Below are 51,398 nucleotides of genomic sequence, written 5' to 3' on the forward strand. Positions count from 1 at the left end.
CTGCTCGCTTACCTCCCCGCCCGAGTGGGCGAGGGTTCACGCGGATTTTTTTGCTGATCGGCTTCGACGGCCCGGAGGGCCGGACCTTCTTCGAGAATGCCGGACGCACCTCGCGCGACGGCATCGAGCTCGGCATCGACTGGAGCTTCGCCCTGGACTGGCGCCTGACCAGCGCCCTGACGCTGGCCGACTACCGCTTTGAGCGTTTCGCCGACGAAGAGGACGACTTCGCCGGTAACCGCCTGCCCGGTCTGCCGCGCCAGCTGTGGCACAACAGCCTGACCTGGTACGGCAGCGGCGAGCGCTTCGCCAGCGTGGAGGCGCAATACACCGGGGATTTCTACGCCGACAACGCCAATCAGGTGCCCATCGACGACCACTGGCTGGTCAATCTCAAGGGCGGCGACGCTTGGCCGCTGGGCGGGGGGGCGACCCTTCTTGGGGTCCATCTGGGCATCCGCAACCTCTTCGACGAGGCGTACTTCGAGAACGTGCGGATCAACGCCAACCCCGATCGCCCAATTAGCGAAAGAGGGTTCTACGAACCGGCGGCGGGCCGCACCTTCTATGCCGGGGTGGAATTGAGTTTCTAGGCTGTTCTTGAGCCGGTCAGTCCCTTATCACTCATGCTCTTGATAGGAGCTCAGCTCAACTGGTTCCGCAGCGCGGAGACTTTCCCTTCGCCCCGCACGGTCTGGCTCACAGGGCTGACGAGCAGGGTTCATCAGAAAAACAGCCGGCGCAGCGCCTCGCCGGGCTCGTCCTCGCGCATGAAGGCCTCGCCGACCAAAAAGCCGTGCACGTCGTGCTCGCGCATGCGCAGCACGTCGTCGCGAGTGTGGATGCCGGACTCGGTGACCACGGTCACGCCGGCGGGAATGCGCGGCAGCAGCTCGAGGGTGGTCTCGAGTCGCGTCTCGAAGCTGTGCAGGTTGCGGTTGTTGATGCCCACCAACCCCAGGTCGAGCTGGAGCGCGCGTTCCAGTTCCTGGGCGTCGTGCACCTCCACCAGCACGTCCATGCCCAGCGCCACGGCCTGCTGGTGCAGGTCGACGAGCTGGGCGTCGTCAAGCGCGGCGACGATCAGCAGGATGCAGTCGGCGCCGATGGCGCGGGCCTCGCTCACCTGGTAGCCGTGCACGATGAAGTCCTTGCGGATCACCGGCAGGTCGCAGGCGTCGCGAGCCTCGATGAGGAAGTCCTCGTGGCCCTGGAAGAAGTCGGCGTCAGTGAGAACCGAGAGACAGGCCGCGCCGCCGGCGGCGTAGCTGGCGGCGATCTCGCCGGGGTGGAAGTCCTCGCGGATCACCCCCTTGGAGGGCGAGGCCTTCTTCACCTCGGCGATCACCGCCGGGTCGCCCTCATCAAGGCGCCGGGCGAGCGCCGCGATGAAGCCGCGCGGTGCGCTCTGCTTCTCGGCGAGCGCCAGCAGCTCGCTCTCGGCAACGGCGCGCCGCCGCTCGGCGACCTCGGCGTCCTTGCGGGCGAGGATGCGGGTGAGGATGGTCGGGGTGGCGTCCTGGGTTCGGCTCATGGGGCAATCCTGCTCAGAGGCGGCAGATAGGCCGCCGCGGTCGGTATCAGGGCATCAGCACCCGGGTGAAGTCGCTGAGTTCCTTCATCTTCTCCAGCGGCAGCTTCGAGGCCTGGGCATCCTGGGCCATCAGCACCCCCTCCTTGAAGCTGTCGGCGATGCCGGCGCAGTAGAGCGCCGCCCCGGCGTTGAGGGCGACGATGTCCGCGGCCTCGCCCTCGCCGACCAGCGCCTCGCGCACCAGGCGCAGGCTGTCCTCGGCGCTGACCACCTTGAGCGGGGCGAGCTCCTGGCGCGCGATGCCCACCTCTTCGGGCGTGACGCTGTACTCGTGGATCGTGCCGTCCTTGAGCTCGGCCACCCGGGTCGGCGCGGCCAGCGAGATTTCGTCGAGGCCGTCCTCGGCGTGCACCACCATGACGTGGCGGCTGCCCAGCTTGCGCAGCACCTCGGCCATCACCGGCACCAACTCGGGGGAATAGACGCCGAGCAGTTGGTTGGGCGCGCCGGCCGGATTGGTGAGCGGGCCGAGGATATTGAACAGGGTGCGCACGCCCATCTCGCGACGCGCGCCGATGGCGTGGCGCATGGCCGGATGGTGGTTGGGCGCGAACATGAAGCCCACGCCCGCCTGCTCGATGCAGCGCCCCACCTGCTCTGGGGTGAGATCCAGGTGAATGCCGGCGACGTCGAAGAGGTCGGCGCTGCCCGAGGAGGAGGAGACGCTGCGATTGCCGTGCTTGGCCACGTGCGCCCCGGCCGCCGCGGCGACGAAGCTCGCCGCCGTGGAGACGTTGAAGAGGTTGGCGCCGTCGCCGCCGGTGCCCACGATGTCCACCACGTTCTCGGCGTCCACCCGGACCGGCTTCATCAGCTCACGCATCACCTGGGCCGCAGCGCTGATCTCCTCGGCGGTCTCGCCCTTCATGGCCAGACCGATCAAAAAGCCGCCGATCTGGGCGTCGGTGGCCTCGCCGGTCATGATTTGGCGCATCACCGCGTGGGTAGCCTCGAAGCTGAGGTTCTCGCGGCGCATTACCGCGGCGATGGCGTCTCGCATCTGCATGGGCAGTTCTCCTAAATGTCAGGCGCGGATCAGCGGGCGCGGCTCATTGGCGTTTGAGAAAGTTCGCCAGCAGCTCATGCCCCTGGCGGGTCAGGATCGACTCGGGGTGGAACTGCACGCCTTCGATGTCCAGCTCACGGTGGCGCAGGCCCATGATCAGGCCCGGCGTCACGTCATCGTCATCGGTCCAGGCGGTCACCTCGAGGCATTCGGGCACTCCCTCACGGGCCACCACCAAGGAATGATAGCGCGTCACCTCCAGCGGGTCCTCCAGACCGGTGAAGACGCCCTGGCCGCGGTGGCGGATGCGCGAGGTCTTGCCGTGCATCACCTGGGGCGCGCGCACCACCTGGCCGCCGTAGACCTGGCCGATCGCCTGGTGGCCGAGGCACACGCCGAGGATGGGGAGGCGCCCGGCGAAGCGCTCGATGGCCGCCATGGAGATGCCCGCCTCGTTGGGCGTGCAGGGGCCGGGCGAGATCACCAGGTGGCTCGGCGCCAGCGCCTCGATCTCCTCGAGGGTGATGGCATCGTTGCGGTGGGTGACCACCTCGGCGCCCAGCTCCCCCAGGTACTGCACCACGTTGTAGGTGAAGCTGTCGTAGTTGTCGATCATGCAGACTTTCATGATTCGCTCTCTCTCGGGCCCCGTGGGGCGCGCGCCCCGCCTGGGCCGGACGCGATAATTTGGGGGTGGCAGGTCGCTATTCGAGATTGTCGAGGCCGCGCTCGGCCATGGCCACGGCGCGGAAGATGGCGCGGCCCTTGTTGAGAGTCTCTTGCCACTCCAGCTCGGGCACCGAGTCGGCCACCACGCCGGCGCCGGCCTGGACGTGCAGCTCGCCGTCCTTGATCACCGCGGTGCGGATGGCGATGGCGGTGTCCATGTTGCCGTGCCAGGAGAGATACCCCACCGCCCCGGAGTAGACGCCGCGCTTGACCGGCTCGAGCTCGTCGATGATTTCCAGCGCCCGGATCTTGGGCGCCCCGGAGAGCGTGCCTGCCGGGAAGGTGGCACGCAGCACGTCCATGGCCGAGAGCCCGGGTTTCAACCGCCCGGTGACGTTGGAGACGATGTGCATCACGTGAGAATAGCGCTCCACCGCCATCTGGTCGGTGACCGTCACCGAGCCGGTCTCGCTGATGCGCCCCACGTCGTTGCGCCCCAGGTCGATCAGCATCAGGTGCTCGGCGCGCTCCTTGGGGTCGGCGAGCAGCTCGGCCTCGAGCTCCTGATCTTCCGCCTCGCTCTTGCCGCGCACCCGGGTGCCGGCGATGGGCCGCACCGTCACTTCGCCGTCTTCCAGGCGAGTGAGGATCTCCGGCGAGGAGCCCACCACATGGTGGTCGTCGAGGTTGAAGAAGAACATGTAGGGCGAGGGGTTGAGGCTTCTCAGCGCACGGTAAAGGTCGAGCGGCGAGGCGCGATAGGGAATCGACATGCGCTGCGAGGGCACGCACTGCATGATGTCGCCGGCCAGCACGTACTCCTTGATGCGCTCCACCGCCGCCTTGAAGCCCTCCTCGGTGAAGCCGGAGGTGAAGTGCCCCTCTTCCACCGCCGCGGCGCCGCTGCCGGGACTCGTGGTGTTGAGGGTGGCACTGCGCAGGCGGATCTCCAGGCGCTCGAGGCGCTCGCGGGCGTTCTCGTAAGCGTGCGCCTCGGCCGGGTCGGCGTGGGTCCAGAGTGTCAGGCGCCCCGAGAGGTTGTCGAACACCACCAGTTCGTTGCACACCATCAGCAGGATGTCGGGCACACCCAGCGGATCGGGCTTGGCTGCCACCTGGGGGCCACGCAGCCGCGGCTCGATGTAGCGGATGGTGTCGTAGCCGAAGTAACCCACCAGGCCGCCGTCGAAGCGCGGCTGGTCGTCGAGGCGCGGCACCCGGAAGCGCGCCTGGAACTGCTCGATCCAGGCCAGCGGATCCTCGACTTCCGCTGCTTCAACCTCCCGACCATCGATCAGGTGGCGCACGCGAAAGTCGCGCACCTCGACCCGCTCGTGGCTGGGCAAGCCGATGATCGAGTAGCGCCCCCACTTCTCGCCGCCCTGCACGGATTCGAGCAGGAAGGTCCAGGGTGCGTCGGCGAGCTTGAGGTAGGTGGAAAGCGGAGTGTCGAGATCGGCCAGTACCTCGTGGGTGACCGGAATGCGGTTGTAGCCGGCCTGGGCCAGATCACGGAAACGTTCGGGGGTCATCATGCCCGGGTCCTCGAGGGTGAGGGGTGAGCGAGGAGGCGCGTATCAGAGGCGAGCGAAACGGGACTCGCCGCAAAGCGTGAGCGTCACCATCGCCAGCCGCCGGGCACGGCGAGCGGCAGAGTCGGAAAGGCGGCGAACGCGAACAGGTCGCCGTCTCGATGGGGGAGGTATTTGCGCGTCATGCGGCAGTCCATCGAAGCGTGTCCCGGCGGGGACTGAGGTTATCGCAGCTGCGCCAGGCAGCGGTTATAGCAAGAATTCATTGATGAGGCTGCGCTTATAGCCTCGGTAAAATCAGCCTAAACGAGTTCCGCCAGCGATTCAACCACGCCATCGGGGCCGCTGTCGCGCACCGGCTCACCGTGATTGTAGCCGTAGGGCACGGCCAGGGTGCGAAAGCCCGCCGCCCGGCCGGCGGCGATGTCGTGGCGCGAATCCCCCACCATCAGGCAGCCCGCAGGCGCCACGCCGAAGTGCGCGGCCACGTGCAGCAGCGGCGCGGGGTCGGGCTTCTTCTGCGGCAGCGAGTCGCCGCCCAGGCAGAGCGCGAAGTGCCCTTCGAGCCCGAAGCCGGCGAGAATCGGCGCAATGAAAGCGGCGGGCTTGTTGGTCACCAGCGCCACCGGGTAGCCCGCGCAGCGCAGGCCGTCAAGCGCCTCGCGCACGCCGGGGTAGAGGCACGTGCGCGACCCCGGATCGCGACCGTAGTGGCCGAGAAAGGCCTCATGGCCGCGGTCGAGGGCGTCCTCGGTCGGCGGCTGACCCTGGGCCTCGGCCAGGGCGCGCGCCATGAGCACCCGCGAGCCGTTGCCCACCCAGTCGCGCACCTTCGCCTCGCCCGCCGGGGCCAGGCCGAGGTCGCTCAGCGCGGCATCCACGGCCACAGCCAGGTCGGGCACGGAGTCGACCAGGGTGCCGTCGAGATCGAAGGTAATCAGGCGGATGCCGGTCAGGATGGGGTGCATGCGATGCCTCCACGGCAGGAAAAGCCATATTGTGCCGCACAGGCCATGGGCAGGGAATGTCAGCGGGCCTATGCTGGGGTTTTCAAGTGCCAGGGAGTTCATTGATGAGCGTACCGAAAATTGTGGTGGTCGGCGGCGGCGCCGGCGGCCTGGAGCTGGTGACCCGCCTGGGACGGCGGCTCGGCCGCCGCGGGCGGGCCGAGATCGTGCTGGTCGACCGCAGCCCGACCCATATCTGGAAGCCGCTGCTGCACGAGGTCGCCACCGGCGCGCTCGATTCCGGCCTCGACGAGATCGCCTTCCCCGGGCATGCCCGGGCCAATGGCTATCGCTTCCAGCGCGGCACGCTGTGCGGGCTCGACCGGGAGCAGCGCCGGCTGCAGCTGGCCGCGGTGCTCGACGACGAGGGCCAGGAGATCCTGCCGGCCCGGGAGCTAACCTACGACCGTCTGGTGCTGTCGCTGGGCAGCGTCAGCAACGACTTCGGCACCCCCGGGGTCGCCGAGCATTGCTACTTCCTCGACAGCCCCGAGCAGGCGGAGGCCTTCCGGCACGCCATGCTCAACACCTTCCTGCGCTACAGCGCCGCCGGGCAGCAGCAATCCCCGCGGCTCCGGGTGGGCATCGTGGGCGGCGGCGCCACCGGGGTGGAGCTCGCCGCCCAGCTCTACGACGCCCTGCTGATGCTGCAGACTTATGGCGTCACCGAGCTGGACGGCAGCCATCTCGACGTTCACCTCATCGAGGCCGCCGAGGACGTGCTGCCGGCCCTGCCCGAGCGGATCCGCCAGGCTGTGCGCCAGGAGCTGCAGGGGCTCGGCGTCCAGGTACACACCGCCACTCGGGTGACCGAAATCGACGCCAACGCCATCCACACCGCCGATGGCCAGCGCCTGGCCACCGACCTCAACGTCTGGGCGGCGGGCATCAAGGCCCCCGACTTTCTCACCCAGCTCGACCTGACCCTAGCCAAGGGCCAGCGGATTACCGTTCACGAGACTCTGCAGAGCATTGACGACCCTAACCTCTTCGCCTTCGGCGACTGCGCCAGCTGCCCGCAGCCGGACGGCAGCACGGTACCGCCCCGCGCCCAGGCCGCCCACCAGCAGGCGCAGCTGCTCTACCGCAACCTGCGCGCCCAACTCGACGGCAAGCCACTCACGCCCTTCGTCTATCGCGATCGCGGCTCGCTGATTTCGCTGGCCCACTTCGAGGCGATCGGCACCTTGATGCGCGGCGCCTCGGCTCGCCGCCTGTTCGTCGAGGGCCACCTGGCCAAGTTCTTCTACGCCTCGCTCTACCGTCTGCATCAGCGCGCCATTCACGGTAGCCTGAAGACAGGGGTGATCGTGCTGGTGGACGGCCTCAACCGCTTCATCCGCCCGCGCCTCAAGCTACATTGAGCCGGTGCCGTCCGTCCGCCGGACCAACCAGGTCCGCTTACCGGCGGCGGAAAGCCGCTTCACGGCAGCCTCGAGGCGCAGCGCCTCACCGCGGCTGCCCACCGCCTCCTGGTGGACCAGCGTCAGCGGCCCGCGGCCGCGCAGCGCCTTGGCGCCGCGCCCTGCGGCGTGCTGCGCGAGGCGCCGGGCGACGTCGGTGGTGATCCCGGTGTAGAGGGCGCCGCCGGCGGTCTCGATCACATAGAGGTACCAGCGGGGCGGCGTGGGCGCACTCACCGTGCCGTGGCGAGCTGCTCGCGGAAGGCGCGGATCACGCTGTCGTAGCGGTGGGGGTCGCTGTCGCGGGCAGCGCTGAACACGGCGGAGCCGGCTACGAAGGTGTCGGCGCCGGCGCGGGCGATCTCGGCGATATTGTCGACCTTGACGCCGCCGTCGATCTCCAGGCGGATGTCCCGGTCGGAGGCGTCGATGCGCCGGCGCGCCTCGCGCAGCTTGTCGAGGGTGCCGGGCAGGAAGGCCTGGCCACCGAAGCCGGGATTGACGCTCATCAGCAGCACCATGTCGACCTTGTCCATCACGTAGTCGAGGAAGGAGAGCGGCGTGGCGGGATTGAAGACCAGCCCCGACTTGCAGCCACCGTCACGGATTAGTGAAAGCGAGCGGTCGATGTGATCCGACGCCTCGGGGTGAAAGGTGATGTAGGTAGCCCCGGCATCGATGAAGTCGCCGATCAGGCGGTCCACCGGCTTGACCATCAGGTGGGCGTCGATGGGCGCAGTGACGCCGTGCTTGCGCAGCGCCTCGCACACCAGGGGGCCGATGGTCAGGTTGGGGACGTAGTGGTTGTCCATGACGTCGAAATGGACGATGTCGGCCCCGGCAGCCAGGACGTTGTCGACCTCCTCGCCGAGACGGGCGAAGTCGGCGGACAGGATCGAGGGAGCGATAAGGCAGTCGCGGGTGGCATCGGTCATGGCATATCCGTCAGGCAAGTTCAGGCTGTCAGGTGAGTGCCCTAGTCTAACAGGAAGCGCCGAATGCCGGGGAACCGCGGGGCGATATGGCGCGTAGCGGCCACACATATATATCTAAATTGAATAAAAATTCCCATTGTAATTCCATGAGAGCAGGATTAGCCTTGTCGCCATCTCCCTTCCACGGACATGGAGTCACTGGCATGACCCTGCTGACGACCCTGCGTCGTACCGCCGTCGCCGTTGCCCTGGGCGCGTCTCTGGCTACCCCGGCGCTGGCCGCCGAGCGCGAGCTGCTCAACTCTTCCTACGACATCGCCCGCGAGCTCTTCGCCGCCGTGAATCCCGAGTTTAAGGCATGGTGGCAGGCCGAGCACGGTGAGGCAGTGACCATCAAGCAGTCCCACGGCGGCTCCTCGGCCCAGGCGCGCGCCATCCTCCAGGGGCTGCGCGCCGACGTGGTGACCTACAACCAGGTCACCGACGTGCAGGTGCTGGCCGATGCCGGCCTGGTGGCCGAGGACTGGCAACAGCAACTACCCAACAACGCCTCGCCCTATTACTCCACCACCGCCTTTCTGGTGCGCAAGGACAACCCCAAGGGCATCGAGAGCTGGGACGACCTGGTGAACGAGGACGTGGAGATCGTCTTCCCCAACCCCAAGACCTCCGGCAACGGCCGCTACACCTATCTGGCCGCCTGGGGCTTCGCCGACCAGGCCTTCGAGGGTGACGAGGAGCAGATACACGACTTCATGCGCACCTTCCTCGGCAACGTGGTGGTGTTCGACACCGGCGGCCGCGGCGCTACCACCAGCTTCATCGAGCGCGGCATTGGCGACGTGCTGATCAGCTTCGAGTCCGAGGTCAACAACATCCGCGGCGAGTACGGCAGCGACGACTTTGAAGTGATCGTGCCCCCGGTGAGCATCCTCGCCGAGTTCCCGGTGGCCGTGGTCGAGGAGAATGCCGAACGCAACGGCACCCAGGACCTGGCCCGGGGTTACCTCGAGTACCTCTATACAGAGGAAATGCAGCGCCTGCTCGCCGGCTTCAACTACCGCGTGCACCACGAGGCGGTCGTGGCCGAGTTCGCTGAGCAGTTTCCCGAGACCGAGCTGCTGACGGTCGAAGCGATCGCCGGCGGCTGGGATGACGCCATGGCGACCCACTTCGAGAGTGGCGCCCTGCTGGATCAGCTACAACGTCGATGATCACGCTCGCCTCACTGGCCGGCAGCGCCCCCAAGCGGGTGCTGCCGGGCTTCGGTCTGTCGCTCGGCATCAGCCTGACCTTCGTTTCGCTGGTGCTGCTGCTGCCGTTGACCGGGCTCTTCGGCCAGCTGGCCGGGGTGAGCCTGGCCGAGTACTGGGCCATCATCACCGAGGGGCGGGTGGTGGCCAGCTACCTGGTGACCATCGGTGCTGCCGCCGTCGCGGCGTTGATCAACGCCGCCTTCGGGCTGCTGCTCGCCTGGGTGCTGGTGCGCTACGCCTTTCCCGGCAAGCGCCTGCTCGACGCCCTGATGGACCTGCCCTTCGCCCTGCCCACGGCCGTGGCCGGCATCACGCTGGCCACCCTCTACTCCAGTAACGGCTGGATGGGCCAGCTGCTCGAACCGCTGGGCCTCGAGGTGGCCTACACCTGGGTGGGCATCGCGCTGGCCATGGCCTTCACCAGCATCCCCTTCGTGGTGCGCACCGTGCAGCCGGTGCTCGAGGACCTTCCCCACGAGGTGGACGAGGCCGCCATGACCCTGGGCGCCCGCGATGGGGTAGCCTTCCGGCGAGTGATCCTGCCCCACCTGTGGCCAGCGCTGGTCACCGGCACGGGGCTCGCCTTCGTGCGCTCGCTGGGCGAGTTCGGGGCGATCATCTTCATCGCCGGCAACATGCCCTACGAGACCGAGATCACCGCACTGATGATCTTCGTCAAGCTGCAGGAGTACGACTACGCCGGCGCCTCGGCCATCGCCTCAGTGGTGCTCGCCGTCTCGCTGCTTCTGCTGCTGGCCATCAACATCTGGCAGGGGCGCTTTGTCCGGCGACTGCACGGAGGAAACGGCTGATGCAACGTATCGGTGATGCCCCGGCGGTGCGCCGCGGCCTGATCCTCTCCGCCGTGGCGCTGGCCGGGCTCTTCCTGCTGCTGCCGCTGGTGGCGATCTTCGCCCAGGCCTTCGCCCAGGGCATGGGCGTGTTCTGGAGCAACGTCAGCGACGAATACACCGTGGCCGCCATCGGCCTGACGCTCTTCGTCACGCTGCTGACCATTCCCGTCAATCTGGTGTTCGGCGTGGCCCTGGCCTGGCTGGTGACCCGGTTCACCTTCCCGGGGCGGCGCCTGTTGCAGACGCTGATCGACATCCCCTTCGCCGTCTCGCCGGTGGTGGCGGGCCTCGTCTACCTGCTGCTCTACGGCCGCAACGGCTGGATCGGCGGCTGGCTAGACGCCCACGACATCCAGCTGATGTTCGCCTGGCCGGGCATCCTGATGGTGACCCTCTTCGTCACCTGCCCTTTCGTGGCCCGCGAACTGATCCCGCTGATGCAGGCCCAGGGCTCCCGCGAGGAGGAAGCCGCGGTGACGCTCGGCGCCCGGGGCTTCACGCTCTTCCGCCGCGTCACCCTGCCCAACATTCGCTGGGCGCTGCTCTACGGGGTGATCCTCACCAACGCCCGGGCGGTGGGCGAGTTCGGTGCCGTCTCGGTGGTCTCCGGGGCGATTCGCGGCGAGACCAACACCCTGCCGCTGCACGTCGAGCTGCTCTACCAGGACTACAACACCGTGGGCGCCTTCGCCAGCGCCGCCCTGCTGGCCCTGATCGCCCTGTTCACGCTGGCCGCCAAGGCCGGCCTGGAATGGCGCGCCGCGCGCCGGGAGGCTATGGCATGAGCATCCGTCTTCACAACGTCGCCAAGACCTTCGGCAAGCCGGGCCGCGGCCAAACCCGCGCGCTGGAGCCGGTCAACCTGGACATCCACGACGGCGAGCTGGTCGGCCTGCTCGGCCCCTCGGGGTCGGGCAAGACCACCCTGCTGCGCATCATCGCCGGGCTGGAGAGCGCCGACCGCGAGCCGGCCGGGCGCATCCTGTTCGGCGAGCGCGACGTCACCCAGGTCCACGTGCGCGACCGGCGCATCGGCTTCGTGTTCCAGCACTACGCGCTGTTCCGCCACATGACGGTGTTCGACAACGTGGCCTTCGGGCTCACCGTGTTGCCACGCAAACAGCGGCCGAGCAGCGGGGAGATCCGCACCCGAGTGCTCCGCCTGCTGGAGATGGTCCAGCTCGAGGCTTTCGCCGGCCGCTACCCGGCGCAGCTCTCCGGCGGCCAGCAGCAGCGCGTCTCGCTGGCCCGGGCCCTGGCGCTGCGCCCCGACGTGCTGCTGCTCGACGAGCCCTTCGGCGCCCTCGACGCCAAGGTGCGCCAGGAGCTGCGGCGCTGGCTGCGCCACCTGCACGATGAGCTGAACTTCACCAGCGTCTTCGTCACCCACGACCAGGAGGAGGCGCTGGAGCTTTCCGACCGCGTGGTGGTGATGAGCAACGGCCGCATCGAGCAGATCGACACCCCGGACGCCCTCTACCGCGCACCGGCCAACCGCTTCGTGTTCGAGTTCTTGGGCGACGTCAACCACCTGGAGGGCGAAGTGCGCGACGGCGTGCTCACCTGCGGCGATGCGCAGTTGGCGGTGGAGTTGCCCGACGGGCCGGAGGAGCTGCTGCTGCGCCCCCACGAGGTACGGCTCACCGAGACGCCCAGCGCCGAGGCGCAGCTGCCGGTGACGGTCACCTCCATCTCGCCGGTGGGCGCCGAGGTGCGCGTCGAACTCGAGGCCGACTGGCTCTCCGCGCCTTGGCTGGCCACGGTGCGCCATGCCGACTTCGAGCGCCTTGCGCTTGCGCGCGGACAGCGCCTCTACGCCGTTCCGCGTCGCTGGCACCGGTTTCCCGCCGCGGCGGTGCGCAGCGGTCAGAGGCACCCCGAAGCCGTTTCCTGATCCGCCGGCCGCGGCGCTATACTGCGCCGCGGCGCCCCTGCGCCCGAGCCCCCTAAACGGACTATCAGGATTAACCGGAGAGTCAGGATGATTCGACGTCACTGTCTGCAAGCCGGCGCCCTGCTGCTGGCCACGCTGTTACTGGCCGGCTGCGCCAGCCCACACTACCTGCAGCTCGACCCGCGGCGCAGCGCCGCCGTCCCCCACGCGGGCAGCGGCCAGGCCGTCACCGTGATGGCCGCTGACGAGCGCGACGGCGAGGTGATCGGCACCCGCACCGGCAGCGCCATGTCCACGGCGGTGATCACCGTCTCCGCCCACGAGTTGGTGCCGCGCCTGCAGCGCGAAGCCGAGCGCGCGGTGCGCGAGATGGGCTTCGCCCCCACCGCGGAGACCGCCCGCGACCGCCCCCGCCTCACGCTCACCCTCAAGCACCTGGGCTACGAGCGCGGCGAGAGCCGCCCGCTGCTCGACGAGGCGCGGCTGGTGGCCATCCTCGAGGCCAAAGCCGTCAACGGCGGCACCACCTACACCGGCACCTACACCTCGCGGCGCACCCAGAGCTACGCACTGCGGCCCGACCGCGACGCCAACACCCGCATGCTCAACGACCTGATCGGCGATGCCCTGGATCGCGCCTTTCGGGATCCGGAGCTGGCCCAGTTGCTGGCGAGGTGACTCGTCACCCAGCCGAAACAGCGAGGGCGCCCGAGTGGCGCCCTCGCTGATTCATGGAGAGGTCGATCTACACCTTGGGTCCTCTTCGCACCATCGCCCAGACGCTCTCACGGAAGCCGCTGCCCGGTTCTGGCTCGCCGTCCTCCAGATGGGTGACCTGGAAGTTGGGCTCGAAGAGCTCGCGCACTTCGTCGGCTTCCACATGGTAGGGCGGACCGCCGCTGTCGCCCGGTGCGCGCCGCAGGCTGATCAGCAGCCCCGGCGAACCGGGCGGGATCAGCTGGGCGAGGTGAAAGGCGTAGCGCTGACGGGTGGCCGGCGGCAGGGCGATCAGCGCCGCCCGGTCGTAGAAGGCGCCGATCTCCGCCGCCTGGTCGATGTGGAAATGGAAGAAGTCGCCGCACCACAGCTCGACGTTGCCCTGGCGGTAGATGGCGAAGGGCTCCTGGTGATAGCGCGAGACCTCACCCTCGCCCTCGGAGACGAACTGTTCGATGGCCGCCCCGGCGAGCTCGATGCCCAGCACCGGATGGTCGTGACGCGCCAGCCAGCGCATGTCGAGGCTCTTGCCGCAAAGCGGCACCAGCACCTTGGTGCCGGGCCGCGCGCCCAGCAGCGGCCAGTAGCGCACCAGCGCCGGATGCGTCTCTCGGCGGTGAAAGCCGATCCGTCCCTCGCGCCAGCGCTCGAGCCACTCCTGCGCCATATCTCCTCCCGGGGGGTGCCTAGAACCAGCGGTCGTTCTTGCGCTTCCTCCGCGGCAAGTGGGGAAGGATCAACCCCACCAGCAGCCCGGCCCCGGCCACGCCACCGCCGTAGGTGAAGTAGCGCATCAGCAGGTCCTCCTCCTGGGTGTCGAGGCGCGCCTGGAGCTCGCGAACGGTCGACCGGGACTGGTCGGCCTCCCGGTCGAGCTGGGCGTTGCGCGTCTCCAGTTCGGCGATACGCTGCTCGCGTACCTCCAGGGTCTCGCTCTTGGCGGCTACCCGGCTCTCCCAGGTGTCGTTGATGCTGGCCAGCTCCGCTTCCAAGGCCTCGACCTGGGATTGGAGCTCGGGCAGCCGCTGCTGGGCGCTGGGCTCCGTCTGCAGTTCCTCGCTGAGCACCCAGACGGGGTCCCCCTCGCCGTTCTGTATCCGACTGTAGTCGCCGCTGGTCTCGAGCAGCGTGACCGGTTCACCGGCAGTGAGGGTGCCGACGATACGGTAGCCGTCGGTGGGCCCGCTGCGTACCCAGGTAGTGAGTTCATCGGAGACCCAGTGCGTGGGGCCGTCCTCCTGCTGGGCGGCCAGCGGCAGGGCGACAAGCCCCAGGGTCACGCCCGCCAAGAGCGTCTTGATTCGTTGCATGGTCATGCCATTGTCCTGACTGTCGAAGGCTCCTGCGGCACCCGTAATGCCGCGACCCGTGCCGCCGCTCAACCTCCCGTTGCCGCGACGACCGATGAGACGTTTGGCGCCCGCCGAGACTCGTTCACCGCTGCACTTGTTCACAGCTTCTGTGGACAACCATCGGGAAAAGCGCTGGAGAGACGCTGCCAGGCGCCGGCCCTCGGGCCTTTCGGCCCCCTGGTCACCGCGTGATCGCCCACCGGCCGGCCATGCTCTCGCCGACCCGACTCTCGCGGGACACAAGGGTACCACAGCCACCGGGCGTCATTGCGCCGACTCTGGCCCCGCTGCGGGCACTGCCGTATAATCGGGCGCCTCCACCATGGCCCCGTGCCACACCCCCACAACGCACCATTCACCGTTGACGCAGGCGTCGGGCAACCGACCGCGACCCTATTCTTATGGCGAAGAAACTCTTCATCAAGACTCACGGCTGCCAGATGAACGAGTACGACTCCGCCCGCATGGCGGATCTGCTCGGCGAGTCCCATCAGCTGGAACTGACCGACGACGAAGGCGAGGCCGATGTCATCCTGCTCAACACCTGCTCGATCCGAGAGAAGGCCCAGGAGAAGGTGTTCCACCAACTCGGCCGCTGGAAGAAGCTCAAGGAGGCCAACCCCGACCTGGTGATCGGCGTGGGCGGCTGCGTGGCGAGCCAGGAGGGCGAGGCACTGCGCAAGCGCGCGCCCCACGTGGACATGGTGTTCGGCCCCCAGACTCTGCACCGCGTGCCGTCGATGCTCGACTCGCGCCAGCAGGACCAGATCTCGGTGGTCGATGTCACCTTCCCCGAGATCGAGAAGTTCGACCACCTGCCCAAGCCCAGCTCCGACGGCGCTACCGCCTTCGTCTCGGTGATGGAAGGCTGTTCCAAGTACTGCACCTTCTGCGTGGTGCCCTACACACGGGGCGAAGAGGTGTCGCGCCCCTTCGAGGCAGTGATGGACGAGGTGATCCACCTCGCCGACCAGGGCGTGCGCGAGATCAACCTGCTGGGGCAGAACGTCAACGCCTATCGCGGCATGAACCAGCTGGGCGACGAGATCGACCTGGCCGAACTGATCGCCTGCGTGGCGGCGGTCGAGGGCATCGACCGCATCCGCTTCACCACCTCCCACCCGGTGGAGTTCTCCGACAGCCTGATCGAGGCCTACGGGGAGATCCCCGAGCTGGTCAGCCATCTACACCTCCCCGTGCAGGCGGGCTCCGACCGCATTCTCGCCGCCATGAAACGCGGCCACACCGTCGAGGAGTACGTGGCAAAGATGGAGCGCATCCGTGAGCTGCGCCCCGACATCAGCTTCTCGTCGGACTTCATCATCGGGTTTCCCGGCGAGACGGAGCAGGACTTCGAGGCGACCATGGACCTGATCCATCGCATCGGCTTCGATCACTCCTTCAGCTTCGTCTACTCGGCGCGCCCCGGCACCCCGGCGGCCAACCTGGCCGACGACACCCCGGAGGCGGTCAAGAAGCAGCGCCTGGCGATCCTCCAGGAGCGCATCAACCAGCAGGCGATGCAGATCAGCCGGCGCATGGTGGGCACGGTGCAGCGCATCCTGGTCACCGGCTTCGCCCCCCGTGACCCGGGCCAGCTCTCCGGGCGCACCGAGAACAACCGCGTGGTCAACTTCCGCGCCGCCAACCCGACCGAGCTGATCGGCCACTTCGTCGATGTGGAAGTCAGCGAGGCGCTGCCCAACTCCCTGCGCGGTGAACTCGCCTCTCCCGAACTATACTGACGCCAGCGTACCGGCACCGTCCGTCCCACGCATTGCCCCGGCCCGAGCCGGGGCAGTAAGCTGGGCCCATCACACGTAACGCAGGGATCCTTCTGCCTTGAGCCAGCACGCCACTCAGGCCAACCGCGTCATCACTCTGAGCCTCGAACCCAACGACCCCCAGCGTCTGGCCAACCTGTGCGGCCAGCGCGACGAACACCTCAAACTCGTCGAATCCCGTCTCGGCGTCACCCTGCGCAACCGCGGCAACGTCTTCCAGCTCGCCGGCCCCGGCCCGCGCGTCAAGGCGGCGGCCAACGTGCTCGAGCACCTCTACCGCGAGGCCGAGGCGAGCGACCTCTCGCCCGACACCGTGCACCTCTTCCTGCAGGAGTCCGGCCGCGAAGCACTGGACGATGAGGAAGGCCCCGGCGACGACGAGGTGCTGCTGCGCACCCCCAAGCAGCTGATCAAGCCGCGCGGGCACAACCAGCAGGGCTACGTCTCGAGCATCCGCGCCCACGACATCAACTTCGGCATCGGCCCGGCCGGCACCGGCAAGACCTACCTCGCCGTGGCCGCAGCGGTGGAGGCGCTCAACCAGCAGGAGGTGCGTCGCATCCTGCTGGTGCGTCCCGCGGTGGAGGCCGGCGAGAAGCTCGGCTTCCTGCCCGGCGACCTGGCACAGAAGATCGACCCCTACCTGCGCCCGCTCTACGACGCGCTCTACGAGATGCTCGGCTTCGAGCAGGTGGGTAAGCTGATCGAGCGCCAGGTGATCGAGATCGCCCCGCTCGCCTACATGCGCGGGCGCACCCTCAATAACGCCTTCATCATTCTCGACGAGAGCCAGAACACCACCCGCGAGCAGATGAAGATGTTCCTGACCCGCATCGGCTTCGGTTCCACGGCGGTGATCACCGGCGACATCACCCAGGTCGACCTGCCCCGTGGCCAGACGTCGGGGCTGATCCAGGTGCTCGAGGTGCTCAAGGACACCCCCGGCATCGGCGTGACCCACTTCTCCGCCAAGGACGTGGTGCGCCATCCGTTGGTGCAGCGCATCATCGAGGCCTACGACCGCTTCGAGGCCGACCAGGAGGCCGAGGAGCGTGCCCAGCGCGAGGAGCGCGAAACCCTTCGCCAGGAACGGCTGGAGCGCGCCAGGCAGAACAGACTGCTCCATGACCGGGGCAACGGCGAGCCCGACGACTCATGACGGCACCGCTCATCGACCGACAGGTTGCCATCCGTGCCAACGGCCTTCCGAGCCAGGCTGAACTCGAGGCCTGGATCGATGCCGTGCTGGCCCGCCACCCCGGCGAGGCGCGCGGCGAAGTCACCGTACGTTTCGTCGACGCCGACGAGAGCCGGACGCTCAACCGCGACTATCGCGGCAAGGACAAACCCACCAACGTGCTCTCCTTTCCCTTCGAGGCGCCGCCGGGCGTCGCGGTGCCGCTGCTCGGCGACCTGGTGATCTGCCACCCGGTGGTGGCCCGCGAGGCCGCCGAGCAGCACAAGCCGCTGGCCGAGCACTACGCCCACCTGGTCATCCACGGCACCCTGCACCTGCTCGGCCATGACCACCTCGAGGAGGCCGAGGCCGAAACCATGGAGCAGCTCGAGCGCGACCTGCTGGCCGACTTTGCCATCGCCGACCCCTACGCGCCTCGGCCCGCTGCTGGCCCGGCACCGCCCGCCGACTCCGAGAACGAGAACGAGAGACTCGATTCATGAGCGAAGACCGATCGACCGGCACGAGCAACCGAACCTGGCTCGACAAGCTGCTCGGCGCCCTCTCCGGTGACAGTGACGAGCCCAGCTCGCGGGACGAACTGCTGGAATTTTTGCGCCAGGCCGCCAGCCGGCTCAAGCTCGACCAGGATGCCATGCGCATCATCGAGGGCGCCCTGCAGATCAGCGACCAGCAGGTCCGCGAGGTATTGATTCCGCGCTCCCAGGTCGCGGCCATCGCCGTCGACCAGCCGATCGAGGAGTACCTGTCGCTGATCAGCGAGACCGGCCACTCGCGCTACCCGGTCATCGGCGAGAATCTTGACGAGGTCAAAGGGCTACTGCTGGCCAAGGACCTGCTGCCGCTGCTCAGCCGGCCCAGCGAGGAGCAGGAGCACTTCTCCCTCGAAGAGGTGCTGCGCCCCGCCATGTTCGTGCCCGAGTCCAAGCGGCTCAACAGCCTGCTCAAGGAGTTCCGCGACACTCACAACCACATGGCGGTGGTGGTCGACGAGTACGGCGGCACCGCGGGTATCGTCACCATCGAGGATATTCTCGAGCAGATCGTCGGCGACATCGAGGACGAGCACGACACCGAGGAAGAGGACGATATCCGCGACCTGGGCGAAGGCCGCTATGCGATTCGTGCCCTGACGCCCATCGAGGACTTCAACGAGCGCTTCGGCACCCGCTTCTCCGACGACGAGTTCGATACCGTCGGCGGGCTTATCATGCAGCGCTTCGGCCACTTGCCGGGCCGCGGCGAACACGCCGATCTCGGCGGCTGGCGTTTCACCGTACTCAACGCCGACAATCGCCGCATCCGCCTGCTCGAAGCAACCCCCTGCGACGACGACGCGGAGTAGCCGACGGCGCCATCCACAGGGACGACCGATGACCGAGACGCGCTTCTCCCCTACCCTGCACTACCTCATGGCGCTGGCCGCCGGGGTACTGACCACCCTCACCGCCGCGCCCTTCACCCTATGGTGGCTGGGTCCCGTCGCCGCCGGACTGATGTATGCCGGCCTCCATCGCCTGACGCCCGGCCAGGCGGCATTGAAGGGCTGGAGCTACGGGCTGGGGCTCTTCGGCGCCGGCGCCTCCTGGGTCTATGTCTCCATCCACGACTACGGCTATACCGGCGTGCCCCTGGCGCTCGCACTGACCGGCCTCTTCGTGGCCGGCCTGGCGCTCTTCTTCGCCGTGACGCTATGGCTCTATCGTCGCCTCGCCGGCCCGCGCCTGACCTGGCTGACCTTCGCCGGCGCCTGGGTGCTGGGCGAGTGGCTGCGCACCTGGCTGTTCACCGGCTTTCCCTGGCTGCTGCTGGGCACGGCCCACGTCGACTCCCCCCTGGCGCCCTGGGCACCGGTGGGGGGCGTCTATCTACTCTCGCTGTTCACCGCCCTCACCGGCAGCCTGGGCGTCGAGTTCCTGCGCCGCCGCTGGTGGACCGCCGCCCCCATCGCCGCCCTGTGGCTCGTCCCGCTGGCGCTGCCGAGCCAGTGGACGACACCAACCGGCGAGCCGCTGCGCGTGGCGCTGCTGCAGGGCAACCTGCCCCAGCTGATCAAGTGGACGCCGGAAGGCCGGCGGGAAGCTGCCAATACCTACCTGGCGCTGACCCGCGAACTGAGCGACGAGCCCGACCTGGTCGTATGGCCCGAAGCGGCACTGCCCATGTTCGAGGACGAGGCGCGCCCCATTCTCGAACGCGCCCAGGCGAGCCTTGCCCCGGATACCGCCCTGCTGGCCGGCATCCTGCAGCGCGACGGCGAGGGGCTCTACTACAACAGCGTGATCGGGCTCGGCAACGCCGAGGGCGAATACCGCAAAACGCACCTGGTGCCGTTCGGCGAGTACCTGCCGCTGGAGAATCTGCTGCGCGGCGTCATCGCCTTCTTCGACCTGCCGATGCCGGCCATGACGCCTGGGCCCGCCGACCAGGCGCCCATCGAGGCCGCCGGCACGCGGCTGGGCAACGCCATCTGCTACGAGATCATCTACGCCGACCTGGTGGCGAGCCGCGCGCGCAACGCCGAAGTGCTGCTGACGGTCTCCAACGACACCTGGTTCGGCGCCTCCATCGGACCGTTGCAGCACCTGCAGATGGCGCGTCTGCGCGCCCTAGAGAACGGCCGCCCAGTAGTACGTGCCACCAGCAACGGCGTCACCGCGGTGATCGATGCCCAGGGTCGGGTCACCGCCCGCGCCCCGCAGTTCGAGGTCGCCACCCTGACCGGCGAGGTCACGCCCATGGCCGGCCACACCCCCTTCAACCGCACCGGCAGCTGGCCGGTATGGCTCCTTGCCGCTCTGCTGGTGATGCCGGGACTTCGCCTCAGGGGAAGGGATACAGGTGAGGGGTGAAGCCCGGGCGTGGGGTGAAGCGTGAGGTGCGAGGTACAAAACGACAGCAGGGGTGGCAAAGGGCCACCCCTGCTGTCGTTTGTCACGCCTGACGCCTTATTTCTCGTTTTTCTCGCCCGCGTCTTCCTCAGGCGAGGCGGTCTCGCCCAGCACCTCGGGAATGGTCATCTTGACGTAGCGACCCGGGGCCTCCTCGAGCAGGGGCAATTCACCGTCACCCGGCTGGCGGGCCGGCACCAGCTTCTCCCCGTCGGCGTAGCCGTTCTCGGTCATCCACGCGTGCCAGTGCGGCCACCATGAGCCCTCGTGGTACTCGGCACCGGCCAGCCACGCCTCGTGGTCGTCGGGCAGCTCGTCGTTGGTCCAGTAGCCGTACTTGTTCTTGTGCGGCGGATTGACGATGCCGGCAATGTGGCCAGAGCCGCCCAGCACGAAGGTCGCCGGCCCCTTGGGCAGCAAGGCACCGTAGTAGGTGCTGTTCCACTTGGCGATGTGGTCGTCGCGGGTGGAGATGAAGTAGCTCGGGGTGGAGACCTTGCGCAGATCGATCTTGACCCCGTCGAGCTCGATACCGCCCGGCTCCACCAGGCGATTCTCCAGGTACATGTTGCGCAGGTACCAGCCGTGGGTGCCGGCGGGCAGGTTGGTGCCGTCGGTGTTCCAGTAGAGCAGGTCGAAGGCCGCCGGGTTGTCGCCCTTCAGGTAGTTGCTGACGTAGAAAGACCAGAAGAGGTCATTCTCGCGCAGCAGGTTGAAGGTGTAGGCCATGGAGCGGCCATCCAGGTAACCGTCCTGCTCGAGCTTGGTCTCGATGCCTTCCAGCACCGGCTCGCTGAGCAGCACGCCGAGCTCGCCCGGGTCGCGGAAGTCTTGCAGGGTGGCCATGTAGGTCACCGACTTGACCTTGCGACCGCGCCGCGTGCTGGTGAGATAGGCCAGAGTGGTGGCGGCCAAGGTGCCGCCGATGCAATAGCTGAGCAGGTTGACCGACTTCTCGCCGGTGGCCTGCTCGATGGCGCCCATGGCGGCGATGGGCCCCATCTGCATGTAGTCAGCCCAGGTGAGGTCGCGCTGCTCGGGCCCGGGGTTGCGCCAGGAGATCAAAAAGACGGTATGCCCCTGGTCGACCAGCCACTTGACGAAGGAGTTGTCCTGGCGCAGGTCGAGAATGTAGTACTTGTTGATCCAGGGCGGCACGACCAGCAGCGGCGTCTTGAACACCGACTCGGTCGTCGGGGTGTACTGGATCAGTTGGATCAGCTCGTTCTCGTAGACCACGTGGCCCGGCGTCACCGCGATGTTATCGCCGACCTCGAAGGCGCTGCGGTCGGTCATGGTGACGTTGAGGCCGTCGGCGGAGTTGGCGAGGTCCTTGCGCAGCTGCTCGAGCCCCTCCACCAGGTTCTGCCCCCGCGTCTCCATGGTACGGCGCATCACTTCGGGGTTGGTCGCGATGAAGTTGGTTGGCGCCATGGCGTTGACCAACTGACGGGCATAGAAGGAGAGGTTGCGCTGCTGCTGATCCGGCAGGCCGTCCAGGTCGTCGACGAGTTCATCGACGGCGCGCGCGAAGAGCAGGTACTGCTGCATGATGGACTGGTAGAAGGGATCGCGCTGCCAGGCTTCATCCTTGAAGCGCCGGTCGCCCTTGGCGGGCGTGACGAGCGGCTCGACCGACTCGCCGATCAACGCCCGCAGGCCCTGCTGCCAGAGCTGGAACTGGTCCTGCAGCAGGCGTGTCTGGGTCTGCCACAACAGCTGGGGATTGCGCATCAGCGACTCGGCGGCGGCTTGGAAGGCATCACGGATATCGGCCTGTATGGAGTCGGCGGCCGTATCGGGCGCCATCCGCGCCACCAGGTCCTGCATGAGCGCCTGATACTGATGGCCAATCTCTCGCAACTGATCGTTCCACTCATCCATTTCCGCCTGTGACGGACCTTCCACCCCTGGCTGCATAGCCCCTCCTGCGCTTCGACTGAGTAATTCACGACACCACTGTTGCCGACGTCACGTCGGGCAAGACGCCTTGCCCGGCAAGAGAGCCTCCTTCCGGGCAAGGCATGCGCGAAGCCCTCCTTGGGCTCCGCGCTCACCGCATGGCTCAGCCTTTGTTGGACTGGCTACGCGAGGACTGGCTGGTTGCCTTGGCGGGCCCCTCGGACTTGGTCGACGTCTCGGACTTGCCCGAGGCGGCGGCCTTGGCGCTTTCACCGGCCTGGCGGGCCTGTTCGGTCATCTGCTCGCCGGTCTCGGTGAACATCTGCTCCATCTCGCTCTTGAACGCCATGCTCATCTCGCTGAGCGCCTGGGCGTCCTCCATCATCTGCTGGGAGAGCTCGTTCATCATCTCGGCCTGCTTGGCCCCGAACTCGCGCAGATCCTCGGCATCCTTGATCTCGGTCGCACTGCGCATGCGTTCGGTGCCCATCTGGCTATAGCGCTTCATGGCTTCGAGCTGGTACTCAGTCATCTTCTCCATGTTGCCGAGCATCAGCGAGTTGAGACGCCGCATGGGCTCGAAGAACTGGCGCGTCTGCTGGTTCAAGTTGTCAAGCGTCTTGTCTTGCATGGGAATACCCTCCTGTGAAGCGGGAATGCACAGCGCGCAGCGTCGGCCACATCGCCATGCTGCACTGCACAAAGCGTACTGCTAGCGGCGCTGCCATGCAACCCGCCCGCGACGATGCGCACCTCCGCACCCGGCGAGGTAGCGTCCGCTCACTGGCTTCGCCGCGAGCGCGAACTGGCGCTGGCCGCCGACGTCGTCTCGCTCTTGCTCTTGCTCTTGGCTGCCGACTCCTGCTCTGACGACTTCTGGGTGTCGCTGTCATCGCCGCGTCCGCTCTGGCTACCCGCCTTGCGCAGCATGTCGAGCATCATCTGCTGATAGGTGCCGAAGCTGGCCAGCCCCTGGGACAACCCCTGAGACAGGCCCTGAGGCATACCCGATTGCTGTAGGAAGGGCTGCATCAGACTCATGGGATCGTAGCCCTCCACGCCGGACTCCATCTGCTTCTGAATCCGGTTGAGCAGCTCCTGTTGAAAGGCCTCCACATCCGGCAGGCCCAAGGCGCGACGAAACTCCTCGGGGGTCAGGTCGAACTCGACATTGATCTTCATGGCAAACCTCGGCTTCGCTGTGCCTTCAGTGTAGCAGCCCCAGCAAGCCCGGTTGTCTCCTCAGAGCCGTCACCGTAGAACCGGCGTGTCCACATGCACCTCACCGTTCTGCGCCCGGTGGCGCAGCAGATGGTCCATCAGCGTGAGCGCCATCATCGCCTCGGCGATGGGCGTGGCGCGAATGCCCACGCAGGGGTCGTGGCGCCCCTTGGTGACCACCTCCACGGGATTGCCATCCACGTCGATGGTGCGCCCCGGCACGGTGATGCTGGAGGTGGGCTTGAGCGCCAGGTGGGCGATCAGCGGCTGCCCCGAGGAGATGCCGCCCAGCACACCACCGGCGTGGTTGGAGAGAAAGCCCTGGGGGGTCATCTCGTCGCGGTGCTCGCTGCCGCGTTGCGCCACGGCGGCAAAGCCGGCACCGAGCTCCACACCCTTCACCGCGTTGATGCTCATCAGGCCGTGGGCCAGCTCGGCATCGAGGCGATCGAAGACCGGCTCGCCGAGCCCCGGCGGCAGCCCCTCAGCCACCACGCTGATCTTGGCCCCCACCGAGTCCTGATCGCGGCGCAGCTGGTCCATGAAGGCCTCGAGCTCGGGCACCTTGTCGGGATCGGGGCAGAAGAAGGGGTTGGCGTCCACCGCCTCCCACTGCTTGAACTCGATGGCGATGGGACCGAGCTGACTCATGTAGCCACGCACGCTGATTCCCTGGGCGGCAAGATACTTCTTGGCGATGGCACCGGCAGCGACGCGCATGGCGGTCTCGCGAGCGCTGGAGCGACCGCCGCCGCGGTAGTCGCGAATGCCGTACTTGTGATGGTAGCTGTAGTCGGCATGCGCCGGCCGGAAGCGATCCTTGATCTCGGAGTAGTCCTTGGAGCGCTGGTCGGTGTTCTCGATCAGCAGACCGATGGACGTGCCCGTGGTTACGCCCTCGAAGACCCCGGAGAGAATGCGCACCTGATCGGGCTCGCGACGCTGGGTGGTATGGCGCGAGGTGCCGGGCCGGCGGCGGTCCAGGTCACGCTGCAGATCCGCCTCGGAGAGCGGCAGCCCCGGCGGGCAGCCGTCGACGATGGCTCCCAGCGCCGGGCCGTGGCTTTCGCCGAAGGTGGTGAGGGTGAACAGCTTGCCGAAGGTATTGCCGGACATGAGGCGGTCCTCGCAGGTGAAGTCAGGGAATCAGGCCAGGGCGCCCGCATGGGCTTCGAGCTCGGCGGCGTTGAGCGCGAAGACGCCGTGACCGCCGCGCTCGAAGTCGAGCCACAGGAACGGCAACTCGGGGAAGGCCGCCTCCAGGTGGCGGTCGGAATTGCCCACCTCGACGATCAGCACGCCGTCGTCGGTCAGGTAATCGCGCGCCTCGCGCAGAATCCGACGCACCACGTCGAGGCCATCGGCACCAGCGCCCAGCGCCAGGGTCGGCTCGTGGCGGAACTCGGCAGGCATGGTGGCCAGGTCGCGGGCGTCCACATAGGGCGGGTTGGCGACGATCAGGTCGTAGCGCTGCCCGGCCAGGCCGTCGAAGACGTCGGAGAGCACGGCGCGCACCCGGGCGCCGACGTCGTGGCGGGCGATGTTGTGCTTGGCCACCGCCAGCGCCTCGGCGCTGACGTCGGCGAGGTCCACCTCGCAGATGGGCAGGTGCAGCGCCGTGGCGATGCCGATGCAGCCCGACCCGGTGCATAGGTCGAGCACCCGCGCCGGCGGCGCATCGCCGAACCAGGCGGCGAAGCCATCCTCGATCAGCTCGGCGATGGGCGAGCGCGGGATCAGCACCCGCTCGTCGACATGGAAGGGCACGCCGGCGAAGAAGGCCTCGCCCAGCAGGTAGGGGAGCGGCCGACGCGTGGTGATGCGCTCGCGTACCAGCGCGACGATGCGCGCGCGCTCCAGCGGCAGCAGGCGCGCATCGAGCACGGCCGGGTCGACGTTCCAGGGCAGGTGCAGGGCGCCCAGCGTCAGCGCCACCGCCTCGTCCCAGGGCGAGTCGCTGCCGTGGCCGTGGAAGAGCCCGGCCAGGTGGAACTCGCTGGCCGCCCAGCGCAGGTAGTCGCGCAGGCTGACCAGCCCCTCGCACAGGTCGGCGTCGGGCAGTTGCAGGGTGGAGCAGGAGGGGTCGATGGAATCGGCCACGGCGAATCCTGTGGGTGGGTGGACGTGGCCTGTGATTGTACCCGCGGCGGCGAACGGTTCACAGCCGCTGCCAGGCCGCTATACTGGACGGCCCTGCCCACCCACTCAGCCACCGACACGAGTCCTACATGAGCCGCCGCCGCCCCCTCCCGGACGATGACGAGGTCAGTGCCTTTCGCCAGGCGCTGCGCGATGCCGGCGTGCGGCCCATCGAACGCAACCGCGCCGACCCCGGGCGACCGCGCCGTCAGGACCCCGCCGCGGCGGCACGACGGGCAGCGGCCGAAGCGGCAGCGGATGCCAGCGCCCCCAGCCGCACCAGCGACGGCCGGGTGGAGCCGGTACGCCCCTCCCAGGCGCTGGACTTCGCCCTGCCCGACCTCCCCTACCGCACGCTCAGCCAGCTCAAGCGCGGCCGAATCGTCTGGGAGGCGGGCCTCGACCTGCACGGCTACAGCCTCGACGAGGCACGCGACGAACTGGAAAGCTTCCTGCGCGACGCCGCGGCACAACGCCAGCGCTGCGTGCTGGTAGTTCACGGCAAGGCCTGGGGTGCCACGGCGGACTACCCGGTGATCAAGAGCCACGTCAACGCCTGGCTGCGGGAGTGGCCCGGGGTGCTCGCCTTCTGTTCGGCGCGCGAGGCGGACGGCGGTACCGGCGCCGTCTATGTGTTGCTGCGCCGCCGCGGCCAGGATGCCTGAGCGCCGACGGTCACTCCGCCTCCTTCCGTTCGTCGCCAGGCACCGGCTCGACCACCACCCCCGAACTCCCCCAGCCGGGGTGCGAGCGCCCCTCGAAACGGTCTAGCGCTTCCACCGCCAGGTGCCGGCCCAACTGGATCAAGGCACGGGCGCGATGGAACTCGTAGGCACCGCACACCGTCTTGGGCACCTCGATGAGCACGTCCGGTGGATAGCCGGCAATCTTGTACTTGGCCAGAGACGCCTGGGTAATATCGAAGGACGCCAGGATCATGTCGAGACGCCCCCAGGCACGCAGCCCCCGCTCGTGGGACTCGCCGGCATCCTGGCTGGTGCCGCTGCCCAGGCCATCGAGTAGCCGACGCGTGGCGTCGCGCACGTCGTTCATCCAGCTGCTGTAGTGGGCGCTTGCTTCGTCACTCTCTTCTCCCTCGACGTACTGGCCATCCGCTACCACGGGCAGCAGTTCGTCCAGCGTCACCGGCCGCGGGCTGTGGGCAGTGACGTTGACCGCCAGCACGAAGTCGGCATGAGCCGATACCGTGGGTGTGATCGGCAACGGGTTGAGCAGCCCGCCATCGACCAGCACCTGGTCGTTGCGATGTACCGGCGTGATCACCCCCGGCACAGCGATGGAGGCGCGGATCGCCTCGAGCAGCGAGCCGCTCTGGAACCACACCTCGCGCTGGCGGGTCAGGTCGGTGGCTACGGTGGTGACCGGGATCGGCAGGTCCTCGATGCGCGTGTCGCCGACCAGCGACTCGAGCTTGCTCATGACCTTGCTGGCACGCATGGCGCCCATGGGGCTCCAGGTGACATCCACCAGCCGGAGGACGTCGACATAGTCGAGCTGACAGACCCACTCGCGATAGCCGCCGAGCTGGCCGGCGGCGTAGACACCGCCCACTACCGCGCCCATGGAACAGCCGGAGATCGCCACGATCTCGTAGCCGCGCGCCTCGAGCTCCTCGATCACGCCGATATGGGCATAGCCCCGCGCCCCGCCGCTGCCCAGTACCAGCGCCACCCGCTTGCCCGAACGAAACCGCTGCTGACCGTTCATGCGCCTTCTCCTTGTCGCTGTTCACCGGCCGCGTCGGCAAGCCAGGCGACGATGCTCTCGACCACCGCAGACACCGCCGCCGGCTCCAGATGCAAGTGATGGCCGCCCGGGACGACCCGGCGCACCAGTCCCGGCAATGCCGCGCGCGCCATGGCGGCCGGCGCCCGCTCGCCGAGAATGCCGTTCTCGCCCTCGATCAGCAGGGCCGGGCAGCGGATCGCAGCCAGCACGGCGCGGGCCTGCTCCGGAGACAGCCGCAGCGGCGACGGCCATAGCAGCCGCCCATCGGTACGCAGCCGCCGGTGGCCATCCGGGAGCGGCTCGAGGTTGCGTCGTACCAGCGGCTCGGCGGTCGCGGCGTCGATAGGCGTCACGCCACCGGCCACCCGCGCCGCCACGGCCATCTCATTATCAGGATAGCGCGGTGGCGGCGACGGCGTTCGCCGCGCAGCCAGCAAGCCCTTGCGCAGCTGCGCCGGCACCTCGGCAGCCGGCGTGGTCACCGCCCCGAGACCGTCGACGAGCAGCAGGCGGGCCACGCGCTCCGGCAGAGCCGCGGCGAGCAGACAGGCCACTCCCGCCCCCATGGAATGAGCGAGCAGGGTGAGTCGTTCGAGCCCCAGCGCATCGGCGGCATCAAGCACGTCATGACAGTAATCCCAGAGCGCATAGTCGCCAGCACGGTGGGCCGATTCGCCGTGGCCGCTGAAGTCGAGGGCCACCACGCGGACGCTGAGCCGCTCGACCAGCCGCGGGGCGAGCCGGGAGAAACTCGCCGCATTGTCGAGCCAGCCGTGCAGCGCCAGCCAGGTCGGCGCCTCGGGCTCACCCCAGGCCAGCGCCGCCAGGCGCCCGCTCGCCAGGTGCAGGGAGTCAGGTTCGGCCATGACGCCTCTCCTCCAGGTCAGCAAGCATGTCCAGCAGTGCCTGCCGGGTCTCCTCCGGATACTCCATGGGGAACATGTGCCCGCCCGGCACCAGCGACAGCGCGATACCGTGGCGCACCAGCCGCCGGCGCCGCTTGGGCGTGATCAGATCCGAGTCGCGACCGGCCAGCACGCCGAAGGGCACCTTGAGGCGATGCGGCAGGCGAGTCAGGTGGTCGGGCAGGTGGCGAAAGATCTCCACCTCCACGGCGGGGTCGAAGAGCAGCTCCGCCTGGCCATCGTCGCGCAGGCGCGTACCGCCCTCGATGTAGTCGTGCAGCGCCGCTTCGGTGAAGCGCCGGAACAGCCCGCGACGCCGCAGGTAGTAGGCCATGGCCTCGCGGTCGGGCCACACCGCGCGGCGCCCGCGGGTCTTGCCGGCCGGAGTGACCCGGTCGACGAAGCCGAAGCGCTTGGCCATCTTCATGCCCCAGGCATCGGAGCCCAGCATCAGCGGCGGGTCGAGCATCACCACGCAGCGGAAGCGTTCCGGCGCGCGCTCCGCGGCCATGGCCATCAGCACCCCGCCCATGGAGTGGCCGACACCATAGGCCGCCCCCCCGCTCACCGGCAGGTGGTCGAGCAGCTCGTCGCGCAGCGCCAGCCAGTTGGGCGCAGCGGGATAGTCGGGGTGATGGCCGAGACGGTCGACCGGATGGACATCGAAGCGCTCGCGCAGCGGAGCCAGCAGGCTGCGATAGCTCATGCCGGGAAAGCCGTTGGCATGGGCGAAGATCAAGCGGGGGCTTTCGGCATCATGGGAGGCTGGCATGGCACTGGATTCCACTCTTCGGGCTGGCGTCTCGCCAGTGGCGATAGCAGGCTAACGGGTTTACCCTAGTTCGCCAAGTCGCCGCCGCTTCGTCGGCCCCGTCATCCATCCAGGAGTCCCGTATGTCTCGCCCGCCTCGTGACACCCGCCTGCGCAACCGGCTGTTCTTCGCCACCGTGATCGCCGCGATCATCGTCGGCCTGTGGCTGGTGCGCTAATGGGAATGCTCGAGGTCTTTTCCGGCACCTTGGAAGTCACCCTCCCCGTCTTCGCCATGGTGCTCATGGGCATCCTCCTTAAGCGTGTCGGCTGGATCGATCAGGCTTTTGTTGCCACCGCTTCCTTCCTCGTCTTCAAGGGCACGCTGCCCGTGCTGATCTTTCTCAGCATCATCGAGGCCGACCTGGACGCCACGCTCAATCCCCAGCTGCTTGGCTTCTTTGCCTTGGCCACGCTGGGCTGCTTCCTTGTCGCCTGGGGCTGGGCAGTCCTGCGGGTCCCGCGCCCGGAGCGCGGGGTCTACGTACAGGGCGCCTTTCGCGGCAACTGCGGCATTGTGGGTCTGGCGCTCGCCGCCGGCATGTACGGCCACTTCGGGCTCTCCACCGCTGGACTGCTGCTCGGCGTCGTGATCGTCACTTATAACGTCTTCTCGGTGATCGTCCTGGCCGCCTATCAACCGAATCGCAACGCCGACTGGCGCCATATCGCCTCGCACATCGCCCGCAATCCGCTGATCCTGGCAGTCATCATCGCCGTTCCGGTGGCCGCCTCGGGAGTCAGCCTGCCCGCCTGGCTGAAGACCTCGGGGGAATATTTCGCCTCCCTCACCCTACCGCTGGCGCTGATCTGCATCGGCGCCACCCTGTCGCTGGGGGCCCTGCAGCGTTCAGGCTCGCTCGCCCTTGGCGCCAGCCTGATGAAGATGGTCACCCTGCCGCTGTTGGCCACCGCCGCCGCCGTGCTCGCCGGCTTCTCGGGGCCCGAGCTCGGCGTGCTTTTTTTGTTCTTCGCCAGTCCCACCGCCGCCGCGAGCTTCGTGATGGTGAAGGCGATGGGCGGCAACGCCGTACTCACCGCCAACATCATTGCCATTACCACGCTGCTGGCGAGCCTGACCATCACCCTAGGCCTCTTCCTGCTCAGGCTGACCGGCCTTGTGTGAGCCTTCCACAAAAAAGGCGGCCCGCAGGCCGCCAAGATAACGATTCCACTCAAGGTGTCATCTCAGAAGAGGCAACCCTCAAAGCTCGCGCTGGCCGTCCACCAGGCGCGAGACATTGAGGGGGTTGTCGTCCTGGAGCGCCTCGGACAGCAGCCCTGCCGGCAGGTTCTGGTAGCACACCGGACGCAGGAAGCGCTGGATGGCCGCACTGCCCACCGAGGTCGTGCGCGAATCCGAGGTGGCCGGGAAGGGGCCGCCGTGGACCATGGCCTGGCACACCTCGACGCCGGTAGGCCAACCGTTGGCCAGCACCCGACCGGCCTTGCGCTCGAACAGCGGCAGCAGCTGCTGGGCGGCCGCCAAGTCGCCGTCATCTATCTGCAGGGTGGCGGTGAGCCGGCCCTCCAGGGCCTCGTCACTCAGGAAGTCGCTGGCGCTGGCGGCAAGCAGGGCTGCCTGGCACTGGTGCGGGCCGGTGCCTTCCTGGCCACGGGCGATCTCGCGCACCCTGGGGTTAGCGGCCACGGCACCGACACCGCCCTGGTAGGCGGCGTGGATGCCCGGAGTGAGCATGGTCTGGGCGGCACTGCCCTTGACCGCGTCACCGGCTGCCTTGACGAAGGCGTCGAGCGAGGGCCCGCTCAGGCCGATCAACAGCCCCGGGTGGTGCAGAACTGGCCGGCGCCCATGGTGAGCGAGCCGACGAACCCCTCGGCGATCGCCTTCCCGCGCACGGCGAGCGCCTCGTCCAGCAGGAACACCGGGTTGATGGAGCTGATCTCGGCATAGACCGGTGCACCGCGGCGACGAACGGGACCTTGTGCTCGGGGCCGCGCCCGCGCTTTCCCGGCCGTTCGCCGCCCAGGTAGGCATCATCGATCTTGATGCATCCGGTGAGCGTCTCCCCTCGGTTACACTCGTGCATGACCTGCAGCAGCTTGTGCTTGAGCTTCCAGGCAGTGTTGTAGCTGACGCCGAGCTCGCGGGACAGCTGCAGCGCCGAGAGGCCGGTCTTGCGTTGGGTCAGCAGGTAGATGGCCAGGAACTAGGTGGTGAGCGGCAGATAGGTGGCATGGAAGATGGGGCCGGCGGTGAGCGAAGTCTGATGATGGCAGTGATGGCACTGGCACAGCCCGCGCGCGAGCTGGTAGCCGGTGGTGTTGCCGCAGTCGGGGCACACGAACCTCTTGGGCCAGCGATGCTGGAAGAGGGCAGACCGGCACTGCGCTTCCGTGCCGTACTGGTCGCGAAACGCCGGCAATGACAGGCCGAACTGGTACTGGATGGGATTGCGAGCCATGGCACTAACTCCTTGACCGTCCGTATGATTCCAGTATAGATCCAGGCTCGCGTAATAGCTGATCAAGATGAGTAATCAGGTAAGTTATTCCCATCAGCCTCGACCGTGATTAGGGTTGCTGGGCCATCAGTCCTCAGCAGCAGCCATTCTCTCGGTATGGGAAAAGGGGAGATTCTACCCTATTACATTCGTATCAACTTAATTAAAAAAACAACGCTTTGCGTTGACAATTCTTTCGTCCAATTAGCTGATTGCCAGTAAGGCACCGCTAGTTGTGATAATAGCACCCAGCAGTTGTACGAGGCGTTTGTCATGTGACATCAGCCGCTGGCCAACCCAACGGGCCGTGTAGATGATCAATAACGTGGCGACAGTAAAGCCGGTTAAATAGGCCAACGGCGCTATCCCCGCCGGCATTTCCGCCCCATGTGCCTGGCCATGGAAAAACAGGAAAAGCACGACCATCGGGGCGCCCAGCACTGTCGGTGCCCTGAAGAGCGTAGTAACCAGCATGCCCATTAGCAGGACCGACATGACGATACCGAATTCAATCCCCGGCAAGAGTAAGCCTCCCCACGTAACGACGGCACCAAGCAGCATGCCGCAAGCAGCCAACAGGGGGATCACCGACCGACATGTCGGACGTTGATTGAGACTCCAGACGCCGATCGCCATCATTGCCACCAAGTGATCGAGGCCAAACAGCGGATGGGTTAGCCCTGCCCCAAATCCACCGCCGACAACGTCATGTCCCGGATGGGCGTGAACGCTACCCGACAACACGAGAACCACGGCACCCAGTGCCAGTCCCACCCTGGCCGCTTCGTTGACAAGCCGCGACATAGCTACCTCCTGATTCATCATCAATGCATTAACACGGGACCGATGCGGCCCCTGGCAAACGTCGGTGGTGCTTATCGGCCCTGACGTTGTCGCCAGGCCGCAAAATCATCCTTGCTCTGCTGCTTCGTCGGTGGGTACAGACCGATGATGGACCGCCCTGTCAGGACCTCTTCCGTGACGAAATCTTCAAATGCTGTCATTTCAACGGCCTCATCAGCGATTTCATCGGCGAGATGTGCCGGTATGACAATCACGCCCTCACCGTCGCCAACGATGACATCGCCGGGAAACACGGGCACATCGCCGCAACCGATCGGCACATTGATGTCGATCGCTTGATGAAGCGTGAGGTTGGTTGGCGCGGAAGGACGCTGATGGTATGCCGGAATGTCCAGTTTGGCGATCTCCGGCGAGTCGCGAAAACCGCCATCCGTCACGACACCGGCCACCCCACGTACCATCATTCTTGAAACCAGGATGGAACCGGCAGACGCCGCACGAGGATCGCGCCGACTGTCAATCACCATCACCCCGCCAGCAGGACACTGCTCGACGGCGGCGCGTTGCGGATGGTCAGGATCCTGGAAGACCGTGATGGGGTTGAGATCCTCCCTGGCGGGGATATAACGGAGCGTGAACGCCTCTCCCACCATATTGGGCTTCTCGGGATCGAGAGGGCTTACCTCCTGAATGAACTGATTGCGCAACCCGCGCTTGAATAGCGCCGTACTCAAGGTGGCCGTACTGACGCCCATCAGCTTTTCGCGTGTCTGCGTCGTAAGAGTCGTTTCTGACATGATGTTCGTGCTCCTTAAAAAATATCAGGCTCGCCCACGGCAGGACCGAAATCGGTCTCCAGAAAGTCGAAGTCACAGCCTTCGTTCGCTTGTTTGATGTGTTGAGCAAACATCCAGCCATAGCCTCGGGAGAAGGCCGGCCTGGGGGGCGTCCATTCAGCGCGGCGACGCGCCAGTTCCTCGTCTGAGACATCCATGGTAAGACGCCGCTGCGCAATATTGATGTGGACCATGTCGCCGGTTCTCAACAGCGCCAACGGCCCGCCGGCCGCCGCTTCTGGAGCGGCATGCAGCATGCAGGCGCCATAACTCGTACCACTCATGCGGGCATCGGAAAGGCGCAGCATGTCGCGCACACCCTGTTTAACGAGCTTGGTCGGTATCGGCAGCATTCCCCACTCAGGCATCCCCGGCCCTCCCAAGGGCCCCACGTTGCGAAGCACCATCACATGGTCGGCCGTAACATCCAGATCGTCGTCGTCGATGGCCGCCTTCATTTCGGGGTAACTATCGAATACGAGAGCAGGCCCCGTATGGACATGGAACCTGGGATCACACGCAGCAGGCTTGATCACGCAACCATCGGGGGCCAGATTGCCTCGTAATACCGCCAGTGACCCCTCTTGATATACCGGATTCGACAAAGGACGTATCACCTCATCGTTGTAGACTTCCGCGCCCTGCAACGTGTCGCCCAGGGGCTCACCAGTCACCGTCAAGGCGTCGAGATCCAGATAATCGGTCAGACGGCTCATCAACGCGCGTAGGCCACCTGCGTAGTAAAAGTCCTCCATGAGATAGTGCTCACCACTCGGCCGAACATTGGCGATGACGGGTATCTCACGGCTGGCCTGATCGAAATCCTCCAGCGTCATGTTGATACCTGCACGACGAGCCATGGCAATCAAATGTATGATCGCATTCGTGGAACACCCCGTCGCCATGGCCACGGTGACGGCATTGTTGACCGCCGATGGGGTGATGATTCGATCGGGAGTCAGGTCTTCCCAGACCATGTTGACGATCCGGCGTCCCGAAGCTGCACACATGCGTATATGGTTAGCGTCCGCAGCGGGAATCGAACTTGCCGCCGGCAGCGTCAGGCCCATGGCTTCGGCTATAGCGGTCATCGTGCTGGCCGTTCCCATCGTCATGCAATGGCCATAGGAGCGTGCAATACCACCTTCAATGGCAATCCACTCGTCACGTGAAATGGTGCCGGCGCGGCGTTCATCCCAATACTTCCAGGCATCCGAGCCACTCCCCAGAACATTGCCCCGCCAGTTACCACGAAGCATCGGGCCGGCCGGCACGAAAATAGCGGGAAATCCTGCACTGACTGCACCCAGTACCAAGCCCGGGGTGGTCTTATCGCACCCCCCCATCAATACCACGCCATCCACGGGGTGCGAGCGCAGTAGCTCCTCTACCTCCATTGCCAGCATGTTGCGATACAGCATGGTGGTTGGTTTGACGAAATTCTCGGCGAGAGACAGCGCAGGCAACTCGATCGGAAAGCCACCGGCTTCGAGAATCCCGCGACGGACATCGTCTACACGATGCTTGAAATGTGCATGACAAGGATTGATGTCGGACCAGGTGTTGATGATGGCAATCTGAGGCCGAGCTTCCCAATCACTGGGCTCCCGACCCATCTGCATCGCACGCGACCGATGACCGAAGGATCGCAGGTCGTCGGGCGCATACCAGCGGGCGCTACGCAAGGTGTTGGGACATTTTCCGTTGTTGATTGTCATGACATATCCTGTGCAGCTCGGGAAAGCGACACATAAGTCCTCTGGTCATCATTCATATGATGAAGTTGACCAGCGAGATGCCGCTCTCAATAAATGATTACCCGGTATCGAACGGGTTAAAGAGATGAGGCCAGCGCTTTGAAATGGTCCGCCTTGGCATCGGCCTGACGAGTCAGCAGGCCCATGTCGGACCCCACAGCGATGAACGCAAAACCAGCATGAAGCCAGTGTTCCGCTTGTTCCTGTGACGGCGCGAGGATGCCTGCCGGAATACTGTGCCCACGGCACAGTTCCATCCCCCTGGCAATCTCTCGTTGTACATCGGCATGGCCGGCTTCACCGATATGCCCCATATCCGCAGCGAGATCGGAGGGGCCGATAAAGATGGCATCGATCCCTTCCACCGCGGCGATGGCGGGAATATTGTCGATCGCCCTCGACGTCTCGACCTGCACGATCAGGCATAACTCGTCATTGGCCCGGTGAACATAGTCACTCACTCGACCATAGCGGTTGGCACGATGGGCGGCCGCCACGCCTCGGATTCCGTGATTGGGATAGCGAACCGCCGCAACAGCGTGTTCGGCCTCTTCCGACGTTTGAACAAAGGGAATCAGCAAGGTTTGCGCGCCGATATCGAGAAAGCGCTTGATAAGCACTGGATCGTTCCAGGCAGGGCGTACCACAGCAGCTGTGTCCGTCCCCGCCAATACCTGAAGCTGGGCCATGACGTTGGGGATTTCATTCGGCGAGTGCTCGGTATCCAATAGCACCCAATCGAATCCGGAATCGCTCAGGGCATCGGTCACGATGTTAGAGCACAGGGTGCTCCATATGCCGATCTGCGTCTGCTCGTTTAGCAATGACTTGAAGCGGTTCTGCGGCAACGCGGCTGGCATAGTGTCTCCTTGGCTTTGTTATTGTCGATGATCACGACTGACATCCTAGAATCCGGATAGCTGCGCAAGCGGCGCCATATCCGTTGTCGATGTTAACCACGGTCACACCCGGCGCGCAGCTGGACAGCGCGGAATCCAGGGCCGCGCGCCCGCCGTCCGCAACGCCGTAGCCGACCGATGTCGGTACCGCGATGATGCTTCCTGATACCAGGCCGGCAACGACACTGGGCAATGCAGCATCCATGCCGGCGAATACCAGCTTAATGGGGACCGCCTCCAGGCGCTCGACATGCTCGAGAATCCGCCACAGACCGGCTACACCCACGTCGCTCACCACATCAACGGCATAGCCGTTGTATTCGAGCGTACGCCGCGCTTCGGCCGCGACTCGTGCATCCGCCGTACCGGCCGTGATGATGGCGATAGCCGGTTCGTCCTGGGGGGAAGGCATCAGGCCCAACACGGCCGTTCTGGACAGCGGGTCGTAGTCGAGAACCCGCTGTATGCGCGCCGGTTGTGCCTCCCAGCACTGCGGGCTGATACGGGTGATGAGCAAGCGGCGCTCTTCCTCGACGGCCTCATCGACGATGGCAGCAATGCGGTCCGGCGTCTTGGATTGTGCAAAGACGGCCTCCTCCAGCCCGATACGAGAGGCACGATTGCGATCAAAACGGACAATCTGTTCATCAGCCATGCAGAAAAGCGCTCCCTTGTTGATAGGCTTCCAGGGTAACGGGCGCTTCACGCCCATGATCCGCCATGATGCGTTTGGCCTGAGACAGCAATTGCCGCTGCATGGCCGGGCTCAGCGATTCGAACGATGCGTCGCCCAGCTCGATGCAGTATTCCGAATGACGAACGCGACACCGCACCGTGATGTTGCCCAGCCAGTCACGCACCGATTTTTCGATCGCATCCACCATCAGCAGTGTATCGGCCTCGACGGCCAGCCCCGTCTCGACACGGCTCGATAGACAGGGCGCGGCGGGTAGACGCGCGATATCGGTCAGACCCAACGAGTGCGCCAGCGCGCGAACCGCAGTCTTGTCCATACCCGCATCCACGAAAGGATGGAACACCCCATGCTCGCTCGCGGCGATCAGACCGGGACGATAATCACCCAGGTCGTCGCTATTGGTCCCCGAGGCGATCGTCAGGGACGTCCCCTGGAAATGCGCCTGCAGGCGCGACATCGTGTGGTACAAGTGAGTCTTGCAGTAATAACAGCGATTGACGGGATTGCTGAGATAATCGGGATCGTCGAACTCACCCGCATCGATGAGTTCGAGCCGCAACTGCCATTGACCGGCAATCCGCCGGACCCGGGCAGTGGCCTCCCCCGGGACGGCCGGCGACAGCGCATGGCAGAGCATCACGTTCTCCCGGCCCCGGACCCGATGGGCGGCCGCTGCCAGGGTCAGGCTATCCACGCCCCCGCTGACGGCTATGACCAGCATTTCGGGTGTCTGCAAGACATTATGCAGTTCGGCGGGCACGCACATCACGGCTCCCCGGCTTGTTCGGCTTCGCGCCTGACCTGCTGTCGACGCTGTTGGGACTCCCGCAGTCGGGCGATATCATCCGCCTCGGCTTTGCGGGTCGCGCCGGATGGACGGGATGCCGTCTTGATGCGGACCTGTCCCTGGCTGGTAGTGGCCTCGCCATGCTCTCTGGTCAGCAGCGCGCGCTCGATCTCGTGATAGCGAATGCCGAGCGTCGTGGTCTGGCGAAAACACGCCGCCAGGATGTCGTCAAACCGCTCGGGCTGCGCCAGCAGTTCGATGTGAAAACCGACCCGCCCCTTTTTCGATGCACGAGTCGCTAGCGTGACATCCAGCACACCGGCCGTGTCACGAAGGATGTCGACGGCGATCGCGACGTCTTCAGGGGTCTGGTCATCGATATCGAAAGCCACTCGGACGACCCGGTCATGTAAAAACCCGGCGTCGTTGTTCGCCGTCTCGAGCACCAGCAAGCGTAGGGCGTTGGCGCGGTCAGGCAACTCACGGCTACCAAACCCCATGCCGGTATTGCGCAGCCGTCCGCTGCAGCGGGTATCGAAATGACAGCCAAGATGACGAAGAATGGCCGCCCCAGTCGGTGTAATGCGCTCCCCGCCCAGCCCATCATCATGAACCGGCATTCCATCAAGGAGTTTAGACGTAGCGGGAGCCGGCACCGGCACCCACCCGTGATCAGTAGGTACCTGGCCACTCCCCAAGGGGAGGGAACCGCACAACCACTTCGTTTCCCCGATTGCCTCGAGCAACGTGGCAACCGCCACAACATCGATCACCGAATCCCAGGCACCGACCTCATGAAACACCACTTGTTGAAGGGTCGTCCCGTGAACGGCCGCCTCCGCATCCGCCAGCAGAGTGTAGATATCCAGCGCGCGGCGCGCGACCCCCTGCGGCAGGCCACAATGGCCAATGAGTTCGACGAGATCGGAATAATGATGGTGACTATGGGCAGCCTGCTCGCTCTCGGCCTCGACACGGAACCGTTTACCTCGAAATCCCGAGAATGTCCCTTCGTCGATGCGCCAGCTCACTGAAGGCGGCAATCGCAAACACACCAGCGAGTCCGCCAGTGCCGGCTCATGTTCGGGAAACGCATCCAGCAGGGCGGCAACCATCATATCACCGGCTACCCCACCGAGTGGATCGATCCGAACCAAGCGCTGTCGCTGCATGGCAATCTCCGTTTCTGTTTCGCCTGAGTCGGCTATTCATGCATGACGCCGTAGTACGTCTCCAGACGGTGTATGTTGCACTCAATGTGATATCTCGCGGCAGTTCGAGCGGCATCGACATCCTGACGGGAAATGGCATCGATCATGGCTTCGTGCTCGGCGATAGGTGCCTGCCCACCATCAACACGAGTCACCGACTTGCGCCGGGAAACCAGGATGGTTTCCTTGAGATAACTGCTCAAGTAGTTGAAGAACTCGAGATACAACTCGTTATCGGTCGCTGTGCAGACAGCCCTATGGAAGGCCATGTCGGCCTCGACCCCCGCTTGGATATCGCCCGAAGCCACCGCCTCGCGGAACGACTCATTAGCCTCACGCATCATCGTCAAGTCATGCCGGGTACGCCGCTCAGCTGCAAATGCCGCGGCCTCAGCCTCGAATCCCATGCGTAATTCCACCATGCGCAGGACATGATCGATGCTCTGTGCATCATGCCCCCGAAGGGAGAACCCGCGGTTCGGGCGTGTCGATACGACGAATACTCCCCGTCCTTGCTGACTGCCCAGCAGACCATCCAGCTTCAAGCGCGACACCGCCTCACGAACTACGGTGCGACTGACGCCCAACTGTTTGGCCAGCCTGCTCTCGGAGGGGAGTAGCTCCCCCACCTCGAGGTCACCAGATGTCACCATGCTGCGAAGCTCATCCGTCACTTGATCGCTCAAGCTGACGGTCTTGCGAACGGCACGGAACCCAGATGGCTCTTTCATTCTCTCTCACCCCTGACTTCCAAAATCTGACCTATAATCTTATCATACAACATACACGCCCAACCGCAAGCGTGTGAACGACATCCCTGTGAATAACACAACAAGGAGATCGAGATGGGCCAGCATGCCAGCTTTCCCGACGTCGAGTTCCCCCATCTGGCCGATGTCAGACTACCCCTCGTCGTCCCCGTTCGGCTCAATCACCGACTAGGAACGCCCGTGACCGATATCGATCGGCGAACACGAGAGGTGATGCGAGAAAGCCGCCAGCTCTCTCGGCTCGCCCCCGGCAGCCGCGTCGCGGTCGGCGTTGGAAGCCGGGGCATTACCTCGATCGTCGGGATTGTCACGGCGGTAGTGTCGGAACTCAGGTCGCTGGGACATATACCGTTCATTGTTCCCGCCATGGGCAGCCATGGCGGCGGCACGGCCGAAGGGCAGGAAGCGGTGCTGGCCAAGCTGGGCATCACCGAGTCTGCCGTGGGGGCTCCCATTCACGCCACGATGGACGTCGTCGAATACGGAAAGACGGCTGACGGAATCGCATGCAAATTCGATCGTCATGCCGCCGAAGCGGACGGCATCATCTTCGTCAACCGTATCAAATCCCACACGACGTTCGACCGCCCCATCGAAAGCGGCTTGACCAAGATGATCGCCGTCGGGCTGGGCAAGGCCGAAGGGGCGCGACGCGTGCACAAACTCGGCCCGCGCGGCCTCTCCGACGTACTGCCCAATCTGGCGCGCATCGCCTTGGCCAATGCGCCCATCACGCTCGGCATCGGCCTGGTCGAGAACGCCAACAAGGATGTCGTGCACCTCGAAGGGGCCGAGCCCGACGCCATCATGACGACCGACGAACGCCTGCTCAAGGAAGCCAAGTCCTACCTTCCGCGTCTGCCCATCACTCAGGCCGATGTACTGATCGTCGAACGCAGCGGCAAGGAGATCAGCGGCACGGGGATGGACTTTGCCGTCACGGGACGCACCGACATCCGCGGCATCGACAACCCCGCAACGCCATTCATCCATAAACTGGGGTTGCTGAACCTGACCAAGGAGACCGCGGGAAACGCCGTTGGTATCGGCATGGCCGACTTCACGACCCGAGCGGCCGCCGAATCCGTCGACTTCAAGGCCACCTACATGAATGCGCTGACGGCCACCCTGGTGGATAAGTCACGCATCCCCATCGTGCTGCCGACCGAACGGGACGTGATCGCAGCTGCCGTCACCACGTCGTGGTCGCTCAACGATGAAGACGCCCGGTTCTGCATGATCTCGACCACCCTGCACCTGGACCGGATCATGGTATCTCCCGCCCTGCTGGAAGATATCCCCGACGGCATGGCAGAACCGATAGGCCCTCCGCAGGCTCTTCAGTTCAACGCGCAAGGCGAGCTTATGACCTCGCTCTGGCATCAGCATTTCGACACTTATTGAAGATAACGAGTCATGACAGAACAAGCCTCCAAGCCCGAAGTTCTTCTGTTGCAACGTATCGCCGACCCCGGCATGGAGCGACTCGAGGAACATTTCAACGTCGTCCACCTATGGGATAGCCCGACACCCGAGCGCGCCATGCACGACCATGCGGACACCGCCAGGGGCGTCCTGACGGGTGCCAACATTGGGCTGACACCGGAGCAAGCGGCGCGGTTGACTAACCTCGAGATCATCTCGCTGCACGGTGTCGGTCTCGATCGGGTCGATATCGATCACGCCCAGCGCAAGGGCCTGCGAATCGCCTATACCCCGGACGTGCTGACCGCGGATGTCGCCGACATGGGGTTCGGGCTCATGATGTCGACGCTTCGGCGCCTGCCGCAAGGGCACGATTTCGTCAAGGCGGGGCATTGGGCACAAGGCAAGCAGCCTCCCTTGACCCGCAGCCTGACGGGCAAGCGTCTCGGCATACTCGGACTCGGCCGTATTGGCCAGGCCATCGCGACACGGGCGGAAGCCTTCGGCATGGAAATCGCCTATACCAACCGGACACCCAGAGAAGATGTGTCCTATGCTTTCGAGCCGGACCTTCAACGACTGGCCGCCTGGAGCGACGTTCTGATGATGGCTGCCGCCAGCTCCCCCGGCATGCGGCCCCTGGTCGACGACAACGTGCTGGCCGCGCTTGGTCCGGACGGCATCATCGTTAACGTCGGACGTGGCGTGCTTGTCGATGAGAACACGCTGATAGGTAGGCTCGAACGTGGCGAGTTGCTGGGAGCCGGTCTCGATGTGTTCGCCATTGAGCCCCACATCAACGAGGCGCTGCTGACACTGGATAACGTCGTACTGTCGGCTCACCAGGCAAGCGCCACCGTCGAGACGCGCAATGCGATGGCCCTTCAGAGCGTGGAGCATCTGATACAGCACTTTTCCGGCGGGCGACCGGACCACTTGGCAACGACAGAGGCCTGACCAAATAAAGCTTTATTAACACAGACTTACACAGCTTGTCGTATAACCTGTTGACATAACATATGATAAGAAATACGTTGAAATTGCCTTGCTGAACGAGGCTCACACCTGCACTGAACAAGCTCAATGAAGACAGTGCAGCATCGAACTAAGACAAGAAGTGAGGAGTAACGTCATGTTAAAACTGGGTAAGCACGCCTCCATGACAACAATCGCTGCCCTGAGTGTCACTGCGGTTTCCATGGCTCAGGCCCAGGATTTCACCCTCTCGACCGGGTCACAGGGAGGATCCTGGTATCCGATCGGGGGGGCACTGAAAGCCGTCGTTGAAGATAAGCTCGATGATGTTTCCATCACGGTGACACCAGGTTCCGGCCTCGCCAACGTCCAGGGTGTGGCCAATGGGCGCTTTCCGATCGCCTTCGCCAACTCCATCTCCACGGTCGATGGCATCAATGGCAGAGATCCCTTCAACGAAGCCATCGACAACGTCTGCAACCTCGGCACGCTCTATCCCCAGTACTTCCAGGTCATGGCACTTGACGACGCCGAGGTCGGATCCGTAGCCGATTTCGAAGGCAAGCGTCTCACTACGCAACAGAATGGTCACACCGGGGAGATGCTCACGCGCGGCCTGCTGGATACCAACGGCTTGAGCTACGACGATCTGGATAGTGTCAGCCATCTGTCATATTCCGATTCGGTCGTCGCCATGAAAGACGGTCACGCCGATATCTTCACGCTCGGCACCGCCCTGCCTGCCGGCTCGGTGATGGATCTGGCGAATAGCCGTGACATCAGCTTCGTACCGATCGACGACGCGACCTTCGATCAGTTCAAGGAGCAGAACGCTGCCTTCCAGAAACGCATGGTTCACGCGGGCAGCTACCCGGGCGTGGATGAGGATGTGCCGGCCATCACCTATGACACGCACATGATCGCCCAGTGTGATTTCGATGACGAGATCGTCACCGCCTTCCTGGAGGCTGTGGTCGAAAACACGGACTCTCTCGGCGATATCAGCCGGGCCATGAAGGATCTGACGCCTAAAGAAATGGCCACCGACATCGGCGTGCCGCTGCATCCCGCCGCGGAAGCGTTCTACCGCGAACACGACGCACTGTAAACGCCACCATGACGACCGCTTCCCTTGCCCAGCCGAACTGGGCAAGGGGGCAAGACTCTATTGGCAGCCAGGTCATCGGCGAAGAACAGAAATAAAATCGGGAGTTCTCCGTGCGTCACACCTCAACGTCGCTCTATGCCCAGATTTTCGGACTATCGATCAAGGTCATCCTGGTCGGTATGTCGCTATACCATATCTATATCGCGCTGGCCGGAACGCCAGGCCCTTACATACTGCGCGGCATCCATGTTGCGTTGGCCGTTTCCCTGATTTTCCTGACCAGTAACTACCGACGCGAATCGGTCGCCATCCCGCCCTGGTACGACATGATACTGGCGGTCATAGGCCTGTTTGCAGCGCTATACCCCAGCTTGAATCTGGACTACATCTTCTCGCGCTTCATCTATGTCGACCCGCTGACCACGCGCGATATCATCGCTTCCATCACTCTCGTGACCCTGGTGCTGGAAGCCGCTAGGCGAGCGATCGGACCGGCGCTGCCGATTACCGCCATCTGCTTTCTGGTCTACGCCTTTACAGCGACCAATACGTTACCTACCGTCGTGCTCGAACAGCTCGCCATCACCACGGAAGGCATTTTCGGTATCCCGATCGCCGTCTCGGCAACCTACATGGTGCTGTTCATCATTTTCGGTGCCCTTGTCGAGCGCATGGGAATCGGTCAATTGTTCATGGATTTCGCCGTCGCCCTGACAGGACGCCAGGCCGGCGGTCCCGCCAAGGTCGCCTGCGTCACCAGCGGCATGTTCGGCTCCGTGTCCGGCTCGGCCGTTGCCAATGTCATGACGACCGGCACCTTCACCATTCCCTTGATCAAGCGCATGGGATTCCGGCCGGCCTTTGCTGGTGCCACGGAAGCCGTCGCCTCTACAGGGGGGCAGATCATGCCACCGGTCATGGGCGCAGCGGCCTTCGTCATGGCCGAGTATCTCGGCATCGGCTATCTCAAAGTGGCGATGTATGCCATCACACCTGCTTTGCTGTTCTATGTCGCCCTGTTCTTCGGCATCCATTTCGCGGCCAAACGCAACAATGTCGGCAGCGTGCCTGAAGAGGATCAAGTGCCACTGGGACGCGTCCTCAAGGAACGCGGCCACCTGTTCATTCCCCTAGTCGTCATCATCGGCGCCCTGGTGCTCGGTTACTCTGCGCCCTACTCCGCCATGTGCGGTATCGCCTCGGTGATCCCTACCGCGTATCTGCGCAAGACGACCCGACACTACGTCACGCTGCGCAACACCATCGATGCACTGGAAAACGGGGCAAGGAACGTATTACCAATCGCCGCTGCCTGTGCCTGTGCCGGCATCGTCGTCGGCGTGATCGACATCACCGGCATCGGCCTGAGCTTCTCGAACTTCGTCATTTCGGCCTCACAGGACATCCTGGTACTGGCCCTGCTGCTCAGTATGGTCGCGGGTATCATCCTGGGCATGGGCATGCCGACCACGCCGGCCTACATCGTCCAGGTTGCCCTGCTGGTCCCGGCCCTGACCAAACTCGGCGTGCAAGCCGAAGCCGCACACCTGTTCGTTTTCTACTTTGCCATCCTATCCGCCATCACGCCCCCGGTAGCCATGGCGGTCTACGCGGCCAACACACTGTCGAAAGCCAAGATATGGGAATCGAGCATCGAGGCCCTCAAACTGGGCGCCGCCGGTTTCATCGTGCCGTTCATGTTCGTCTATGAACCAACCATCCTGCTGCAGGGAGAACCGATGCGCATCGCACTGGTGCTGACGCAGGCCACCATCGGCGTCATTGTGCTGGCCGCGGCACTACAACAGTACATGTTCGCGCCGCTACGACGCTGGCAACAGCTCCTGCTCTTCGTCACTGCCATCAGCTTCATCTATCCCGATTGGCGAGTCACTCTCGGCGGTAGTCTGGTGCTACTGATCAGCATGCTGCCGATACTGCTCAACAGGCAGTCTCTCTCTGCGAAGAGCGCTCAGAAGCTGTACGAGCCGCCACGGCAATGACTCACACACCCGCCTCGGGACGCCGACGACAGTCGTCCCGAGGCCCGGGGACCGTGCGCAACCTCGGCCAATGCCGCCGCGTGTCGAACAGTCCCCGGTCTATCCCGAATTGTCCATTGGGAGTCACTACCATGTCCCAGTCTTTCCGCCCCCGTTCCGGAGGTCAGGTGCTCGTCGATCAGTTGCTGATCCACGGCGTCGAATCCGCTTACTGCGTTCCGGGCGAAAGTTATCTCGAAGTACTGGATGCGCTGTATGATGTCCAGGATCGCATCAGTCTCTACAACGCACGCCATGAAGCCGGTGCCGCCAACATGGCCGAGGCATACGGCAAGTTGACCGACAAACCGGGCATCTGTCTGGTGACACGCGGCCCCGGTGCCTGCCATGCCTCGATCGGGGTCCACATTGCCCAGCAGGATTCCACGCCCATGATCCTGTTGATCGGCCAGGTGGACCGCCCCTCACGGGACCGTGAAGCGTTCCAGGAGATCGACTACCAGCAGATGTTCGGCAGCATCGCCAAGTGGGTAGCGCAGATCGATGATGCTGCGCGAATTCCCGAATACATGGCACGCGCCTTCCGTGTCGCGACATCGGGCCGGCCGGGTCCGGTCGTGCTATCACTGCCTGAAGACATGCTGACCGATGTCGTCGATACGGTGGATGCCCCTCCCTATCGCCCCACGCGTGCCGACATCGGGGCTGCCGACCTGACGCGCATCCGCGAGGCGTTATCGTCAGCAAGGCGTCCATTGCTGCTGGTCGGAGGTAGTGGCTGGGATGATACGGCCTGCCGCGACATCACGACCTTCGCCGAAGCGCACGACCTGCCGGTGGCATGCTCGTTCCGCCGCCAGGACATCGTAAACAACCGCTCTGACGTCTATATCGGCGACTTTGGAACCGCGAGTTCGCCCCAATTGGTCAAGCGCATTGCCGAGGCAGATCTACTGCTCGTGATTGGTGCACGGCTCGGGGAAATGACCACGAAGACATACACGACCTTGACACCCCCCGTCGCCAACCAGACGCTGATCCATATCCATAGTGACAGCGATGAAATCGGCCGCGTCTACAGCCCCGAGATCGGGATAGCGGCGGCCCCGGAACGGGTCGCGCGCGCACTGCGAGACTGCCGCTGGGAGCAACTCACCGGGCGTTGGAGTGAATGGCGCCAGCAGGCCCGGCAAGCGTACTTCGACGATATCAGCAGCACAGATGAAGACGGACCGCTCAATATCGGTCAAGCCTTGATGGCCGTGCGCGATCAACTCCCCTGCGACACGGTCATCACGCTCGACGCCGGCAACCATACCGGCTGGGCCCAACGCTATCTGCGTTACGGCCGCCCCGGCCGTCAATTGGGATCAACGTGCGGCGCCATGGGCTACTCCGTACCGGCCGCCGTATCGGCCTCACTGCAGGATCCTGAACGAGTGGTCCTCGCCTTCGTCGGCGATGGCGGTTTCATGATGAGCGGCCAGGAACTGGCCACCGCCGTACACCATGGCGGGCGTCCGATCGTATTGCTCTTCAACAATGGCACATACGGCACCATCCGCATGCATCAGGAGCGTGAGCATCCTGAACGCATCGTTGGCACCGACCTGGTCAATCCGGATTTCCTCACGATGGCGGCAGGCATGGGGGCTTACACGGCCATGGTCAACCGCACCGACGAACTCCTGCTGGCGCTGCAGGGTGCCATTGAGGCACGCCGCCCGGCGGTCATCGAGTTGCGCACCGATCCCGAACGCATCTCGACGCGAACCACCATCACCCGACTGCGTCTCGCCAAGCGCGGCTGACACCCACGACATCGAACGCCTCACCCACTGGAGCCCGACATGCCCGACGCCCTGAAGCGACAGCCGTTCGCCAACGAGTTGCTCGACACGCTGGTCCATCGACTCGGGGCCGACTACGTACTGACCGAAGCTGCCGACATACTGCCTTATGTCCAGGAACAGCGCCGGCTGTATCCAGGGGATGCATTGGCCGTGGTATTGCCGGCCTGCACCGCCGATGTCGCCTTCATCGTCGAGCAGTGTCGCGAGCATGGAGTGCCGTTGGTACCGCAAGGTGGGAACACCGGGCTGGTGGGAGGCGGCGTACCGCAGCAGAGCCTCGTCGTGGCACTGGGACGCATGAATCGGATTCGCGACATCGATCCCACCAATGCCACCATCACCGTGGAGGCGGGCTGTATCCTGCAAGTGGTGCAAGAGGCCGCCCATGACGCCGGGCGTCTGTTTCCGCTATCGCTGGCCGCAGAGGGATCGTGTCAGATCGGCGGGAATCTGGCCACGAACGCCGGCGGCATCAATGTGCTGCGCTATGGCAATGCCCGTGACCTAGTGCTCGGGCTGGAAGTGGTGCTGGCCGATGGCCGCGTCATGAACGGATTGACCGCCTTGCGCAAGGACAACACCGGTTACGATCTCAAGCAATTCTTCATCGGCTCCGAGGGCACGCTGGGCATCATCACGGCTGCCGTGCTCAAGTTGTTTCCCATGCCGCGAGTGACAGCCACCGCGCTGGTCGGTTGCGACTCTCCGCATCAGGTGCTGGCATTGTACGACCAGTTGCGGGGCCAACTCAGCGATACATTGACGGCCTTCGAGTTCCTGCCGCGCTTTGCGATGGACGCCGTGCTGTCCCACATTCAGGGAGCACGCGCGCCCTTCGACCAGAGCTACACGTCATACGCGTTGATCGAGCTGACGACTCCGGATGCCGGTCTCGATCTGAATACCCGTCTGGAAGCGGCCCTGGCCGACGCCTTCGAGAACGACGTGATCAAGGATGCCGTCATCGCCACGAGCAGCGCGCAATCACAGGCGTTGTGGCGGCTGCGTGAAGGAGTTGCGGAAGCACAGATCGCCGAAGGCGCCTCGATCAAGCACGACATCTCCGTACCGGTATCGCGTATCGCGGATTTCATCGAGGCCGCCAGCGCCGCCTGCCGGTCGATCCTCCCGGCATGCCGCATTTGCGCCTTCGGCCATGTCGGTGACGGCAACCTCCACTTCAATGTCAGCCAGCCCGAGGCCATGGATACTGCCGCTTTCATGGACCTGACACCGCAGTTCAACCGTGCCGTACACGATCTGGTCGCTGACATGAATGGCTCGATTTCGGCAGAGCATGGTATCGGGCTCGCCAAACGGACCGAGTTGCGCCGCTACCAGGACCCCGTCGCCCTGGCGATGATGGAACGCATCAAGGCGGCGCTGGATCCCGAAGGATTATTCAATCCCGGCAAACTGCTATAGCCTCATCCCCGCCCGACATAGGGCATATTGGTAGCCATCACCGTCATGAACTGCACATTCGCTGCCAGAGGCAGACTAGCCATGTGCACGATTGCCCGTCCCACCTCCTCGACATTCATGCGAGGCTCGGGCACGACATCGCCATTGGGCTGCAGAATGCCCTCGGCCATGCGGGCCGTCATCTCGGTATCGGCATTCCCGATGTCGATCTGGCCGCAGGCGATATCATAGGCACGGCCATCCAGCGACAGAGACCGCGTCAGCCCGGTAATCGCATGCTTGGTGGCCGTATAGGCCACACTCAACGGTCGAGGCACATAAGCGGAAATCGAGCCGTTGTTGATGATTCGGCCACCTCGTGGCGACTGCTCGCGCATGAGACGAAACGCCGCTCTGGCGCACAGGAAGCTGCCGGTCAGGTTGGTATCGACGACCTCCCGCCATACGGCGACCGGCAACTCATCCGGAGTCGCCGGTGGTGCCCCGCGTCCCGCATTGTTGAACAGCAGATCCACCCGGTCCCAGGCAGCGGCGACCCTATCGAATGCCGCATCGACCGACGCCTCATCGCCGACATCGGCCACTACGACCAGCGTGGCTTCGCGATCACTGGCGAGACTCGCCGTTTCCTCCAGGCGATCGCGCCGTCTCCCCACCAACGCGACGCGATACCCCTCGCTGACCAGAGCCAGCGATGCCACTCGGCCGATACCACTCCCGGCGCCTGTCACTACCGCAACTTTGCCTGTCATGATGCTCTCCTCAATGGTCCTCGTCGCAGCTGGCGGTATTACGTCACAGGGGCGGGGTTGAACAGCGCCAGATCGTTATGTATCCCCAGACGGTCGACCGCCGCCTGTTCACGCCCACTGGCAATCTCCAGGATCAGATGGAACAGTTCCCACCCCATCGTCTCGATCGTGGCCTCACCGGAAGCGATGCGGCCGGCGTCCAGATCGATGAGATCATGCCAGCGGCGGCTTAACGTGGTGTTCGTCCCGACCTTAATCACCGGCACCATGGACAACCCATAAGGGGTACCGCGCCCGGTCGTGAACACATGCATGTTCATGCCCGCCGCCAACTGCAACGTGCCGCAGATGAAGTCGCTGGCCGGGGTTGCGACGAAATTCAACCCTCGCTTGCTGATCCGCTCGCCCGGCCCGAGCACATCGACGATGGGACTCGTACCCGACTTGGCAATCGACCCCAACGCCTTCTCGATGACATTGCTCAACCCACCGCTCTTGTTTCCCGGTGACGGGTTGGCACTTCTGTCCGCCTGCCCCTGTGCCAGGTAATTGTCGTACCACGCCATTTCCTGACACAGCTTCTCGCCCACGCCCTTATCGACGACCCGTGGCGCCAGCAGGTGGATCGCATCTCGGACTTCCGTCACCTCCGAAAACATGACCGTACCACCGGCCCGTACGATCAGATCCGCCGCAAAACCGACGGCCGGGTTGGCCGTCACCCCGGAGAAGGCATCGCTGCCACCGCACTGCGTACCCACCACCAGTTCCGATACGGGGCAGGGTTCACGCCGCCGTTGATTCAGCTTGGCGAGATGCTGCTCGGCCATGGCCATGATACCGGCCACCATTTCTGCAAAACCGACAAACTGCTCGTCCTGCAAGCTGAGAATATTGCCGGTGGCCGATGCCTCCTCACTCGAGTCGTACATCTTGACGGGTTGCTGGGACACCAACGTCGACGGTTGCAGCTTTTCGCACCCCAGGCCAATGACCATCACCTCCCCGCCGAAGTTGGGGTTGAGCGTGATGTTCTTGAGGGTACGAATGGGAATGATCGCGGCAGGCGCATTGATCGCCACCCCGCAGCCATACGTATGCGTCAGCCCGACGACATCATCGACATTGGGGTACTGCGGCAGCAATTCTGCTTTGATACGCTTGACGACATGCTCGACGGTGCCGGCGACGCACTGCACGCTTGTCGTGATACCGAGCACATTCTTCGTACCGACACTACCGTCCGCGTTGCGATACCCTTGGAAGGTATACCCTTCCAATGTTTCTAACGGCCCATACTCACGGGTCGCCAGTTGCAGTTCATGCAAGGCAGGCGGCTGACGCAACGCGATATTGAACTCGCTGACATGACCGCCCGACGGAATCGCCTCGGTTGCCGTACCAATGACCTCACTGTAACGAACGACCGCAGCACCCACTGGAATATCCGACAAGGCGATTTTGTGCCCTTGCGGAATATCCGCAAGGGCAATCAGTCCGGTCTTTAGTTCCGTTCCAGCGGTTACCCCGCCTCGGCCGATGACGATGGCGACGTTGTCGCTTTCATGGACCTTGATGATCTTCTTGTCGTCCATGGGCTGGGTCATGGTTATCACCTCATGCATATCAGACTGGGTATTGGATCCCGGCCTTCCATCCTGTCGAAACGGATACTCGAATGCCGGTTCAAAGCCTCTCCACAATTAATCATCTTATAGGATATCATACAACATTACGAGCTTATCCAGCCCCAGCCAAACGGCCGGCGACAACCTTGTGCTCAACCCCGTCTAGGTGCTTCACCCAGTATGCGAAAAAGGCGGCCCGCAGGCCGCCAAGATAACGATTCCACTCAAGGTGTCATCTCAGAAGAGGCAACCCTCAAAGCTCGCGCTGGCCGTCCACCAGGCGCGAGACATTGAGGGGGTTGTCGTCCTGGAGCGCCTCGGACAGCAGCCCTGCCGGCAGGTTCTGGTAGCACACCGGACGCAGGAAGCGCTGGATGGCCGCACTGCCCACCGAGGTCGTACGCGAATCCGAGGTGGCCGGGTAAGGCCCACCGTGGACCATGGCGTGGCACACCTCGACGCCGGTGGGCCAACCGTTGGCCAGCACCCGACCGGCCTTGCGCTCGAGCAGCGGCAGCAGCTGCTTGGCGGTTGCCAGGTCCCCGTCGTCCATCTGCAGGGTGGCGGTGAGCTGGCCTTCCAGGGCCTCGGCTACGGCCTTCACTTCCGCGAGGTCGTCGCACTCGATGACCAGCGAGGCCGCACCGAACACCTCGGCCTGCAGGGCCTCGTCGCTCAAAAAGTCGCTGGCGCTGGCGGCAAACAGGGCTGCCTGGCACTCGTGCGGGCCGGCGCCTTCCTGGCCACGAGCGATCTCGCGCACCCTGGGGTTGGCGGCCAGGGTACCGACACCGTCCTGGTAGGCGGCGTGGATGCCCGGGGTGAGCATGGTCTGGGCGGCGCTGCCCTTGACCGCGTCACCGGCTGCCTTGACGAAGGCATCGAGCGAGGGCCCGCTCAGGCCGATCAACAGCCCCGGGTTGGTACAGAACTGGCCGGCGCCCATGGTGAGCGAGCCGGCGAAGCCCTCGGCGATGGCCGGGCCGCGAGCGGCGAGCGCCTCGGGCAGCAGGAAGACCGGGTTGATGGAGCTCATCTCGGCATAGACCGGAATCGGCTGGGGGCGCGCCTGGGCCGTCTTCATCAGTGCCGTGCCGCCGCCGCGCGAGCCGGTGAAGCCCACCGCCTGGATGCGCGGGTCGGCGACCAGCGCCTGGCCGATCTCGCGACCCGAACCGAACAGC

Annotated in this window: 48 protein-coding genes and 2 pseudogenes; 20 read left to right on the forward strand and 30 right to left on the reverse strand. The window is 65.0% G+C overall.

Annotated elements, in window-relative coordinates; genetic code table 11:
- Positions 1-593: TonB-dependent receptor (locus tag FEF15_RS12080; protein WP_205598523.1), on the forward strand; the 593-nt coding region annotated here is incomplete at its 5' end.
- 131 nt (positions 594-724) lie between these two features.
- On the opposite strand, the gene trpC is transcribed toward FEF15_RS12080, so the two are convergent.
- The 5 genes from trpC to FEF15_RS12105 form a co-directional block, all read right to left on the reverse strand.
- The gene (gene trpC, locus FEF15_RS12085) at positions 725-1,534 is read right to left on the reverse strand and encodes an indole-3-glycerol phosphate synthase TrpC (protein WP_163559428.1); all 810 of its coding nucleotides are present in this window, start codon (positions 1,532-1,534) and stop codon (positions 725-727) included.
- Between the two features lie 46 nt (positions 1,535-1,580).
- A complete protein-coding gene (gene trpD, locus FEF15_RS12090) occupies positions 1,581-2,600 on the reverse strand; it encodes an anthranilate phosphoribosyltransferase (RefSeq protein WP_163559429.1) in 1,020 nt (339 codons plus the stop codon).
- Positions 2,601-2,643: 43 nt separating this feature from the next.
- On the reverse strand, positions 2,644-3,228 hold the full coding sequence (locus tag FEF15_RS12095; RefSeq protein WP_163559430.1) for an aminodeoxychorismate/anthranilate synthase component II: 585 nt from the start codon (positions 3,226-3,228) through the stop codon (positions 2,644-2,646).
- A 76-nt stretch (positions 3,229-3,304) separates the two neighbouring features.
- Complete coding sequence (trpE, locus tag FEF15_RS12100) at positions 3,305-4,801, reverse strand: anthranilate synthase component I (protein ID WP_163559489.1); 1,497 nt, start codon at positions 4,799-4,801, stop codon at positions 3,305-3,307.
- 302 nt (positions 4,802-5,103) lie between these two features.
- Positions 5,104-5,769 (reverse strand): phosphoglycolate phosphatase, encoded by a 666-nt coding sequence (locus FEF15_RS12105; RefSeq protein WP_163559431.1) that lies wholly within the window; start codon positions 5,767-5,769, stop codon positions 5,104-5,106.
- 104 nt (positions 5,770-5,873) lie between these two features.
- On the opposite strand from FEF15_RS12105, the gene FEF15_RS12110 reads away from it, so the two are divergent.
- On the forward strand, positions 5,874-7,172 hold the full coding sequence (locus FEF15_RS12110) for an NAD(P)/FAD-dependent oxidoreductase (protein ID WP_163559432.1): 1,299 nt from the start codon (positions 5,874-5,876) through the stop codon (positions 7,170-7,172).
- Here the strand turns inward: FEF15_RS12110 and FEF15_RS12115 are convergent.
- Together FEF15_RS12115 and rpe are read right to left on the reverse strand one after the other, a co-directional pair.
- The gene (locus FEF15_RS12115) at positions 7,164-7,448 is read right to left on the reverse strand and encodes a GIY-YIG nuclease family protein (RefSeq protein WP_163559433.1); all 285 of its coding nucleotides are present in this window, start codon (positions 7,446-7,448) and stop codon (positions 7,164-7,166) included. The genes FEF15_RS12110 and FEF15_RS12115 overlap by 9 nt on opposite strands.
- Entirely contained in the window at positions 7,445-8,146 is a 702-nt protein-coding gene (rpe, locus tag FEF15_RS12120) for a ribulose-phosphate 3-epimerase (protein WP_163559434.1), read from the reverse strand. Before rpe ends, FEF15_RS12115 begins: the two co-directional genes overlap by 4 nt.
- Positions 8,147-8,349: 203 nt before the next feature.
- Here rpe and cysP point away from each other — a divergent pair, with 203 nt between their 5' ends.
- The 5 genes from cysP (at position 8,350) to FEF15_RS12145 (ending at position 12,828) form a co-directional block, all read left to right on the forward strand.
- Positions 8,350-9,360, forward strand: coding sequence for a thiosulfate ABC transporter substrate-binding protein CysP (cysP, locus tag FEF15_RS12125; RefSeq protein ID WP_163559435.1), 1,011 nt, complete (start codon positions 8,350-8,352; stop codon positions 9,358-9,360).
- Positions 9,357-10,214, forward strand: coding sequence for a sulfate ABC transporter permease subunit CysT (cysT, locus tag FEF15_RS12130; protein ID WP_163559436.1), 858 nt, complete (start codon positions 9,357-9,359; stop codon positions 10,212-10,214). Before cysP ends, cysT begins: the two co-directional genes overlap by 4 nt.
- On the forward strand, positions 10,214-11,041 hold the full coding sequence (cysW, locus tag FEF15_RS12135; protein ID WP_163559437.1) for a sulfate ABC transporter permease subunit CysW: 828 nt from the start codon (positions 10,214-10,216) through the stop codon (positions 11,039-11,041). The genes cysT and cysW overlap by 1 nt, the downstream gene beginning before the upstream one ends.
- Positions 11,038-12,150: a TOBE-like domain-containing protein gene (locus tag FEF15_RS12140; RefSeq protein WP_163559438.1), complete on the forward strand. Its 1,113-nt coding sequence runs from the start codon at positions 11,038-11,040 to the stop codon at positions 12,148-12,150. The genes cysW and FEF15_RS12140 overlap by 4 nt, the downstream gene beginning before the upstream one ends.
- 87 nt (positions 12,151-12,237) lie before the next feature.
- Entirely contained in the window at positions 12,238-12,828 is a 591-nt protein-coding gene (locus FEF15_RS12145; RefSeq protein ID WP_163559439.1) for a YajG family lipoprotein, read from the forward strand.
- Positions 12,829-12,895: 67 nt separating this feature from the next.
- Here FEF15_RS12145 and FEF15_RS12150 read toward each other — a convergent pair whose 3' ends face one another.
- Together FEF15_RS12150 and FEF15_RS12155 are read right to left on the reverse strand one after the other, a co-directional pair.
- Positions 12,896-13,534 (reverse strand): thiopurine S-methyltransferase, encoded by a 639-nt coding sequence (locus tag FEF15_RS12150; RefSeq protein ID WP_163559440.1) that lies wholly within the window; start codon positions 13,532-13,534, stop codon positions 12,896-12,898.
- 19 nt (positions 13,535-13,553) lie between these two features.
- The gene (locus FEF15_RS12155; protein ID WP_163559441.1) at positions 13,554-14,183 is read right to left on the reverse strand and encodes a TIGR04211 family SH3 domain-containing protein; all 630 of its coding nucleotides are present in this window, start codon (positions 14,181-14,183) and stop codon (positions 13,554-13,556) included.
- 437 nt (positions 14,184-14,620) lie between these two features.
- Between FEF15_RS12155 and miaB the strand changes: the two genes are divergently transcribed.
- From miaB to lnt, 5 genes are all read left to right on the forward strand, one after another.
- Positions 14,621-15,964, forward strand: a complete 1,344-nt coding sequence (miaB, locus tag FEF15_RS12160) for a tRNA (N6-isopentenyl adenosine(37)-C2)-methylthiotransferase MiaB (RefSeq protein ID WP_163559442.1) — start codon at positions 14,621-14,623, stop codon at positions 15,962-15,964.
- Positions 15,965-16,061: 97 nt separating this feature from the next.
- On the forward strand, positions 16,062-17,162 hold the full coding sequence (locus FEF15_RS12165) for a PhoH family protein (RefSeq protein ID WP_163559443.1): 1,101 nt from the start codon (positions 16,062-16,064) through the stop codon (positions 17,160-17,162).
- Entirely contained in the window at positions 17,159-17,683 is a 525-nt protein-coding gene (ybeY, locus tag FEF15_RS12170; protein WP_163559444.1) for an rRNA maturation RNase YbeY, read from the forward strand. The genes FEF15_RS12165 and ybeY overlap by 4 nt, the downstream gene beginning before the upstream one ends.
- Positions 17,680-18,546, forward strand: coding sequence for a transporter associated domain-containing protein (locus FEF15_RS12175; RefSeq protein ID WP_163559445.1), 867 nt, complete (start codon positions 17,680-17,682; stop codon positions 18,544-18,546). The genes ybeY and FEF15_RS12175 overlap by 4 nt, the downstream gene beginning before the upstream one ends.
- Positions 18,547-18,574: 28 nt before the next feature.
- Positions 18,575-20,053 carry an apolipoprotein N-acyltransferase gene (lnt, locus tag FEF15_RS12180; protein WP_163559446.1) on the forward strand — a complete coding sequence of 493 codons (1,479 nt, stop codon included), beginning with the start codon at positions 18,575-18,577 and terminating at the stop codon, positions 20,051-20,053.
- Between the two features lie 96 nt (positions 20,054-20,149).
- Here lnt and phaC read toward each other — a convergent pair whose 3' ends face one another.
- The 5 genes from phaC to prmB form a co-directional block, all read right to left on the reverse strand.
- Positions 20,150-22,012 (reverse strand): class I poly(R)-hydroxyalkanoic acid synthase, encoded by a 1,863-nt coding sequence (gene phaC, locus FEF15_RS12185; protein WP_163559447.1) that lies wholly within the window; start codon positions 22,010-22,012, stop codon positions 20,150-20,152.
- Between the two features lie 145 nt (positions 22,013-22,157).
- Complete coding sequence (locus FEF15_RS12190) at positions 22,158-22,625, reverse strand: phasin family protein (RefSeq protein WP_163559448.1); 468 nt, start codon at positions 22,623-22,625, stop codon at positions 22,158-22,160.
- A 149-nt stretch (positions 22,626-22,774) separates the two neighbouring features.
- On the reverse strand, positions 22,775-23,176 hold the full coding sequence (locus tag FEF15_RS12195; RefSeq protein ID WP_163559449.1) for a DUF6489 family protein: 402 nt from the start codon (positions 23,174-23,176) through the stop codon (positions 22,775-22,777).
- Between the two features lie 69 nt (positions 23,177-23,245).
- On the reverse strand, positions 23,246-24,331 hold the full coding sequence (aroC, locus tag FEF15_RS12200; RefSeq protein WP_163559450.1) for a chorismate synthase: 1,086 nt from the start codon (positions 24,329-24,331) through the stop codon (positions 23,246-23,248).
- Between the two features lie 30 nt (positions 24,332-24,361).
- On the reverse strand, positions 24,362-25,315 hold the full coding sequence (gene prmB / locus FEF15_RS12205; RefSeq protein ID WP_163559451.1) for a 50S ribosomal protein L3 N(5)-glutamine methyltransferase: 954 nt from the start codon (positions 25,313-25,315) through the stop codon (positions 24,362-24,364).
- A gap of 128 nt (positions 25,316-25,443) precedes the next feature.
- Between prmB and FEF15_RS12210 the strand changes: the two genes are divergently transcribed.
- Entirely contained in the window at positions 25,444-26,019 is a 576-nt protein-coding gene (locus FEF15_RS12210; protein WP_163559452.1) for a Smr/MutS family protein, read from the forward strand.
- A 10-nt stretch (positions 26,020-26,029) separates the two neighbouring features.
- Here the strand turns inward: FEF15_RS12210 and FEF15_RS12215 are convergent, their stop codons facing one another.
- The 3 genes from FEF15_RS12215 to FEF15_RS12225 are packed head-to-tail and all read right to left on the reverse strand — an operon-like array spanning position 26,030 to position 28,780.
- On the reverse strand, positions 26,030-27,082 hold the full coding sequence (locus tag FEF15_RS12215) for a patatin-like phospholipase family protein (protein WP_163559453.1): 1,053 nt from the start codon (positions 27,080-27,082) through the stop codon (positions 26,030-26,032).
- Positions 27,079-27,969 carry an alpha/beta hydrolase gene (locus FEF15_RS12220; RefSeq protein ID WP_163559454.1) on the reverse strand — a complete coding sequence of 297 codons (891 nt, stop codon included), beginning with the start codon at positions 27,967-27,969 and terminating at the stop codon, positions 27,079-27,081. Before FEF15_RS12220 ends, FEF15_RS12215 begins: the two co-directional genes overlap by 4 nt.
- On the reverse strand, positions 27,956-28,780 hold the full coding sequence (locus FEF15_RS12225) for an alpha/beta hydrolase (protein WP_163559455.1): 825 nt from the start codon (positions 28,778-28,780) through the stop codon (positions 27,956-27,958). Before FEF15_RS12225 ends, FEF15_RS12220 begins: the two co-directional genes overlap by 14 nt.
- Before the next feature lie 217 nt (positions 28,781-28,997).
- Here FEF15_RS12225 and FEF15_RS12230 point away from each other — a divergent pair, with 217 nt between their 5' ends.
- On the forward strand, positions 28,998-29,945 hold the full coding sequence (locus FEF15_RS12230) for an AEC family transporter (RefSeq protein WP_163559456.1): 948 nt from the start codon (positions 28,998-29,000) through the stop codon (positions 29,943-29,945).
- A 78-nt stretch (positions 29,946-30,023) separates the two neighbouring features.
- Here the strand turns inward: FEF15_RS12230 and FEF15_RS12235 are convergent.
- The 10 genes and pseudogenes from FEF15_RS12235 to FEF15_RS12280 all read right to left on the reverse strand — a co-directional run.
- A pseudogene (locus tag FEF15_RS12235) lies at positions 30,024-30,739 on the reverse strand (aldehyde dehydrogenase (NADP(+))); the annotation flags it as partial.
- A gap of 2 nt (positions 30,740-30,741) precedes the next feature.
- Positions 30,742-31,245, reverse strand: a pseudogene (locus tag FEF15_RS12240) (IS1595 family transposase); the annotation flags it as partial.
- A 243-nt stretch (positions 31,246-31,488) separates the two neighbouring features.
- On the reverse strand, positions 31,489-32,088 hold the full coding sequence (locus tag FEF15_RS12245) for a HupE/UreJ family protein (RefSeq protein WP_163559457.1): 600 nt from the start codon (positions 32,086-32,088) through the stop codon (positions 31,489-31,491).
- Positions 32,089-32,159: 71 nt separating this feature from the next.
- Positions 32,160-32,885 carry a ribonuclease activity regulator RraA gene (locus FEF15_RS12250; protein WP_163559458.1) on the reverse strand — a complete coding sequence of 242 codons (726 nt, stop codon included), beginning with the start codon at positions 32,883-32,885 and terminating at the stop codon, positions 32,160-32,162.
- 14 nt (positions 32,886-32,899) lie between these two features.
- The gene (gene araD, locus FEF15_RS12255; RefSeq protein ID WP_205598524.1) at positions 32,900-34,642 is read right to left on the reverse strand and encodes an L-arabinonate dehydratase; all 1,743 of its coding nucleotides are present in this window, start codon (positions 34,640-34,642) and stop codon (positions 32,900-32,902) included.
- 116 nt (positions 34,643-34,758) lie between these two features.
- Positions 34,759-35,541, reverse strand: a complete 783-nt coding sequence (locus tag FEF15_RS12260; protein WP_163559459.1) for an HpcH/HpaI aldolase/citrate lyase family protein — start codon at positions 35,539-35,541, stop codon at positions 34,759-34,761.
- A 31-nt stretch (positions 35,542-35,572) separates the two neighbouring features.
- Positions 35,573-36,235: a nickel pincer cofactor biosynthesis protein LarB gene (gene larB / locus FEF15_RS12265; protein WP_163559460.1), complete on the reverse strand. Its 663-nt coding sequence runs from the start codon at positions 36,233-36,235 to the stop codon at positions 35,573-35,575.
- Entirely contained in the window at positions 36,228-37,043 is an 816-nt protein-coding gene (locus FEF15_RS12270; RefSeq protein ID WP_240454151.1) for an adenine nucleotide alpha hydrolase, read from the reverse strand. Before FEF15_RS12270 ends, larB begins: the two co-directional genes overlap by 8 nt.
- The gene (locus FEF15_RS12275) at positions 37,043-38,236 is read right to left on the reverse strand and encodes a LarC family nickel insertion protein (protein WP_163559462.1); all 1,194 of its coding nucleotides are present in this window, start codon (positions 38,234-38,236) and stop codon (positions 37,043-37,045) included. The genes FEF15_RS12270 and FEF15_RS12275 overlap by 1 nt, the downstream gene beginning before the upstream one ends.
- Before the next feature lie 32 nt (positions 38,237-38,268).
- Positions 38,269-39,006: a FadR/GntR family transcriptional regulator gene (locus FEF15_RS12280; RefSeq protein ID WP_163559463.1), complete on the reverse strand. Its 738-nt coding sequence runs from the start codon at positions 39,004-39,006 to the stop codon at positions 38,269-38,271.
- Positions 39,007-39,120: 114 nt separating this feature from the next.
- Here FEF15_RS12280 and FEF15_RS12285 point away from each other — a divergent pair, with 114 nt between their 5' ends.
- The 6 genes from FEF15_RS12285 to FEF15_RS12310 all read left to right on the forward strand — a co-directional run bounded on the left by FEF15_RS12285 (position 39,121) and on the right by FEF15_RS12310 (position 47,834).
- Positions 39,121-40,449 carry a lactate racemase domain-containing protein gene (locus tag FEF15_RS12285; protein WP_163559464.1) on the forward strand — a complete coding sequence of 443 codons (1,329 nt, stop codon included), beginning with the start codon at positions 39,121-39,123 and terminating at the stop codon, positions 40,447-40,449.
- A 12-nt stretch (positions 40,450-40,461) separates the two neighbouring features.
- Complete coding sequence (locus FEF15_RS12290; protein ID WP_163559465.1) at positions 40,462-41,427, forward strand: 2-hydroxyacid dehydrogenase; 966 nt, start codon at positions 40,462-40,464, stop codon at positions 41,425-41,427.
- 175 nt (positions 41,428-41,602) lie between these two features.
- Positions 41,603-42,553, forward strand: a complete 951-nt coding sequence (locus FEF15_RS12295) for a TAXI family TRAP transporter solute-binding subunit (protein WP_163559466.1) — start codon at positions 41,603-41,605, stop codon at positions 42,551-42,553.
- Positions 42,554-42,663: 110 nt separating this feature from the next.
- Positions 42,664-44,556, forward strand: coding sequence for a TRAP transporter permease (locus FEF15_RS12300; protein WP_163559467.1), 1,893 nt, complete (start codon positions 42,664-42,666; stop codon positions 44,554-44,556).
- Positions 44,557-44,687: 131 nt separating this feature from the next.
- Complete coding sequence (locus tag FEF15_RS12305; RefSeq protein WP_163559468.1) at positions 44,688-46,367, forward strand: thiamine pyrophosphate-binding protein; 1,680 nt, start codon at positions 44,688-44,690, stop codon at positions 46,365-46,367.
- Between the two features lie 39 nt (positions 46,368-46,406).
- A complete protein-coding gene (locus tag FEF15_RS12310) occupies positions 46,407-47,834 on the forward strand; it encodes an FAD-binding oxidoreductase (RefSeq protein ID WP_163559469.1) in 1,428 nt (475 codons plus the stop codon).
- A gap of 2 nt (positions 47,835-47,836) precedes the next feature.
- Here FEF15_RS12310 and FEF15_RS12315 read toward each other — a convergent pair whose 3' ends face one another.
- The 3 genes from FEF15_RS12315 to FEF15_RS19435 form a co-directional block, all read right to left on the reverse strand.
- On the reverse strand, positions 47,837-48,586 hold the full coding sequence (locus FEF15_RS12315; protein WP_163559470.1) for an SDR family oxidoreductase: 750 nt from the start codon (positions 48,584-48,586) through the stop codon (positions 47,837-47,839).
- Between the two features lie 38 nt (positions 48,587-48,624).
- Positions 48,625-50,193, reverse strand: a complete 1,569-nt coding sequence (garD, locus tag FEF15_RS12320; RefSeq protein ID WP_163559471.1) for a galactarate dehydratase — start codon at positions 50,191-50,193, stop codon at positions 48,625-48,627.
- Between the two features lie 274 nt (positions 50,194-50,467).
- The coding region (locus FEF15_RS19435; protein WP_240454152.1) for an aldehyde dehydrogenase family protein at positions 50,468-51,398 on the reverse strand (931 nt) is incomplete at its 5' end.

Source organism: Halomonas sp. NO4, assembly GCF_010994375.1.
In the GTDB taxonomy this organism is placed as follows: domain Bacteria; phylum Pseudomonadota; class Gammaproteobacteria; order Pseudomonadales; family Halomonadaceae; genus Halomonas.

What these genes read in the sequence shown, in the direction of transcription:
- trpC (WP_163559428.1), bottom strand. Translation starts at nt 1,534, where the DNA reads ATGAGCCGAACCCAGGACGCCACCCCGACCATCCTCACCCGCATCCTC.
- trpD (WP_163559429.1), bottom strand. Translation starts at nt 2,600, where the DNA reads ATGCAGATGCGAGACGCCATCGCCGCGGTAATGCGCCGCGAGAACCTC.
- FEF15_RS12095 (WP_163559430.1), bottom strand. Translation starts at nt 3,228, where the DNA reads ATGAAAGTCTGCATGATCGACAACTACGACAGCTTCACCTACAACGTG.
- trpE (WP_163559489.1), bottom strand. Translation starts at nt 4,801, where the DNA reads ATGACCCCCGAACGTTTCCGTGATCTGGCCCAGGCCGGCTACAACCGC.
- FEF15_RS12105 (WP_163559431.1), bottom strand. Translation starts at nt 5,769, where the DNA reads ATGCACCCCATCCTGACCGGCATCCGCCTGATTACCTTCGATCTCGAC.
- FEF15_RS12110 (WP_163559432.1), top strand. Translation starts at nt 5,874, where the DNA reads ATGAGCGTACCGAAAATTGTGGTGGTCGGCGGCGGCGCCGGCGGCCTG.
- rpe (WP_163559434.1), bottom strand. Translation starts at nt 8,146, where the DNA reads ATGACCGATGCCACCCGCGACTGCCTTATCGCTCCCTCGATCCTGTCC.
- cysP (WP_163559435.1), top strand. Translation starts at nt 8,350, where the DNA reads ATGACCCTGCTGACGACCCTGCGTCGTACCGCCGTCGCCGTTGCCCTG.
- cysT (WP_163559436.1), top strand. Translation starts at nt 9,357, where the DNA reads ATGATCACGCTCGCCTCACTGGCCGGCAGCGCCCCCAAGCGGGTGCTG.
- cysW (WP_163559437.1), top strand. Translation starts at nt 10,214, where the DNA reads ATGCAACGTATCGGTGATGCCCCGGCGGTGCGCCGCGGCCTGATCCTC.
- FEF15_RS12140 (WP_163559438.1), top strand. Translation starts at nt 11,038, where the DNA reads ATGAGCATCCGTCTTCACAACGTCGCCAAGACCTTCGGCAAGCCGGGC.
- FEF15_RS12145 (WP_163559439.1), top strand. Translation starts at nt 12,238, where the DNA reads ATGATTCGACGTCACTGTCTGCAAGCCGGCGCCCTGCTGCTGGCCACG.
- FEF15_RS12150 (WP_163559440.1), bottom strand. Translation starts at nt 13,534, where the DNA reads ATGGCGCAGGAGTGGCTCGAGCGCTGGCGCGAGGGACGGATCGGCTTT.
- FEF15_RS12155 (WP_163559441.1), bottom strand. Translation starts at nt 14,183, where the DNA reads ATGACCATGCAACGAATCAAGACGCTCTTGGCGGGCGTGACCCTGGGG.
- miaB (WP_163559442.1), top strand. Translation starts at nt 14,621, where the DNA reads ATGGCGAAGAAACTCTTCATCAAGACTCACGGCTGCCAGATGAACGAG.
- ybeY (WP_163559444.1), top strand. Translation starts at nt 17,159, where the DNA reads ATGACGGCACCGCTCATCGACCGACAGGTTGCCATCCGTGCCAACGGC.
- FEF15_RS12175 (WP_163559445.1), top strand. Translation starts at nt 17,680, where the DNA reads ATGAGCGAAGACCGATCGACCGGCACGAGCAACCGAACCTGGCTCGAC.
- lnt (WP_163559446.1), top strand. Translation starts at nt 18,575, where the DNA reads ATGACCGAGACGCGCTTCTCCCCTACCCTGCACTACCTCATGGCGCTG.
- phaC (WP_163559447.1), bottom strand. Translation starts at nt 22,012, where the DNA reads ATGCAGCCAGGGGTGGAAGGTCCGTCACAGGCGGAAATGGATGAGTGG.
- FEF15_RS12190 (WP_163559448.1), bottom strand. Translation starts at nt 22,625, where the DNA reads ATGCAAGACAAGACGCTTGACAACTTGAACCAGCAGACGCGCCAGTTC.
- FEF15_RS12195 (WP_163559449.1), bottom strand. Translation starts at nt 23,176, where the DNA reads ATGAAGATCAATGTCGAGTTCGACCTGACCCCCGAGGAGTTTCGTCGC.
- aroC (WP_163559450.1), bottom strand. Translation starts at nt 24,331, where the DNA reads ATGTCCGGCAATACCTTCGGCAAGCTGTTCACCCTCACCACCTTCGGC.
- FEF15_RS12210 (WP_163559452.1), top strand. Translation starts at nt 25,444, where the DNA reads ATGAGCCGCCGCCGCCCCCTCCCGGACGATGACGAGGTCAGTGCCTTT.
- FEF15_RS12215 (WP_163559453.1), bottom strand. Translation starts at nt 27,082, where the DNA reads ATGAACGGTCAGCAGCGGTTTCGTTCGGGCAAGCGGGTGGCGCTGGTA.
- FEF15_RS12220 (WP_163559454.1), bottom strand. Translation starts at nt 27,969, where the DNA reads ATGGCCGAACCTGACTCCCTGCACCTGGCGAGCGGGCGCCTGGCGGCG.
- FEF15_RS12225 (WP_163559455.1), bottom strand. Translation starts at nt 28,780, where the DNA reads ATGCCAGCCTCCCATGATGCCGAAAGCCCCCGCTTGATCTTCGCCCAT.
- FEF15_RS12230 (WP_163559456.1), top strand. Translation starts at nt 28,998, where the DNA reads ATGGGAATGCTCGAGGTCTTTTCCGGCACCTTGGAAGTCACCCTCCCC.
- FEF15_RS12245 (WP_163559457.1), bottom strand. Translation starts at nt 32,088, where the DNA reads ATGTCGCGGCTTGTCAACGAAGCGGCCAGGGTGGGACTGGCACTGGGT.
- FEF15_RS12250 (WP_163559458.1), bottom strand. Translation starts at nt 32,885, where the DNA reads ATGTCAGAAACGACTCTTACGACGCAGACACGCGAAAAGCTGATGGGC.
- araD (WP_205598524.1), bottom strand. Translation starts at nt 34,642, where the DNA reads ATGACAATCAACAACGGAAAATGTCCCAACACCTTGCGTAGCGCCCGC.
- FEF15_RS12260 (WP_163559459.1), bottom strand. Translation starts at nt 35,541, where the DNA reads ATGCCAGCCGCGTTGCCGCAGAACCGCTTCAAGTCATTGCTAAACGAG.
- larB (WP_163559460.1), bottom strand. Translation starts at nt 36,235, where the DNA reads ATGGCTGATGAACAGATTGTCCGTTTTGATCGCAATCGTGCCTCTCGT.
- FEF15_RS12270 (WP_240454151.1), bottom strand. Translation starts at nt 37,043, where the DNA reads ATGTGCGTGCCCGCCGAACTGCATAATGTCTTGCAGACACCCGAAATG.
- FEF15_RS12275 (WP_163559462.1), bottom strand. Translation starts at nt 38,236, where the DNA reads ATGCAGCGACAGCGCTTGGTTCGGATCGATCCACTCGGTGGGGTAGCC.
- FEF15_RS12280 (WP_163559463.1), bottom strand. Translation starts at nt 39,006, where the DNA reads ATGAAAGAGCCATCTGGGTTCCGTGCCGTTCGCAAGACCGTCAGCTTG.
- FEF15_RS12285 (WP_163559464.1), top strand. Translation starts at nt 39,121, where the DNA reads ATGGGCCAGCATGCCAGCTTTCCCGACGTCGAGTTCCCCCATCTGGCC.
- FEF15_RS12290 (WP_163559465.1), top strand. Translation starts at nt 40,462, where the DNA reads ATGACAGAACAAGCCTCCAAGCCCGAAGTTCTTCTGTTGCAACGTATC.
- FEF15_RS12295 (WP_163559466.1), top strand. Translation starts at nt 41,603, where the DNA reads ATGTTAAAACTGGGTAAGCACGCCTCCATGACAACAATCGCTGCCCTG.
- FEF15_RS12305 (WP_163559468.1), top strand. Translation starts at nt 44,688, where the DNA reads ATGTCCCAGTCTTTCCGCCCCCGTTCCGGAGGTCAGGTGCTCGTCGAT.
- FEF15_RS12310 (WP_163559469.1), top strand. Translation starts at nt 46,407, where the DNA reads ATGCCCGACGCCCTGAAGCGACAGCCGTTCGCCAACGAGTTGCTCGAC.
- FEF15_RS12315 (WP_163559470.1), bottom strand. Translation starts at nt 48,586, where the DNA reads ATGACAGGCAAAGTTGCGGTAGTGACAGGCGCCGGGAGTGGTATCGGC.
- garD (WP_163559471.1), bottom strand. Translation starts at nt 50,193, where the DNA reads ATGACCCAGCCCATGGACGACAAGAAGATCATCAAGGTCCATGAAAGC.